At 37.8% G+C, this 57,671-nt stretch carries 54 protein-coding genes and 2 tRNA genes (2 of these 56 cut by a window edge); 15 read left to right on the top strand and 41 right to left on the bottom strand.

What is annotated here, in order from left to right; genetic code table 11:
• From BLS35_RS06950 to BLS35_RS06930, 5 genes are all read right to left on the bottom strand, one after another.
• On the bottom strand, positions 1–264 hold the start of the coding sequence (locus BLS35_RS06950; protein ID WP_165973207.1) for an antibiotic biosynthesis monooxygenase. 288 nt of this gene lie to the left of the window's left edge; only the first 264 of its 552 coding nucleotides appear in the window; it begins with the start codon at positions 262–264; the stop codon falls past the left edge of the window.
• Positions 265–286: 22 nt separating this feature from the next.
• Complete coding sequence (locus tag BLS35_RS06945) at positions 287–1,345, bottom strand: NADH:flavin oxidoreductase/NADH oxidase (protein WP_090779199.1); 1,059 nt, start codon at positions 1,343–1,345, stop codon at positions 287–289.
• Between the two features lie 12 nt (positions 1,346–1,357).
• Positions 1,358–3,391 carry a hybrid sensor histidine kinase/response regulator gene (locus BLS35_RS06940; protein ID WP_217634944.1) on the bottom strand — a complete coding sequence of 678 codons (2,034 nt, stop codon included), beginning with the start codon at positions 3,389–3,391 and terminating at the stop codon, positions 1,358–1,360.
• A gap of 258 nt (positions 3,392–3,649) precedes the next feature.
• The gene (locus tag BLS35_RS06935; RefSeq protein WP_090779195.1) at positions 3,650–4,345 is read right to left on the bottom strand and encodes a LytR/AlgR family response regulator transcription factor; all 696 of its coding nucleotides are present in this window, start codon (positions 4,343–4,345) and stop codon (positions 3,650–3,652) included.
• A gap of 70 nt (positions 4,346–4,415) precedes the next feature.
• Positions 4,416–4,889, bottom strand: coding sequence for a Dps family protein (locus tag BLS35_RS06930; protein WP_090779193.1), 474 nt, complete (start codon positions 4,887–4,889; stop codon positions 4,416–4,418).
• A 596-nt stretch (positions 4,890–5,485) separates the two neighbouring features.
• On the opposite strand from BLS35_RS06930, the gene BLS35_RS06925 reads away from it, so the two are divergent.
• Positions 5,486–6,286: a helix-turn-helix domain-containing protein gene (locus BLS35_RS06925; RefSeq protein WP_090779191.1), complete on the top strand. Its 801-nt coding sequence runs from the start codon at positions 5,486–5,488 to the stop codon at positions 6,284–6,286.
• A 35-nt stretch (positions 6,287–6,321) separates the two neighbouring features.
• Here BLS35_RS06925 and BLS35_RS06920 read toward each other — a convergent pair whose 3' ends face one another.
• On the bottom strand, positions 6,322–6,693 hold the full coding sequence (locus tag BLS35_RS06920) for a hypothetical protein (RefSeq protein ID WP_132225923.1): 372 nt from the start codon (positions 6,691–6,693) through the stop codon (positions 6,322–6,324).
• Positions 6,694–6,926: 233 nt separating this feature from the next.
• Here BLS35_RS06920 and BLS35_RS06915 point away from each other — a divergent pair, with 233 nt between their 5' ends.
• Complete coding sequence (locus BLS35_RS06915) at positions 6,927–7,919, top strand: NADP-dependent oxidoreductase (RefSeq protein WP_090779187.1); 993 nt, start codon at positions 6,927–6,929, stop codon at positions 7,917–7,919.
• Between the two features lie 340 nt (positions 7,920–8,259).
• On the opposite strand, the gene BLS35_RS06910 is transcribed toward BLS35_RS06915, so the two are convergent.
• From BLS35_RS06910 to BLS35_RS06865, 10 genes are all read right to left on the bottom strand, one after another.
• On the bottom strand, positions 8,260–8,739 hold the full coding sequence (locus tag BLS35_RS06910) for a hypothetical protein (RefSeq protein WP_090779185.1): 480 nt from the start codon (positions 8,737–8,739) through the stop codon (positions 8,260–8,262).
• 161 nt (positions 8,740–8,900) lie between these two features.
• A complete protein-coding gene (locus BLS35_RS06905) occupies positions 8,901–9,743 on the bottom strand; it encodes a hypothetical protein (RefSeq protein WP_132225924.1) in 843 nt (280 codons plus the stop codon).
• A gap of 55 nt (positions 9,744–9,798) precedes the next feature.
• Positions 9,799–10,425: a hypothetical protein gene (locus BLS35_RS06900; RefSeq protein ID WP_090779181.1), complete on the bottom strand. Its 627-nt coding sequence runs from the start codon at positions 10,423–10,425 to the stop codon at positions 9,799–9,801.
• Between the two features lie 8 nt (positions 10,426–10,433).
• The gene (locus BLS35_RS06895; protein WP_090779179.1) at positions 10,434–11,567 is read right to left on the bottom strand and encodes an LGFP repeat-containing protein; all 1,134 of its coding nucleotides are present in this window, start codon (positions 11,565–11,567) and stop codon (positions 10,434–10,436) included.
• 24 nt (positions 11,568–11,591) lie between these two features.
• Positions 11,592–12,743 (bottom strand): LGFP repeat-containing protein, encoded by a 1,152-nt coding sequence (locus tag BLS35_RS06890; protein WP_090779177.1) that lies wholly within the window; start codon positions 12,741–12,743, stop codon positions 11,592–11,594.
• Between the two features lie 8 nt (positions 12,744–12,751).
• A complete protein-coding gene (locus BLS35_RS06885; RefSeq protein ID WP_090779174.1) occupies positions 12,752–13,870 on the bottom strand; it encodes a hypothetical protein in 1,119 nt (372 codons plus the stop codon).
• Between the two features lie 9 nt (positions 13,871–13,879).
• Positions 13,880–14,521 (bottom strand): hypothetical protein, encoded by a 642-nt coding sequence (locus BLS35_RS06880; protein ID WP_090779173.1) that lies wholly within the window; start codon positions 14,519–14,521, stop codon positions 13,880–13,882.
• A gap of 8 nt (positions 14,522–14,529) precedes the next feature.
• The gene (locus BLS35_RS06875) at positions 14,530–15,564 is read right to left on the bottom strand and encodes a Kelch repeat-containing protein (protein ID WP_090779171.1); all 1,035 of its coding nucleotides are present in this window, start codon (positions 15,562–15,564) and stop codon (positions 14,530–14,532) included.
• Positions 15,565–15,763: 199 nt separating this feature from the next.
• Entirely contained in the window at positions 15,764–16,504 is a 741-nt protein-coding gene (locus tag BLS35_RS06870; protein WP_090779169.1) for a LytR/AlgR family response regulator transcription factor, read from the bottom strand.
• 1 nt (position 16,505) lies between these two features.
• A complete protein-coding gene (locus BLS35_RS06865; protein WP_132225925.1) occupies positions 16,506–18,719 on the bottom strand; it encodes a tetratricopeptide repeat-containing sensor histidine kinase in 2,214 nt (737 codons plus the stop codon).
• 315 nt (positions 18,720–19,034) lie between these two features.
• Between BLS35_RS06865 and BLS35_RS06860 the strand changes: the two genes are divergently transcribed.
• A complete protein-coding gene (locus tag BLS35_RS06860; protein WP_090779165.1) occupies positions 19,035–19,583 on the top strand; it encodes a hypothetical protein in 549 nt (182 codons plus the stop codon).
• A gap of 232 nt (positions 19,584–19,815) precedes the next feature.
• Here the strand turns inward: BLS35_RS06860 and BLS35_RS06855 are convergent.
• The 4 genes from BLS35_RS06855 to BLS35_RS06840 form a co-directional block, all read right to left on the bottom strand.
• Positions 19,816–19,899: transfer RNA gene (locus BLS35_RS06855), tRNA-Leu, on the bottom strand.
• A gap of 21 nt (positions 19,900–19,920) precedes the next feature.
• Positions 19,921–20,685, bottom strand: coding sequence for an MBL fold metallo-hydrolase (locus tag BLS35_RS06850; protein ID WP_090779162.1), 765 nt, complete (start codon positions 20,683–20,685; stop codon positions 19,921–19,923).
• 39 nt (positions 20,686–20,724) lie between these two features.
• The gene (locus BLS35_RS06845; RefSeq protein WP_090779159.1) at positions 20,725–21,375 is read right to left on the bottom strand and encodes an outer membrane lipoprotein periplasmic chaperone LolA1; all 651 of its coding nucleotides are present in this window, start codon (positions 21,373–21,375) and stop codon (positions 20,725–20,727) included.
• A gap of 17 nt (positions 21,376–21,392) precedes the next feature.
• The gene (locus BLS35_RS06840; protein WP_090779157.1) at positions 21,393–23,963 is read right to left on the bottom strand and encodes an FtsK/SpoIIIE family DNA translocase; all 2,571 of its coding nucleotides are present in this window, start codon (positions 23,961–23,963) and stop codon (positions 21,393–21,395) included.
• Between the two features lie 159 nt (positions 23,964–24,122).
• Here BLS35_RS06840 and BLS35_RS06835 point away from each other — a divergent pair, with 159 nt between their 5' ends.
• Positions 24,123–24,767, top strand: a complete 645-nt coding sequence (locus BLS35_RS06835; RefSeq protein ID WP_090779155.1) for an ankyrin repeat domain-containing protein — start codon at positions 24,123–24,125, stop codon at positions 24,765–24,767.
• On the opposite strand, the gene BLS35_RS06830 is transcribed toward BLS35_RS06835, so the two are convergent.
• Genes BLS35_RS06830 through pyrF form a run of 4 tightly spaced genes read right to left on the bottom strand, consistent with a single transcriptional unit; the run spans position 24,768 to position 28,041 of the window.
• Positions 24,768–24,989 (bottom strand): PspC domain-containing protein, encoded by a 222-nt coding sequence (locus BLS35_RS06830; protein ID WP_090779153.1) that lies wholly within the window; start codon positions 24,987–24,989, stop codon positions 24,768–24,770.
• 1 nt (position 24,990) lies between these two features.
• On the bottom strand, positions 24,991–26,271 hold the full coding sequence (locus BLS35_RS06825; RefSeq protein WP_090779151.1) for a DUF2851 family protein: 1,281 nt from the start codon (positions 26,269–26,271) through the stop codon (positions 24,991–24,993).
• 40 nt (positions 26,272–26,311) lie between these two features.
• Positions 26,312–27,214, bottom strand: coding sequence for a DMT family transporter (locus BLS35_RS06820; protein ID WP_090779149.1), 903 nt, complete (start codon positions 27,212–27,214; stop codon positions 26,312–26,314).
• Complete coding sequence (gene pyrF / locus BLS35_RS06815; RefSeq protein WP_090779148.1) at positions 27,211–28,041, bottom strand: orotidine-5'-phosphate decarboxylase; 831 nt, start codon at positions 28,039–28,041, stop codon at positions 27,211–27,213. Before pyrF ends, BLS35_RS06820 begins: the two co-directional genes overlap by 4 nt.
• A gap of 351 nt (positions 28,042–28,392) precedes the next feature.
• On the opposite strand from pyrF, the gene rho reads away from it, so the two are divergent.
• A complete protein-coding gene (gene rho / locus BLS35_RS06810) occupies positions 28,393–30,285 on the top strand; it encodes a transcription termination factor Rho (protein ID WP_090779146.1) in 1,893 nt (630 codons plus the stop codon).
• 2 nt (positions 30,286–30,287) lie between these two features.
• The gene (pssA, locus tag BLS35_RS06805) at positions 30,288–30,974 is read left to right on the top strand and encodes a CDP-diacylglycerol--serine O-phosphatidyltransferase (RefSeq protein WP_090779144.1); all 687 of its coding nucleotides are present in this window, start codon (positions 30,288–30,290) and stop codon (positions 30,972–30,974) included.
• Between the two features lie 12 nt (positions 30,975–30,986).
• Here the strand turns inward: pssA and BLS35_RS06800 are convergent, their stop codons facing one another.
• Positions 30,987–31,367 carry an Hpt domain-containing protein gene (locus BLS35_RS06800; RefSeq protein WP_090779142.1) on the bottom strand — a complete coding sequence of 127 codons (381 nt, stop codon included), beginning with the start codon at positions 31,365–31,367 and terminating at the stop codon, positions 30,987–30,989.
• Between the two features lie 16 nt (positions 31,368–31,383).
• Positions 31,384–31,878 carry a 2-amino-4-hydroxy-6-hydroxymethyldihydropteridine diphosphokinase gene (gene folK, locus BLS35_RS06795; RefSeq protein WP_090779140.1) on the bottom strand — a complete coding sequence of 165 codons (495 nt, stop codon included), beginning with the start codon at positions 31,876–31,878 and terminating at the stop codon, positions 31,384–31,386.
• Positions 31,879–31,950: 72 nt separating this feature from the next.
• Between folK and sppA the strand changes: the two genes are divergently transcribed.
• The 5 genes from sppA (at position 31,951) to BLS35_RS06770 (ending at position 37,631) form a co-directional block, all read left to right on the top strand.
• Positions 31,951–33,723 (top strand): signal peptide peptidase SppA, encoded by a 1,773-nt coding sequence (gene sppA, locus BLS35_RS06790; RefSeq protein ID WP_090779138.1) that lies wholly within the window; start codon positions 31,951–31,953, stop codon positions 33,721–33,723.
• 71 nt (positions 33,724–33,794) lie between these two features.
• Positions 33,795–35,471 carry a DNA polymerase/3'-5' exonuclease PolX gene (locus BLS35_RS06785; RefSeq protein ID WP_090779136.1) on the top strand — a complete coding sequence of 559 codons (1,677 nt, stop codon included), beginning with the start codon at positions 33,795–33,797 and terminating at the stop codon, positions 35,469–35,471.
• 18 nt (positions 35,472–35,489) lie between these two features.
• The gene (locus tag BLS35_RS06780; RefSeq protein WP_090779134.1) at positions 35,490–36,098 is read left to right on the top strand and encodes a DUF4254 domain-containing protein; all 609 of its coding nucleotides are present in this window, start codon (positions 35,490–35,492) and stop codon (positions 36,096–36,098) included.
• A 38-nt stretch (positions 36,099–36,136) separates the two neighbouring features.
• Entirely contained in the window at positions 36,137–37,135 is a 999-nt protein-coding gene (locus BLS35_RS06775; RefSeq protein WP_254778713.1) for a glycosyltransferase family 9 protein, read from the top strand.
• On the top strand, positions 37,128–37,631 hold the full coding sequence (locus tag BLS35_RS06770; protein ID WP_090779130.1) for a SixA phosphatase family protein: 504 nt from the start codon (positions 37,128–37,130) through the stop codon (positions 37,629–37,631). The genes BLS35_RS06775 and BLS35_RS06770 overlap by 8 nt, the downstream gene beginning before the upstream one ends.
• Here the strand turns inward: BLS35_RS06770 and BLS35_RS06765 are convergent.
• From BLS35_RS06765 to tig, 4 genes are all read right to left on the bottom strand, one after another.
• A complete protein-coding gene (locus BLS35_RS06765) occupies positions 37,628–38,491 on the bottom strand; it encodes an AMP nucleosidase (RefSeq protein ID WP_175459576.1) in 864 nt (287 codons plus the stop codon). The two genes, BLS35_RS06770 and BLS35_RS06765, sit on opposite strands and share 4 nt — an antisense overlap.
• A gap of 62 nt (positions 38,492–38,553) precedes the next feature.
• Positions 38,554–39,795: an ATP-dependent Clp protease ATP-binding subunit ClpX gene (clpX, locus tag BLS35_RS06760; protein ID WP_090779128.1), complete on the bottom strand. Its 1,242-nt coding sequence runs from the start codon at positions 39,793–39,795 to the stop codon at positions 38,554–38,556.
• 3 nt (positions 39,796–39,798) lie between these two features.
• The gene (gene clpP / locus BLS35_RS06755) at positions 39,799–40,491 is read right to left on the bottom strand and encodes an ATP-dependent Clp endopeptidase proteolytic subunit ClpP (protein ID WP_090779126.1); all 693 of its coding nucleotides are present in this window, start codon (positions 40,489–40,491) and stop codon (positions 39,799–39,801) included.
• 215 nt (positions 40,492–40,706) lie between these two features.
• Positions 40,707–42,053: a trigger factor gene (gene tig, locus BLS35_RS06750; protein ID WP_090779123.1), complete on the bottom strand. Its 1,347-nt coding sequence runs from the start codon at positions 42,051–42,053 to the stop codon at positions 40,707–40,709.
• A gap of 480 nt (positions 42,054–42,533) precedes the next feature.
• Here tig and BLS35_RS06745 point away from each other — a divergent pair, with 480 nt between their 5' ends.
• Positions 42,534–43,364 (top strand): hypothetical protein, encoded by an 831-nt coding sequence (locus tag BLS35_RS06745; protein ID WP_090779121.1) that lies wholly within the window; start codon positions 42,534–42,536, stop codon positions 43,362–43,364.
• A 108-nt stretch (positions 43,365–43,472) separates the two neighbouring features.
• Here the strand turns inward: BLS35_RS06745 and BLS35_RS06740 are convergent.
• From BLS35_RS06740 to BLS35_RS06690, 11 genes are all read right to left on the bottom strand, one after another.
• Positions 43,473–43,554 (bottom strand) — tRNA-Leu (locus BLS35_RS06740).
• A gap of 165 nt (positions 43,555–43,719) precedes the next feature.
• Complete coding sequence (locus tag BLS35_RS06735) at positions 43,720–44,517, bottom strand: ABC transporter substrate-binding protein (protein WP_090779119.1); 798 nt, start codon at positions 44,515–44,517, stop codon at positions 43,720–43,722.
• Positions 44,518–44,621: 104 nt separating this feature from the next.
• A complete protein-coding gene (locus tag BLS35_RS06730; protein ID WP_090779117.1) occupies positions 44,622–45,221 on the bottom strand; it encodes a CDP-alcohol phosphatidyltransferase family protein in 600 nt (199 codons plus the stop codon).
• Complete coding sequence (locus tag BLS35_RS06725; RefSeq protein ID WP_090779115.1) at positions 45,221–46,492, bottom strand: glucose-1-phosphate adenylyltransferase; 1,272 nt, start codon at positions 46,490–46,492, stop codon at positions 45,221–45,223. The genes BLS35_RS06730 and BLS35_RS06725 overlap by 1 nt, the downstream gene beginning before the upstream one ends.
• Positions 46,493–46,559: 67 nt before the next feature.
• Positions 46,560–47,966 (bottom strand): glycogen synthase, encoded by a 1,407-nt coding sequence (locus tag BLS35_RS06720; protein ID WP_090779112.1) that lies wholly within the window; start codon positions 47,964–47,966, stop codon positions 46,560–46,562.
• Between the two features lie 86 nt (positions 47,967–48,052).
• Positions 48,053–49,303: a sulfate adenylyltransferase subunit 1 gene (locus tag BLS35_RS06715; protein WP_090779110.1), complete on the bottom strand. Its 1,251-nt coding sequence runs from the start codon at positions 49,301–49,303 to the stop codon at positions 48,053–48,055.
• The gene (gene cysD / locus BLS35_RS06710) at positions 49,303–50,208 is read right to left on the bottom strand and encodes a sulfate adenylyltransferase subunit CysD (protein ID WP_090779108.1); all 906 of its coding nucleotides are present in this window, start codon (positions 50,206–50,208) and stop codon (positions 49,303–49,305) included. Before cysD ends, BLS35_RS06715 begins: the two co-directional genes overlap by 1 nt.
• Positions 50,209–50,220: 12 nt before the next feature.
• Positions 50,221–50,925 (bottom strand): phosphoadenylyl-sulfate reductase, encoded by a 705-nt coding sequence (locus BLS35_RS06705; protein ID WP_090779106.1) that lies wholly within the window; start codon positions 50,923–50,925, stop codon positions 50,221–50,223.
• A gap of 2 nt (positions 50,926–50,927) precedes the next feature.
• Complete coding sequence (locus BLS35_RS06700) at positions 50,928–52,397, bottom strand: TSUP family transporter (protein ID WP_090779105.1); 1,470 nt, start codon at positions 52,395–52,397, stop codon at positions 50,928–50,930.
• Positions 52,398–52,402: 5 nt separating this feature from the next.
• Complete coding sequence (gene cobA / locus BLS35_RS06695) at positions 52,403–53,188, bottom strand: uroporphyrinogen-III C-methyltransferase (RefSeq protein ID WP_090779103.1); 786 nt, start codon at positions 53,186–53,188, stop codon at positions 52,403–52,405.
• Positions 53,172–55,277: a HEPN domain-containing protein gene (locus BLS35_RS06690; protein WP_090779101.1), complete on the bottom strand. Its 2,106-nt coding sequence runs from the start codon at positions 55,275–55,277 to the stop codon at positions 53,172–53,174. The genes cobA and BLS35_RS06690 overlap by 17 nt, the downstream gene beginning before the upstream one ends.
• 278 nt (positions 55,278–55,555) lie before the next feature.
• Here BLS35_RS06690 and BLS35_RS06685 point away from each other — a divergent pair, with 278 nt between their 5' ends.
• The 3 genes from BLS35_RS06685 to BLS35_RS06675 all read left to right on the top strand — a co-directional run.
• Entirely contained in the window at positions 55,556–56,254 is a 699-nt protein-coding gene (locus BLS35_RS06685; RefSeq protein WP_254778711.1) for an SMUG2 DNA glycosylase family protein, read from the top strand.
• Between the two features lie 98 nt (positions 56,255–56,352).
• Positions 56,353–57,543, top strand: a complete 1,191-nt coding sequence (locus tag BLS35_RS06680; protein ID WP_090779097.1) for a metallophosphoesterase — start codon at positions 56,353–56,355, stop codon at positions 57,541–57,543.
• A gap of 98 nt (positions 57,544–57,641) precedes the next feature.
• Positions 57,642–57,671, top strand: partial view of a CDP-alcohol phosphatidyltransferase family protein gene (locus tag BLS35_RS06675; RefSeq protein WP_090779095.1) — the 5' portion only. It continues 696 nt past the right edge of the window; the window shows 30 of its 726 coding nt (coding positions 1–30); it begins with the start codon at positions 57,642–57,644; the stop codon falls past the right edge of the window.

Below are 57,671 nucleotides of genomic sequence, written 5' to 3'. Positions count from 1 at the left end.
TCTGAAGAAAGGACTTGCTTTTTCAATGAGTTTTTTCCGGTCTGGAGATTCCATCCAACTCTTGAGGTGATCAATGGTATCAAAGCGGATGATAACCGTATAAACAAATGTTAATTTAGGAATAGGTCTTACGATCTGTAAATCGATAAAACCTTGCGAATGTTTAGAAATGGGTACGATTTCATCTAACCATTTTTCATATTCATTTTGTTTACCATCTAATATATGGTGGGTAATCACAACAGATGCACCTGGATTTTCCATAATGGAGATAATTTATAACTGATTAAAAGGCCCTTTTATATTGCCAAGGTATTTCTACATCCATTTCTAATTCTTTAGCGGAATGGAGGGCAAAATAGGGATCTCGCAAATGTTCTCTGGCAATAACTACTAAATCTGCCAGTCCGTTAACAATAATTTCATTTGCTTGTTTTGCATCGGTAATCATCCCTACAGCGCCAGTGGCAATCCCAATTTGTTCCTTGATGGCAGTTGCAAACTGCACTTGATAACCCGGAAAAACCCTATCCTTACTCACATTCGTAAATCCTCCGCCTGATGCGGTAATCAGATCAACTCCATTTACTTTCAGTATTTTTGAAAGCTCAATACTATTTTCCAAGGTCCAGGCTTCTGGCGTATCCATATAATCTACCGTAGAAATTCTCACCATCAAAGGCATTCCTTTTGGGATAACATTTCTGATTTCCTGAATGGTTTCCACCAAAAACCGGATCCTGTTTTCAAAGCTACCACCATATTCATCTTGCCTTTTGTTAATAACCGCAGAGTAAAACTGGTGGAAGAGGTAGCCGTGGCCAGCATGTAATTCTATGATATCAAAACCTGCTTCAACAGCTCTCAGTGCGGCATCTACAAATCTAATCTTCAGTTCCTGAATTTCGTCTAGTGTCACTTCTTGCGATATTACGCCGTTCACTTCTGTTGCGGAAGATGATTTTAAGGTCCAGCCTCCTTCTTCAGGTGTTAATGGCTTCATGCCTTCATTAGGATGTTTTAGGCTTCCTTTTGTTCCAGAATGCCACAATTGGATTGCGATTTTTGCATCTTGTTCGTGCACGAAATCCACTATGGTTTTCCAGGCGTTTTTCTGTTCGTCGTTCCAGATCCCAACATCGCTCAATGTAGCTAATCCCTCCGGAGAAACTGCAGTGCATTCTGTAATAATTAAACCGGCCCCACCAACAGCGCGGCTGCCTAAATGCACCAAATGCCAATTGCCTGGAATTCCGTCCTTTGCGCTATATTGCTGCATTGGAGATAAGGTAATTCTATTTTTTAATGTTAGATTACGAAAAGTTATAGGTGAGAATAAATCCATTTTATTTGTGTTTTATAGTTGTTGTAGAAACACCCTAGCTTCGGCAACTGCCGATGTTAAACTATTTGCTAATTTGTCTAAAACCAGCTGTATAGCTGCATGCTGTTCTGTTGCCATTTCGAGCATATCCAATTTTTCTTCTAAAGAGTCTAGTAATCCTAGCATAGCAATACTCGTTTTAAAATCGTGGGCTCTCATTTTTACAGTTGGAAAGTCATTTTTTTGATATGCTGCTATCAACTGTTGCAAATGATTTGGTACGTTATCAATAAACTGTTGGGTAACAGTTTTTTCAAAAGTGACATTGCCACCACTAATAGACCGCATATAAGTAAGGTTTATAAACTTAAAGTTGGAAATAGTTTCTGCAACTGTTACTCTTGTTTGATCCGAATTATGCAATCCAAAATTAGCTATCAGTTTAAAAAGTTCTTCTTCTTTTATAGGTTTGGAGATGTATTCGTTCATCCCCCTACTCAGGCATTTTTCTCTTTCGCCCGCCATTGCATGTGCTGTCATGGCAATAATGGGAATATCTAATTTCAGGACTTCACGAATTTGTTGAGCTGCCGTATAGCCATCCATTTGCGGCATTTGTATATCCATCAAGACCAACTCATACGTTTGATGACTAAGCTGTTCAATGGCCTCTAAACCGTTGGATACGATATCAAAATCGATGTTCCACTGCAGCAACAAATGTTCCATTAAACTTTGGTTGATGGCATTATCATCAACCACCAGGACACGTAAAGGTACATTTGACTTGTCTTTAAAATAGGCTGTATCCACAACCGTTGAAGAACTAATTTGGTCTTGAGAAATAACATAAGGAATGTAAAAATGGAAGGTAGTTCCCATTCCTTGTTCACTGGTAACTTCAATATTTCCATTTTGCAACAGTATTAAATTTTTCACGATTGATAAACCGAGCCCGGTTCCACCGTAATTTCTGGTAACGGAATCCTCCCCCTGGTTAAATCTTTCAAAAACTTCGTTTAATTTTTCTTTGTCAATCCCTATTCCTGTATCAGAAATCTTGAAGCCAACGGTTACTTTGTTCTCTATTTGTTCTTTTTTATAAACTTCAATGTTGATTCTTCCCTGCTGGGTAAATTTGATGGCGTTGCCAATCAAGTTAACCAAAATCTGTGTAAGTCTGGTAGCATCACCAGTTAAAGTATCTGGAATGGAAGTGTCAACTTTGCTGGATATGGTTAAGCCCTTTTCCTTTGCACGTTCTAAAAAAAGTGTTTCCACAGAATTTATTAATCCATTGATACTGAAAATTCCTGGTGTGATGCGCATCATTCCAGCTTCAATTTTTGAAAGGTCAAGTATGTCATTAATAATAGCCATTAAATTTTCTCCAGACCGTTGAATTGAGGATACAAATTCTGTAGAAGTGGCATCCAAAGATCTTTTCTGCAATAGATTGGTAAAACCTAGAATGCCGCTTAATGGTGTTCTAATTTCGTGACTCATATTAGCCAGGAAATTTTCTTTTGTTTGTGCAGCCACTGATGCTTTCTTTTCAGCCACATCCAATTCCTTGATTAATAAATGTTGTCTGCGAAACTGACGGATGATATGAAAACCTATGACTGCACCACTCAAAACAATTAAAATCAATAAGTAAATATCATACCTACTTGACTTTTCACCCATTTCCTCACTCCTTTTACTCAGTTCAATCATATGCAATTGCCGACTTCTATAAATTTTAGCAGTAATGGAAGTAATTTCGTCGGAAATTGTTCTTGCACGGGGATTAACGATGGAACTTTGATCATCCATATTCCCTAAAGTAAGGTAGCGCTGCAAAAGCTTCTCTTTTACAACTTTTTTATCGAGTGCAAGTACACTTAGCCGATGTATTAATTTTTCTTCATTAACATCGGCATTATCTCTCGAAAGAGAATCCAGAAAGCTTTCGATCTCATTAATTTTTTGATCGATTCCTTCAAGATGTGAGGTATCATTAGTAGCGATAGATGCTCTTATCCTACTTTCCACTCCCAAAATATCACGATCGATTTCCCTCAAGTGGTTACTGGAACGCAACTCGTGTAAAAGTGTATTGTTATTTTTTATCAATTCCCTGGTATTGTTGGCTGAATTGATCTGCAAAGAAATTAACAATATTGAATCGGCAATGAACGTAAGCATAATCAAGTAAGCAAAGCGCTTATTGCCCATAACTGTTGAAATGTTAATCATAAATTAAAATATCAGTTGATAATTATGACTGTTTGACCAAACGTATCATACAGTAGAGTTTAAAAAGGCAGCATTAGTTATTGCTTAGAAAACATTCATTCTGGTATTGAGTGCTTTTCGGTAAGCATCGGCAACAGGAATAAATTTTCCATTGATGATGATTCCGCCATCCTGAAGTGTATCGATTTTACTAACTGCAACAATGTATGAGCGATGAACTCTGATAAAATTATCCTTTAACAGACGCTCTTCTGCAGACTTCATGGTGCCATGAATGGCAAACATCCTTTCTTTGGTGTAAAACTTCACGTAGTCACCCATTGCCTCGGCATAAAAAATGTCATCCAGTTTCAATCGCCTGGTAATATTAGCATCTCTTACGAACAAAAATTCATCATTCACATACCTTACATTCTCCTTTCTACTATCAAATATTGCCTGGGCTTTACTCACCGCTTGTAAAAATCTGGCAGGGGTAAATGGTTTGAGGATATAATCTGCAATATTTAGTTCAAAAGCTTCTAACGCATATTCTTTTTTGGATGAGGTAAAAATGATAATGATATCCCTACCTGATAGGCTTTTTGTCAGTTCAATCCCATTCATATCTGGCATTTCAATATCCAGAAATATCAAATCTATTTGATCTGCCTGTAAATGATTATAAGCCTCTATAGCATTCGCATATTCATTCACAATGATAAGATTTGGGACTTTTTTTGCCAAATGGCCCAAAGTTGTTCTGGCAATGTCATTATCGTCAACGATTAAAGCCTTCATAGAGATAGTTATTTGTGATTTACACCAAATATAAATACTCTATCTTTATTTTGAAGCCCGAAGCATTAAATTACCTAAAGTAAGAACGGATCATCCAAGCCATTTCTTCATGCGTTTCCATTAGGCCTGTAATAAAATCGCTAGAGCCATAATCTTTGTATTTCTCTGCAAAAGGGACGATATTTTGACGTAAGAACTCTATGATACTTTCATGGTCATTTAAAAGATCTCTCATAAAACCTAAACCATCATTTGTTCTTTCGCTGTATTCGGCAAGATGAGTAAGTTCCAGATAACTTTTCATTGTTGCAGGTGCGAAATGACCAATTTTTCTCATGCGCTCAGCAACACTGTCAATTAGTTCATCCAGTTGTTTGTATTGAGCTTCAAAAAAGATGTGGTTGGCATGGAAGTTATCACCAGTTACATTCCAATGTGCATTTCTTGTTTTGGTGTAAAGTACAAACTCGTCGGCTAATAATTTTGCCAATTCCACAGCAACTGAATCTGTGTTTTTTTCGGTAATTCCAATATTCGTTTTCATCTTTTAGAATGTTTAATTTCAAGCTTTATTGCTCTTAATTCTTACCCAAAGGTCATTAAGAATTTTATAAAGACCACGAAAATTTCGCTGAGTAGGCAAAATCAGTCGTTGAAGAGGTGATTAAAAATGTTAATATTGCAGTGAAACTATCAAAAAGCAATAATTACGGAAATATATCTCCATAGTAGAAGAAATCAAGTTAAGGGGGCTATCAAAAATTAGTTCTAAACAAATCTTCTCTTCTCCCTTTACCAGATTGACCCATGAGCAGGAATACTTTGAACATTTAAATCGATTTTTATCGATTATAGAGCATATAATTGAGGATTTAGCTCGAAAAAAATTCATTTAGTTTTGAAGACTTTTCAAGTCCTGTCAAAGTAGTTCATACCTTGACAGGACTATTTTATAACAAAAAAGTTGGCAAGGGTGTAAAAAGGTAGTTTTGGTGATTTTTTGGAAACAATTAACAATACAATTCTACTAAAATGACATTCCAAACAAACAGAAAATGACATTTTAAACAAAATAATTTTATAGGTTTAGTTATAATTTTACAACAAAATCCAGTTGACTACATCATTACAATAAAACGAATGGCAAAACTAAACCTAAACAGATTCACTGACCTCGTTTGGACGGTTACAGAAGAAGGTATTTATAAGGATGATCTCAGTCTTGAGTTCCACTCATTCGTATTGATCATTTCTGGTGAGATGAAAATTATACAGGCAGACAAATCCTATACCTTTGGTGCTGATAGTATGTTGCTATTTCCGAGAAACCAAATATCGGCAGTCATTAAACAACCCAAGGACGGTAGACCGTACAAGGCTATAGTTTTCGGACTGACCATTGAACGGCTAAAAGCGTTCTACGCAAAAGAGAAACCAAACCTCATATCGCCGCCAGATGGCGCCGTAAGAATTTTCAGTAAACAACCACTCTTAAAAAGTTTCTTTTCATCGCTAATCCCGTATTTCGAATTGGAGCAAAAGATGCCCGAAAATATTGCAAAAATAAAATTTGAAGAGGCGATCTCTATCCTTAGGTTTATAGAGCCTAGCATCGATAGCGTTTTAGCGGATTTTTCTGAGCCAGGAAAAATAAATCTGGTTGAGTTTATGGAGAAGAACTATAAGTTTAATATGCATCTTGAAAAATTTGCCTACCTCACCGGCCGAAGCCTCTCAACGTTCATCAGAGATTTTAAGAAGGTTTTTAAAGTAACCCCACAACGCTGGCTAACAAAAAAACGCTTGGAGCTAGCCCATTTTCAACTTACTAAAAAAGGGAAAAAAGCAGGAGATATTTATTTGGAAATTGGTTTTGAAAATCTCTCCCATTTCTCTTTCGCCTTCAAGAAACATTTCGGTTATTCTCCTTCCGAACTATAAGTATATTTCGACAAATAATAATCCATCATGGATTATTATTTGTTCTTAAATACCTTTTTATAAAGGTTTACTTCCGCACCATTCGCCATGCCTTTCATCATTTCAAAAATCTCATTTGAATAATTACCAAGCAGGTCTATCCTATTGATTTTCCAATCCACTTTGTGCTCATTCATAACTGGGGCAAATGATTGTGCATGTTTCATCAGTTCAATTTCATTAGCATAAGATTCTAGAAAAATTATTTCCAAGCGCTCTGGATTATAATGGCATTCATGTATCAATACCCCTTCTCCTTCTTTTGGCACTGCTATTCTTGCCGCCGCCATAAATTGTTCTAATTTCTCCCATTCATTTAGTGCTACCGTTGCAGACATTATAAGCCTTAAAATTGATTGTTCTGACATTGGAATGTATTTAATTTATTATTACTGATTAATTATTGTTTGACAAATTTACCATATCAGCGAGCTTGCCGTTTTGTTAAAAATGTCAAAAACACTTTGTTTAAAAGGTCATCTGAAATAAATTAAAACGGATGGCAATCTGACAATCCTAGCAAAGTAAAATTGACATTCTGAGCAAAACAAAAGATTGACTTCAGCCCTACTTTTGTTAAATCATTTAAAAAACAAAAACAATGAAAGCAATAGTTTTAAAAGAAGTAGGCGGACCAGAAAATCTGATCTTAGCAGAGGTTCCCCTACCCAAAATCAAAAACAACGAAGTGTTGGTGCAGGTAAAAGCACTAGCTATAAATCCTGTAGATGCCTTTGTCCGTAGAAATCAGGCTGCCCTGGAGATGATCTATGCCCTTACAGGAGAGGAGGAAAATATTATCCTGGGATGGGATGTAGCAGGCATCCTAACCGAAATCGGTGATGAGGTGACAAGGTTTAAAGTTGGCGATGAAGTTTTCGGAAATTTTAACTTTATTGGGCAGGCAAATGCATACGCAGAATTTGTAGCTGCACCAGAAGACGAATTGGTTATCAAACCCGCCAACGTAAGTTTCGAACAGGCTGCAGGTGCAACAATGGCCGCATTAACGGCCTGGTCGTCTTTAGTTAAATTTGCCAAAGTAAAAAAAGATGATAAAGTCATTATTTATGGTGCTTCCGGGGGTGTGGGTCATTATGCCGTTCAGATTGCGAAGCATTTTGGGGCATATGTCATCGGTGTTGCCTCTGGTGAGAACAGAGATTTCGTTCTGGGACTTGGTGCCGATGAATTTTTTGATTACCAGACCCAGGCAGTGGAAGATTCTATCACCGATGCCGATATCGTACACGATGCAGTTTGGGTAGAAGCAGAGCTAAGCAGCACAGAGGATACCCACTTGGCACGCTCATATAAAACCCTTAAAGAAGGTGGGATTTTATCGAGCATTGTGGTCTACCCTGATCAGCAATTTATAGACAAAGCAAAAGCAGAAAAAAACGTTATCGTCCAACGAGTAAATGTGACACCAAATGATGGCTATTTAAAAGACATTGAAAATATTGGTCGACTTTTATCTACTGGTGAAATTAAAACACACATTTCACATCTGTTTCCCTTGGCAGAGATGGCGAAAGCACACGAGATCATTCAGACTAAAAATACGGTTGGAAAAATTATCCTTATTCCCTAGGCAGATTGCAAGGAGTAAATCTATACAACCTTATATATTGGCGTACTTGTCTGAAGGATAGTTACGGCTTGAGAAATCCATTTCATCGGCAATTTCAGAAATATTAAAACCGGACTTTGAAGAGTTCAAAGTCCGGCTGTACCGATCAGCAGGAATACTTTGAACATTTAAAACGCTTTTTATCGCTTATTGAGCCCATAATTGAGGATTTAGAGAGAAAAAAATTCATTTAAACATAGGTCAAAAATCACCTTGACCAGATTATAATAGAACAAAAAAGTTGGCACATATGATAAATTGTATTTTTGGTTTTAATTTAACATGCCAAATACAATCATAATCATTCTGTTAATCCTGAAAAACTACCAGAGAAAGGGATTAAATCACCTTGCGGTTTTTGATTGCCCGATTTACCAATAAATTTTTGCGCTTTTCCTGTAAAAGTGCCAGAGATCTTACCTCCCGAATTGATAAGCCTTATAGTCCCAGATTTCACTTCATACATCCCACTTCGGGTTACAAATGTAGTAGCCTCTTTCTTATCCGTTGAAAAAGGATAGTTGCCACTTTCTTTTTTGGGCAGTACTATGGCAAACGTATTTGTAGCAGTTGCCATATTGGTAGAAAGTACAAATTTTCCTTTAGGGGTCTGAAAAAAAGAGGACTTTTCGGAGAAGGTTTTGCCTTCTATAACCAGCATGATTTTGCCATTGTTATTTTGCATCTTTTTAAGCATTTCCATCATTTTGGTATTGCCACTTTGGGCAAAAGCAAAATAAGAAGAGAAGATCAATACTGAAAGAATAAGTAGTTTTTTCATGATATTATTTTTTTGAATGTTGTTGGATAGTTTGTATTACAAAAACATCGAAACCAGGCAATGTTTTATCTTCATAAATGCTGATGAATTGCCTAAACTGCATATAACCATACACAAAGGGATCTCGGCTTGGAGAAGTAATATTTTTAGTTTCATATCCTTTAGTTGGGTTCAATAATTAGCGTTACACGATATTTTTTGCTTATTTTTGGATTCAAAATCCCAGCACATTTCCCACTTCCCATTCCTGTTATGCAACCGCTGGCATAGCCGATGTTTCCTGCTATATCTGTCATTTTACCAAAGCATTGATCTGGATGGTTTTTCACAAGCTTTAATCCAGTATCAGGCACATAAAAGAAAAATTCATTTTTGAAGTAAATTGCCTGATCAATAACAATCTCCTGATTGGCGTGATCTTTAGTATTGATGCCGGAACAAACTAAAGACAAACCTTTTGGCATTTTTTTAAGACTACAAACCAAGGTAGTATCTCCCACTGCATTTAATTGGTTTCGTTTTAGTTGTAAAGAGAGTGTCGGAATATATCTTGAAACTACTTCGTTTAATTTTAGTGATTGAAATCCTTTTAAAGACAAAGCTATATCACTATACATATCAAAAGTTTCTGGCAGTTGCCAGTTATTTAATAATGTTTTATCGGTAGTCGTAAGCTGTATTTTAATCGCATCATCTACCAATAGAAAATGATCTGAATAGTTAAATGCAAAAACCCAGGTATTTGCTGGCAGGTAAAAGGACAATTTTTGCCCATACAGAACATTTGTGGATCTGGTCAGATACAGAAATCTACTCTTCCGCATAATTCTTTTTCCATTAAAGTATATCTGCTCCGGTACGGATCTAAACTTTTTATCTACCACCTGAGCGTTTATGCTTTGATTATTTACGCCAGCGGGCAATCGAAAAAAATAAAGTTGTGTATTGCTTAAACCATATTTTTTCCAAGTGATGGATTGCGCAGAAGCAAAATTCCACATCATTAAGAACAAGATAAGGTACTGGATTTTATAACCTTGGAAAAAACGCATTCTTTATTTATTTGTAAATTTTTAAGCTCGAAATATTGTCGCTGGCATTAATCATCTGGTTGTTAACTCCGTTGCCTACAAAATATAACCCGCCTTTGGTATGTTTTCCTAAATCTCTAAAAGTATAATAATCGCCAGTAAAACCGCTATAACCGTTTTCCCTATCGTAATTACCATAGCCATCTGCTTCGGTTTTTAATCCCCCAAAATCATCATCCATAAACAAAGTGATTTTTAACGAAAGCGGAATGAGCATACTGCTTATCTTATCGTTCCAATCTGTACCCAGTTCATGACTTTTCGCACTTCCTTTTAGGGTATAATCACCAACTTTAAGTATTTTCTTTTTACCATTAAAAAATTCATCCTCATAAATCCAAACTTCATCGCCATTTTGGTTAAAAGCATTGTATTCTGCTTGGCATTTATCCCATACATTATCCGATTGGCTTTTGCCGTAAACACTGATCAGCAAATCTTTATTAAAAACGGCTTTAGATTTAATTTGACTAGCATTGGATGGCAATTCGGGTTTTTTATACTTTGGGTCAATTACGTTTTGAGCGTAGCCAAAGCTAAAACTGAATAGCAAGGCGCATAAAATGATTGTTGTTTTCATTTGAGTATTGTTCATGTATAATTTTATTTTTTGCTTAAAGAGAGTATATAACCCACCCGATAAGAATCACCGCTGCCATCTGATAGATCATCATTTCTGGTTGTTTTGTTATTGTATTTTACAATTTCTTGTAATTTGATATCGATATAAGGATGGTTGCCGTTATTGTAAGCGATAGAACCAGTTGCCCGTTTTAATTTTAGATAATCATTTGAGCTCGACTTATCAAAATCATTTAACCAATAGATAATCCTTACAAAAGCATTTTCATCAATATCAGTTTGTGTAACAGCATAATTCCTAATAAAATTTCTATTTGTAGGAATAAAACCTAAATGGGTTTTAAATCCCTCATCTGCCATATATTTATCTTTTGGGATATTGAATAGCGAAAACGATTTTCCATCTGCATCGCTAATTTCTTTGCCATTTGCTTTGTAAAGTCTAATGTCCATCCATCCGTATAAATCAATACCGTCCAAATCGTTTCCAGGTTCTCCGCCACTGGTATAATTGGGCGTAAAGGTTAATTGATAATTTTGAATAGCAGGCGGACTTGTAGCATTTGGATTATTGGAATAAAGCACATCATTTCCATTGCCGAAAAACAAAGTTCCTTTTTCAAATTGCTGGTATCGGGTGTAGCCATTCATGTTAATCTGCACCTCATCGGTTGTAGGGAAACCCAAAGTGGCACTGTTTTCCCAGCCTCTTTTTGCCCACTCGTCTCTAAAAGCTCCAGCTACGAAATGTGTTCCGTTTATTGGACTTTGGTAAATACTTCCGTTATCAAAAGCTACAAAAAAACCTTGCCTGCTTGGCGTTGGTGTTAAATCTGTAATTGGAAAACCCAGCCATCCCGTTTCATAACCTGCTTCGCTCCATTTTTTCATCATCTCGCCCCAAATGGCGAAAGCATGATTTACTTTGGGGTTAAAATATACCCAACCACCTTCGTACCGGAGGAAGTAACCGCCTTTACGAGCAGTTGGCCGCATTATAGTGCTTTCGCTGTGTATTGGCCCCAAGCGATACTTTTTCGCTTTTGCATCCATCATTTGCGCAATACCATATTCAGTATTGTCTGCTTTAGATGGCAATTGCGCAAAGGTGTTAACACTTAGTAAAATGGCAGAGAAAATGACAAACAATTTCATTTCGATTTCGTTTAATGTTGAATTTTATTTTTTCTTTTCAAAAGCACCCATAGATTGGGTGTAGTAAATTACGCCACCCTGAAACGCTTGTTCTCTAAGTTCCTCAACTGATTTTTTGGAAGACATTTCATCGCTTATAGGTAAACCTAAATAGCCTTGTTCCCATTTTTTTGAGACATAATAATCGAATATTGGTCCCTTGCGGATTACAAATGCATCTACATTGTTCGTTCCTTTTATAAAACTTTCATAAATGTATCCTTTTTGAAATTCGGCAAAATACTGATACGGGTTTTTAGGGTAACTGCGGTTGGGTGTAACTAAATCGCCGAGGTAAGAATTTTCTGCTCCTGTTTCGAGCCATTTGGTATATAAACCACGTTTATTTTTTTCACTGTTATAAATGACCTGATACGCCCCGCTTTTTGTAGAAATTACAGCGCCAAACTCAAATTTCTGGATCGAATTATTGTTTTTAATGATTTCATCGCTTATCGGGTAGCCTAATTTACCCTTTTCCCAACCTTCTTTTTTCCATACTTCGGCTATCATTTTAGGTACGGCGAAAGTGCCCAAATTTGGATGGTAATAAATACAGCCTCCCTCAAAAAAGTTAAATTTACCGTAGCCATCAGGCGTTGCAGTTTCGTTGGTTACTGGAAAACCTAAAAACGAATTTTCCCAGCCTAAAGCTTTCCATTTATCTCTAATGTTACCGTGTACTTCGTGAGTTCCGGTTTTAGCGCTCCAATATAAGCTACCACCTTCAAAATACTGACCAGCACCATCTTTTTGCGGTGTTTTAAACTGATCACCTGTAGGTGCGCCTATAAAAAGTTGCCGATTAGAAACCGTAATACGGCCATCTTTTCCCTTTTTTATATCACCATCTAGAAAATAGGCATAAACTTTATAAATATCGCCCCAAACCGCGTAAGCTTCTGCATTGCCATCTTTAAAATACACCCCAGTACCATTTCTATTAAAGGTTAGGTAATAAGCTTTATTATTTGTTGCAAACTCGATAGCTTGCAAGCCGTCAACATCCTTTAATAAACCATATTTTACAGCCTTAGCCATAATTTTATCTGTTCTCGTTTTATTATCCTGAGCATATATTTTGTTGCTAAAAAGTATTAAAATAAAAAATGCAAGGTATTGGATGGTATTTTTCATGGTATTAACTATTTAAAAGTGTATTTAAAAAGCAGGCCACCTGAACCATCAGGCAAATTGGTAATAAAGCCATTTGAGTTTTTTGCGTAGGTGTAGGCGTAAACTGTATTGGCTCCTGTTGGCCCAACATTATTATATTTTTGATAACTAGAACCCTTTAAAGCATAATTTTTTCCTGTTGTGGGATCTAAACCTCCGGTAATGCCTGGCCTAATAGCAACTTTTACCAACGGATCTGGATCAAAAACATCATCGAAATAATCGTAAGTGGTAATGGCATAAACGCCTGCAGTTTCATTGGCATTAACATATTTTGCAGTCTTGATCCGGTTGTTGCCATCTAAAGTATAATCATAAGTATCTTTAATTACACCGTAATAACTTTTGGTATATTTAATTACTTGCCCCCCTGCACCGTAAGTGTAAGTCTCTACCGTTTGCCCATAGGTACCCAATATGGTTAAAGGTAATTTGTTGGCATTCATCACATAGGTAAGTACATTGGTTACGGTATTGGTATTGTCATAAACAGTTTGCGTTTTTAAAACGCCATTGGCATCGTAATCAAACTTATAGGTACCAAAATTATCTTTATAACTAATTAGCAGATTTGCCGAATTGTAAGTATAATCTATGGTATTGATAGGTACATTTTGTATTGGTGGCCCCGGTGCGTACTCCTCTCTTTTAACTACAATATTACTTGTAACAACAGGCGGAACTTCTACCGTTACCGTAACCACATAAGTCTGCGTAGTTCCATTTTGGGCGGTTACCGTTAAGGTTAATGGGGCTGTAAAGTCGTTAGCTGTAGTTGCACTTGTTTGTGCTGTACTGCCCACTTTTAAACTGGCGTTGGCCGATAGTACAAAACTTGCTTTTAATGAGCTAATAACCGTTCCAGCGGGAAATGTTGCAGCAATGGTATGCGTTGTTGTATTTATGCTAGCCATAACATCGGCCACCAAACTCGGGTTAATTGCTTTTGTAAAGCCGAAACTGGTTATTTCTTTGGCCTCGCTTAATACAGGCACAACCGGAATAACGGGAGTGGGCGTTACAACTTCTGTCTTTTTGCAAGATGCAAAGGCAAAAACAAATAAGAGATATAAAATTCTGGTTTTCATAAGGTTCAATTATTTACAATTGTTGTATTCGTTTACAATATTCATCCAAACCTGCTTTCTCCGTACCGCACCTTGATTTACAAATGCATAGAAAAAATCTTTGTCTTTGGCTTTAATTTTATTGGTAAGTGCAATGCAAGCAGTGGTATATGGCGCTACTTTTTCATCGAAATTTGGAATGAATTTTTCGCTCTGTGCATTGTACACATCTCTGGTATTACCGGGCAATTGCACAAAAAGCTGTGTTTCTTTAACTTCCTTCCCATCTGTACCTTTACTAATGGTTTCGTGCTCAAACAATTGAAGCTTACTGCCAGCAGGAGTTAATTCTTTAATAAACCGCAAGGCATTACCGCCCCACATATCGTTTCCTTTTAGGTTTTTTACACTGTAATTGCTTCCATTAAAAAACAGGAAATCAATTTCATTTAAATAGTAGGTTTTATACGTTTTGCTTACGCCTTCAGCAAAAGCTACATTGCTGATGGTGCTATAACTATCAAAAGTTCTGATTTGTATTTTGCCATTAAGCACCTGTCCGCTAGTTAAGGTTAAAGTTGCGGGCTGTGCACCCATATTATTTACGGTTGCATAATAAGGTGTATTGCAACCCCATAAAAGAACAAATAATAGCAACTGATAAGGTTTCATAACAGCACTTATTTAATGGTGTATTTTTTGATTTTAAACACCCCGCCGCTAATTGTAGTTCCGGCGATATAAAAGGCATCCCCATCATCTGTAGCCGCGTTACTGTTGCTAAAAATATTGATGTTGGTTAGATCTTCAAATTCGCCTAAATTTAGTATCGGATTATTGTTCCAAAGTTTGGTCTCTAGGTTATACAAGTAAATTTTATTGCCGTAGCTGTACACCAACAAGTACTTGTTTTTTAAAATGGTGGTCGTATGGCCATTTATAGGTGCATAATAATCAAATGGTAAGTTTGGTAAACTAGCCCAGGTGTTGTTTTGGCTGTTATACATAGCGAATTTTTTCGTTGTGCTTCCTGATGCAAGCTGCTCGCCACCAATGGCATAAATAAACTGATTGTTATAAGGTTGCATAGCAGGGTTTTCGGCCAAATAGGGTAAATTGGCTAAGGTGGCCCAGATTCCTTTGCTATAATCGTAAACGTTAAATCCCACAGCAGCCAGTAAGCCTCCATTACCACTATAAATATTGCCAGCGTAGTAAACCTTATCTAGCATTGTACATACACCATTGTTTGCGCCTGCGCTTACAGATGGATTGTAGCTCGTCCAACTATCTGTGCCTATGCCATAAAGTAATGACACATTTGGACTGGCATACCATAAACCATTTGATACGGCTGTAAGTGTAGAACTATAGCCGTTTGAGCTGATAAACAAACCTGTTGCCAGCGATTTTACCGTATTAAATGAATTGGCGTTTACATCGTAGCTAAAGCCCGAAACACTGAAATCTCCACCTGCAGTTGTTTTTAGAAAAACATAAATTTTAGCATCTCGTTTTGCCATTAATACAGGATTACTGCTTCTTAAAGGTGCAACAAATGGTACAGCGCCTAAATTTGGTGTAGTTTCAATAAAACTGATGTTGTTGCTATCTGTTTGTGGAATAATATTTTCCGTTTTCTTTTTGCACGAAAACGTTATTGCAATAAAAAAGATCAAACAGCTAGCTAATAGCTTGTACTTTAGTGATTTCATAACTTTTAATTAAATGATGATACCCTAAAATTGCAAACTAAAAGGAATGCTATTTTTGTAAATAAGCCAACGGTGAAATTGGCTTATTGAAATGCGGTTTTGTAAATGGTTATTTTTTTGATCTGACTGCTATTGGCGCTAAGCGAAATAGATTTTATGGATGAAAACAAACGTGGATAGGGCTTACCGCCCGACCCCATTACACCTTTTTAAAAAGGTTTAAAAACTCTTGTTTCCGATTTCTGCTCAGCGATATATAATTACCATCCTGCATGATCAATTCGCCTCCTTCGCCACGTATATACTGTTTAATAAATTTTAGGTTGACGATATTCGATTTATGTGCCCTGAAAAATAGCGAATTATCCAACAACACCTCTTCAAAAGTGGCCATGGTCTTGCTGGCAAGGTGTTTGGTTGTATCGTTCATCACAATGTGCGTATAGCAACTATCGGCCTCCAGGTACATGATATCATCTATTTTAACAAAAAGCAGTCCCTGCTGGGTTGAAAGTGCAATGGTATCCTGCATTTTGCCATTTGTAAAAAGATGGAGGTTTTGGACCTGATCTTTAGATATGACCAGTTCCTGGTTTTTAAATTTATCCAAGGCCAGGCTAACATCTTTTTTATCGATGGGCTTCAGCAAATAATCAAGTGCATTTAGTCGCAAAGCTTTTAAGGCATATTGATCATAAGCGGTAGTAAAAATTACTTTAAATGTTGGGTTTTCAAATTGGTTGATTACATCAAAACCGTTCATTTCTGGCATTTCAATATCCAAAAATATCAGATTAGGCTGATGTTCTTCGATCAGTTTTTTGGCATCGGTACTGTCTTGCGTAGTGGCCACCACATCAATGGTATCAAACTTTTTGAGCAGGTGTTTTAACGTTACGATGCAATGTTTTTCGTCGTCAATAATAATTGCCTTTATCATACTAATCGATATTAATTTTGATTCTTACTCTTGTTCCGGTTGCTACATTTTCGCTGTTGTAAAGGTCAATAACTTCAACTCCGTTATGCTCATTTAATAGTTGTAACCTGTTCATTGTAATTTCTATACCGTACGATTTATGGTTTAGCTGTTGTTTCTTTAGCAGTGAGGATGCTTTTCTTCCAATTCCGTTGTCTTCTACAGTTACCAATAGCTGGTTTTTATCATTTTCATCCACCCTGATAAAAATATGTCCATTCTCTTTTTTATTGCGCAGACCATGCCAAATGGCATTTTCTACAAAAGGTTGGATAATCAGTGGTGGGATTTTAACCAACTCGGGCTCAATCTTCTTATCCAAAATGATCGTGTAATCAAACTTGTTTTCCAGCCTTAAAGCCTCCAGTTCCATGTATAGTTTAAGCGTAGAGATTTCCTTTTCCAGGGTGATGATCTCATGTTTGGAAAGATCAAGTATATTGCGCATCAGCTTAGAGAAAGTGGTCAGATATTCGCTAGCTACCTCTCTTTTGTTTTCGATGATGTAACTATTGATAGAGTTTAACGTATTGAAAATAAAATGTGGGTTCATTTGCGAACGCAGGGTCTGCATTTCAGCTTCTCTGATGTTATTTTTCAACCTCATCTCTTCTTCCATCCTCTTCACCTTTTGGTCATTAAGGTCGTTATTGGCCTTTAACGATTTTATCCGGTAATGATTAATGAAAAAAGACAATATACCGGCTAGGCCGATGATACTTAAAATGCCATACAACCACAATTGCTTAATCCGTAGTTCATTCAGTTTTTTGGTCTGCAATAGCGATTTTGATTTTTCTGATTGGATATCTTTTTCCCTTTCGGCCAATGTCAACTGTTTCTCTTGTGCCTTTTTTTCGAGTTGCTCATTCTTCAGTTCAGATTGTGTTTTCAGGTAATTTAATCTAACTAGATCCCTTTCCTTATTGCTCTCATTCAGTTTAGATTGGTTAAGATCCAACATCAGCTGTTGCTGGTTTAAACGTTCGTTGCTCAAAAGCTGCTCATTCTTATATTTTTCTTCTTTGGTATCAAACTCATATTTCATTTCCAAGCGGGTAATCTGCTTTTTATTGTCCTCATTTTCAATACGGTCTCTGGCTGCAATAAACTTTTTGAAATTGACGTAAGCACTGTCCAATTTGCCAGTTTTTTCATAAATATCGCTCAATGTACTATAGGTTTCCTTTTGCACGTCAAACACATTCACCTCTGTAGCAATGCCATTGGCTCTTCTGGTATAATCCAATGCCTCATCATATTTTTCCAAAAGGTAATAGTAATTGCCAATGCCCTGGAGATTTACGGCAATACCCTTTTTATTTTTGAGCTCTTCGTTCAGCTGTAATGCTTTTTGGAAATTGGCAAATGACAACTGATATTGTTTTAGCTCACTTTGCGCATTTGCAACATTTCCATATTCTCTAGCCATATTGAATTTACTGTCAAGCGCAATGTTTTTCTCCAACGCTTTTTGGTAATATTCCAATGCCTTATCATAATTTTTTAACTTGAAATAAACATTACCTACATTACCTAAACCCGTTGCTATGCCAATACCATAGTTTATTTTGGTATGAATATCTAAACCACCTTGAAAATGCTTTAGCGCCATATCATAATTTTTCATTTCGCTATAGATCACACCGATATTGCCATAACTGATGCCTGTGGTCAACTGGTCGTTGATCTGTTGCCCCTTGCGTATGGCTCTTTGAAAATAATCTAACGCTACGGGATAATTATTCTGCACCATATTTACACTTCCCAAATTTGATAGGCAAGCTACAATCCCCGGTTTATTATCAATTTGCTCATTGGTAGCCAAGGCATTTGAAAAATAATCCAATGCATCCTTAAAATTACCCTGCGTATATTTGGCAATTCCACATTGACGATAAGCTTTTGCCAAACCTATCTTAAAATTTGCCTTTTGTGCCCTTTCTACTGCCTGTACACCATAATCCAGCATCTTTACAGGATTGTTCCCATAATAGAATGACGATAATTTGATCAGTGAGTTTACTTTAGTTGTATCATGCTGGTTTGATTTATTCAAATCGGATAGCAGCCCATCGAGAACAGCTGTACTCTGCCCTAACGCCGGGAAATTAAAAGCGAGAACAAATAATATAATTGCTATTTTAAAAGTTGCAAACGGTTTTGTCTTTGCCAAATTGATAAGTTCTATTGTAACATAAAAATGCAAATAAATTTATTCACTTTATTGCCAAATTAAGTCAATGGAGGTAATGGATTATTGAACGGTCGTTATTCTACAGTAACAACTACTCCTGGATTTTATTCCTCTACTTAATTAGAAGATGTGCTATTCACAATCGAGGCGACAAAAACATATCTATTCAGACAATAAGTTCAAAGCTATTATCTTATTCAGGGTAGGTAAGATAAAACTGTATGAAATTATATAAATTTGAGACTTAGTTTCAACCTAGTAAAATGAAATACCATAATAATTAGATAATAAAGCATGAAAAAAGAGTGGATACCATTAATGATAAAGACAGGAAAACTGAAAATGGGATTCACAGATTTGCTGACTCATTATCTGATTGTATTTTTCTTACTTACGCCATTAGCATTTAATGTATTTTATTTTATTCAAAAACATGTATTCCATAATTATCAAGGAGTGAGAAATCCAGAGGAGACATTTACCCTGACTTTATCATTTGGATTAATTGCAGTCTTATTTTATTTCATCCAGAACAACAGACTCAAATTTAAAATAATTGAAACTAACCTATCAAAAGAAAATATTAGAGCTGTTATAAAGCAGACAGCACAAGACCTAGAATGGCACATGGAAATCAATAATGATAAAATGGTGATTGCGAGAACTTATCCAAAATGGTGGACAGGAAGTTGGGGAGAACAGATTACAATTATTATCGATAATCCTCGAATAATGATAAATAGTATTTGTGACCCTAACAAAAAAACGTCTGTAGTTTCGATGGGAAGAAATAAAAAAAACATTAATAATTTGATTGAGAATATAAAATCTGCCACCCAGTAACGCCTCTGCAAAAATTAGCAAGCGGTCTGCCTACACAATTAAATTATTAATACCAGCCTCATTGGTCAATAGGCAAGACACCAATTGGAATTAAATAGTTCTAAGCTAATCTCCTCTTCCCCCCTTCACCAGACTGAACCATTAGCAGAAATACTTTGAACAATGCTGGAATAGCAAAAAGCACCGATTTGGCATAAAAAAACCGGACTTTGATTTGTTCAAAGCCCGGCTGTACCTAAGAGGAGATTCGAACTCCCACACCGTTGCCGGCGCCAGCCCCTCAAGCTGGTGCGTCTACCAATTTCGCCACCTAGGTATTTGTTCTGCAAATATAGATTTATTCAGATAATATCGTCAACCCATCATAGGCTAATTTTATATTTGCAGGTAAATCTTTTTCCACAACGGCATGAAGTCCCAAATTATGGCTGATATGCGTAAAATAAGTAGTCTCCGCTCCTACCTTTTCTGAAAACTCAATAGCCTCATCCAAAGTGAAATGCGAAATATGTTGTTCTCTTTGCAAAGCATTAACTACTAGAATACGAGTGCCCTTGATTTTTTCTAAAGTTTCATCAGCAATGGTTTTTGCATCCGTAACATAAGTAAAATCACCTATCCTGAATCCCAAAATAGGTAGTTTATAATGCATGATAGGAAGTGGTACGATAGTAGTATTGCCTACATTAAATGCTTCATCTGTTATCGTATGCAAGTCTATTTGTGGCAAGCCCGGATAATGAGCCTCAGCAAAAATATAGGAGAATTCCTTTTTTAAAGCATGCTGTACCCGTTCTGTCGCATAAATATCAATATTCTTTTTTAGCAGATAATTAAATGGACGGATATCATCGAGGCCCGCTACGTGATCTTTATGCTCATGGGTAAACAATATCGCATCAAGGTCTTTCACGCCAGCACGAAGCATCTGATACCTAAAATCAGGGCCACTATCGATCACAATGGTCTTATCCCCGGTTTCTAACAATACCGAGACCCTAAGTCGTTTATCCCTATGATCTGTGGATTGGCAAACTGCACAATTGCAGGTAATAACAGGGATCCCCTGCGATGTGCCCGTACCTAAAAATGTAACCTTCAAAATATATTTGTTGCTTGCATGAAATCAAACTTAATTAAATTACCTTAAGTCTACAACCTCTACACCGGGATATTTCTTCGCATCAAATGTAAAAGTCGATTCAGGTACTTTCGCGTTAGCCAGGAAAGATTTCACGGTATAGGTATACTTGTTTCCATTCTTTTCCAAAATAAGTGCACTGGCAATTTGCTTTGCTGCCTTATCAATGGTTAAGCGTATTTTAAAGTATGATTTATTAATATCAGTTGGCGTTAAATCGATCATTTGGTAAACCTTAGTGCCTACCTTTTTATCGCCGGTATATAGATACTTAAAGCCCTTTTCGTAAATGGTGAATATTTTTGCCGGATTAAGGGCATCATCACTATTGGTTACATTAGTTACCTGAACTTCTTTTTCTTCTTTTAAGTACGTCCAAAGTGTTTTACCATCACTAATCATATCCTGGGTAGTCATGCTCACCTTATACTTATTTGCATTTGCTTTTACATATATAGTACCTTGCTGAGTGTCCTTAGCATTGGCTTGCTGATTGTCGATAATTAGTGTAAAATCTGCTTTTGCGACATCATAAGAACGATATTTCTTACTTACTTCATTCAATATAGCTTTTGCCTTAGCATCGGTTTGTGCATTTACTACATGTATATATCCCAATGTAGCAATCAGCAACAACACAATTTTCTTCATCCTTTTTCTATTAAGTATTAGTTTTTGCCTAGGTTGTCCAAAAACTGTTCCAATGCATAATCATCAGGTATCAATACCTCTCTAGCCTTACTACCTTCAAATGGACCTACCACACCGGCAGCTTCCAATTGATCAATGATCCGGCCAGCTCTATTGTAACCCAATTTTAATTTTCTTTGGATTAATGAGGTAGAACCTTGCTGATGCATTACGATTAACCGCGCAGCTTCTTCAAACATCGAATCTCTATCAGATGCATCAAAGTCCATTTTAGCATTTTCAGCTGCTTCATCAATATACTCAGGCAACTGGTATGCTTCAGGATATCCTCTTTGGTTTCCAATAAACTCGGAAATACGGTCTACTTCTGGTGTATCGACGAAAGCACACTGTAACCTGATCAGATCGTTACCAGTAGATAAAAGCATATCTCCACGACCAATCAGCTGATCCGCACCACCGCTATCCAGAATTGTCCTTGAATCGATTTTAGACAATACCCTAAAGGCCAATCTGGCTGGGAAGTTGGCCTTAATTGTACCTGTAATGATATTTACTGAAGGACGCTGCGTAGCTAAAACCAAGTGGATACCTACCGCACGAGCCAACTGTGCCAGACGCGCAATTGGTGTTTCCACCTCTTTGCCTGCAGTCATCATTAAATCCGCAAACTCATCCACAATCAAAACAATGTAAGGCAAGAACCTGTGCGAATTGTTTGGATTCAGTTTACGCTTGATGAATTTTTCGTTGTATTCCTTTAAATTCCTTACCTGCGCATCTTTTAATAGATCATAACGCTGATCCATTTCTATACACAGTGAATTTAAGGTATTGATTACTTTTTTAGTATCGGTAATAATGGCATCGGCCTCACCAGGAAGTTTGGCCAAAAAGTGACGTTCTATTTTGTTAAATAGGGTTAACTCCACCTTTTTAGGATCCACCAATACAAACTTCAATTGCGAAGGGTGCTTTTTGTACAGCAAGGAAACTAAGATAGAGTTGATACCAACAGATTTACCTTGTCCGGTTGCCCCGGCCACCAATAAATGGGGCATTTTAGATAAGTCACCGATATACACTTCATTTGAAATGGTTTTACCCAAAGCAATAGGAAGATCCATCGTTGTTTGCTGGAACTTTTCTGTGGCCAGAATACTACGCATAGAAACCATTTCTGGGTGCATATTAGGCACCTCAATACCAATCGTCCCCTTACCCGGCATTGGTGCGATGATACGAATACCTAATGCTGCCAAACTTAAGGCGATATCATCTTCCAGGTTTTTGATTTTAGATATACGTACACCCGGAGCTGGTATGATTTCATAAAGCGTTACTGTTGGCCCGATGGTCGCCTTAATCTTATCAATCTCTATGTTGTAGTGATTAAGGGTTTCAACAATCTTATTTTTATTGGCTTCCAGCTCTTCTGCATTTACAGATATTTTATTGGAACCATGATTTTCTAATAAATCAAGATGCGGGTATTTATAACTTGATAAATCCAATGTTGGATCGTAATTACCAAACTGCTCTACCAGTTCATCAGATTTTTTCTCTTCTTCAGTTTTCTCTATGGTTAGCTCAGGCTCAGCTTTAGTCGTTTCCAGTATGGGCGTAGTTTCCAATATGGGTGTAGTCTCGAGCGTTGGACTAAGTATTATCGGTGCCGTCATTACATTTACAGCAGGGGTAAATACGGGAGCGATCTCTTCTTCTTCCTTCTTTTCTTCAAACCTGGATGGCGTAACCACAATATTCTGTTCGCGTTTAGGCTGTCCTGCATACCTGTCATTCACATTAAACTCAACAGGCTCTGAACGGACTTCGCTTTCCAGTTCAAAATCTTCAGGTACATCAGGTATAATATTTTCCTCCTTCTTTTTACGCTCTGGAATTTTAAAATCAATGTTATAAGCAATGATCAACACGCTTAGGCCTAAAAAAGCAATAAGGCCGCCTACTCCGGCAACGCCAATTTGCGCAACCAATAATTTATTGGTCCAGTAACCAAATTCACCTTCAACAAAATGTGGCGTATTGGAAATGAAAGCATGTCCAAATCCGAATGTTAAGGATAAGAATAGTAAAAAGAATAGGCTGTATCCTAGTGTTTTTTCGATAGAAAAGATTTTAACCTTAAACAACAGGCGGTAACCGATCACAAAAAACACGAAAACAAAGAGAAAAGACGCTAGTCCAAACCATTCGTAAATAAACTGGTGCGACAATAACGCACCTACTTTACCCAGCCAGTTTTGTACAACTGGTGGTATATTGACCTGCTGAAGCTCTTCAGTCGTTTTAAAAAGATTGCTCCAACCTCCATTTGCGTCTATTACATAGCTATAATCTTCCTGCCAGGTAAACAAATAAGACGTAAAGGCTATCAAAAAATAGAGCGACAAGATTAAGAATACCAGTCCGATAATTTTAAACAACCTACCATCCTGAAAATTAAAACGAGGCAAAATCTCTATTCTTTCTTTAAATGGTCTGGTAGCGGATGGTCTTGAGCTTTGCTTCTCCGCAGGCTCATTTTTAAATGAATTGGACTTAAACTGGTTTCCCCTTACCGACATCTTTAATTACTGATTTTAATAATTAACAAATATAAAACATATAGTTGTATGTGCTAAGTTATTATAAACATTGCTGAAAAAACTTTTTATTTACATCTGGCCACCCATTTGCCTATATTAAATTAATTAAGCATTTTTAACCGAAATTTAACATTAGAAATGACGGATCTAGAGACATTAATCGAAACAGGAAGCAGACAGGATATTTTTGATCTTTTAACCGCAAACCCAGCCCTTGCTACTAAAGAAACCAGTCATGGCATATCTCCTATTTTATTAGCCTGCTACTACAAGAAACCAGAAATTGCTGCCTTAATAGCTAATTTTGCTAATCAAATTAACCTATTTGAAGCTTGTGCTTTAGGCAAACTGGAAGAAACCGCATTTATAACAGAACGAAACCCTGCTACGGTAAATGCTTTTTCTAAAGATGGCTTTACAGCACTAGGTCTTGCTGCCTATTTTGGCAATGAGGAAATAGCTAAACTACTAATAGTTAGGGGTGCAGATGTCAATATACCCGCCAACAACGGTTACAATGTTTTCCCAATTCACTCTGCTGTAGCTTCTGGAAACATCAACATTACAAACATGCTGATCAATGCCGGTGCAAATGTAAATGTAACGCAACAGGCAGGTTTTACACCGCTTCATGCTGCTGCACAGTTGGGCAATGTAGAATTGATCATATTGTTACTTGAACATGCTGCAGAAGTAGATATGAGGATGGAAGGTGGTAAATTACCGGCCGATCTGGCACTGGAAAAAGGCTTTAATGAAATTGCCGAAATCCTTAAAGTTTAACTAAACATCCCAAACACGCATCTTGATTTTTTTGATATAATGCCGCACATCTAGTACCAGTGCTGCAAGTATATAAAACACAATCGGGAAGCCTACAGCCAAAAAAGAAGAATAAATAAAAAACAATCTGATTTTACTGATAGACATATTTAACCGTTCGGCAAGATAGGTACATACCCCAAAACTCTGTTTTTCAAAAAAAGTAATGATCCGCTGGAACATGTTATTTCTTTAAGATTTTAATTCCTATAGCACAATTTAAGCATTTTTTCTGACTGCAATAGCATTTATTTAATTGAAGTAAAGCCTGCGAGCTAAAAGCGCAATCGACCTTAAGCCCAGCGCTTACATACTGACTTACAATACTGTTCTTTTCTGAGGGGATTTTCTCCAGAAAATCAAGTGCCCGATCCACCAACTCAGGCTGGTCCGTATACTTACCATAGGAGAATAAAAACAGGCAAACCGTATTGATAATGATGTTATCAATGGATTGGAGTCCTGGCTGTACGATTACCTTTCGAGTATTTTTATTGAAATGATAATGCGTTTGCCAATATTTATTTACAGGTAGATCGGTAAAAAGTAAACGGACTTCGTCTACAGATCCGGCTTCTAATATTTTTGAGAATAGATAGTTAGATTTTAGGATTAATGCAGCAAACTGCGCCAACCTAACTGTAGGGAAATTCTGTGGCCGCATTCGCAAAAACTTCCACAAAACTGGATCAACAGGGATTAAACCATATTTTTTCTTCAAAAAGAGATATTCGTTTTGTAGTCGTGTTGGATAAACATCAAGAAATGGTTGTTCGAGAAATCCGGCCTGCCCAAATACCAGGGCCGTTATCTGCAGAGCATTGTCTTTATGTTTAGAAAAAATTAGCAGTGGTAAAGCATCCGCTAGTAATTCAAATGGCACTGCATTAACTTTAAAACCAAAGTTTCTAGCCAGAAAATAGTAAAATGTCTGTTCCCAGTCTCCGCGGTTATTGCGGAGCTTCTGAAATACCTCTTCCGATTTTTGTTCAAAACGCTCTATCATTACTCTGGATAGAAAGGTATTTACAATAAGCTGATCAACACCAGCAATATGCTTTTGACAAGGGAAAGGGTTTACAGTTGCGATGAGTTCACTATAGTTACTGAGTAAATGGTCCGGAAACCGATTTTTGAGCACTAACACCGGTACCAGACTGCCATTTGTTCGATAAATTGGACTGTCGTGTTGATAAACTACATGAAGTACAACAGAATTATAAGCGGGATCATTTTGATGACCATGGAGAAGCCAATCGGAAGATTTGAGATGAATCTCCACATGTCCCACCCAATTCACCCCATCGATAACCAGTTTAGCTTCAGTAAAATCAGGTCCAGCGTGTTTATTTAAGCGACCAGGATGTAATACCTGTAATTCCTCTCCGTCTTCACAATATAGTTTAGTCGAATTAAGCAGTCTGAACTGCCATATAAAGTGTAAAAAATGCTCAGAAAAATCCATCCCTGAGAATTTAACACAAATGAATCAATTGAGCCACAAATTACAGGGCTTCTTTTTTGCCTTTATAGTTTGTGATGAATACACCGATGATAATAAGTACCGTCGCAATTAAAATGTCAATGGTAATAATTTCATCTAAAATCAGCCATCCAAGAAATAAGGCAATTACTGTGTTGAAATAAGTTAATATCGAGACTTCGGTAGCACTAACTTTCTTTAGCGCGTAATGATAACAGAAAAAAGCAACAACCGACCCAAATATGGCCAGATATGTGACAGCTAACATGCTGTTTAAACTCCATAGAGAAACATCCCTACTATCGGAAAACATAAACGCCAATACAAACTGAGCTACTGCTGAAAAAGCAAACTGATAAAAAAGATCCAGTAAAATATTGTCGGATGGTTGATTGTTCTTTTTAATATAAACCGTACCAATGGTCCAACCCGTTATTGCGAAACACAAAAACATGATACCCGTTTTATAATTCGGATCCAGCAATGCACCTAAGCCACTCCGGAATATAAAAGCTACACCTAAAAAGCCTATGATGACTCCCAAGAATCCTTTCAGAGAAGGTTTTTGCAGACCTATGGCTACGCAGGTAATAAATACGAATAGCGTAGTTAATGCATTTAATAGCGATGTCAATCCACTTGGTATGGTTTGCTCGGCAACAGTTGTCATACCATTTGCCACAACAATCATCAATGAAGACAACAACATCTGTCGCCTTGCATGTGGCCAACCCTTCCATGCCAATTCTTTTTTATGAAGCAGAATCAATAAAAGGATAATCGATGCAATTGTTTGTCTAATTGCCGCAACAAACCAAGGTGGTATCGTATGGACAGCAATACGGATACCTAAATAAGTTGTGCCCCATATTAAAGCTACCCCAGTTAAAGCGAAAATTAGCTTTAAATCTATTTTCCTGGTCATACTAACCCGGCAGATTCAAGAATCTGCGCCATTTCCTGTTGCAATTTTAAAGCTTCTTCTCTTGCTCTTTCCGCAAAATCTTCGCCTTTGCTCGCGTAGATGATACCACGTGCAGAATTTACCAATAGTCCGCATTGACTATTTAATCCATACTGACAAACTTCAGCTAAACTTCCACCCTGTGCCCCAACCCCTGGTACCAGTAAAAAGTTATCAGGTGCTAATCGTCTGATGTTTTCGAACTCAGCCCCTCTGGTAGCCCCAACAACATACATCAGCTGTTCGCTATTTGCCCATTGCGAAGAAATCCGAATCACTTCTTCATATAATTTTCCTTCTGGTGTTTGGTGCAATTGAAAATCACTATGCCCTGCATTTGAAGTTAAAGCCAAAAGGATAACCCATTTATCAGTATAATTTAAAAATGGGCCTACAGAATCCTTACCCATATATGGAGCAACGGTAATGGAATCAAAACTCATCCCTGATTTTTCAAGGTTGAAAAAAGCATCAGCATACATAGCTGAAGTATTTCCTATATCACCTCTTTTTGCATCAGCAATAGTAAAAATATCCTTATCAATATATTCCCAGGTTTTGATTAAAGTTTCCCAACCTTTCAATCCCATCGATTCATAAAAAGCAGTATTGGGTTTATAGGCAACGCACAAATCTTTAGTGGCATCAATAATTTGTTTATTGAATTCTAATACCGGATTATCGTATTTTAACAAGTGTTCTGGGATATTCTCCATTACAGGATCCAGGCCAACACATAAAAAAGATTTCTTGGTTTTAATTTGTTCAAAAAGTTGCTTCTTATTCATCTGGGGGTAAATTTTGGATACAAAGATGTCAATTTTCGGGATGATTCCGGCCCCTTTCCAAAACTTTTAATCGAAATTATTACAAAGAATTTTAACTTTTTCTTGGAGAATAGATTTCAAATACATACAATTGCAACATAATTCCCTAAAGTTTATCTGACAATCCCAGAAAATCCCTTAAAATTTTGTTCAATAACACCTTTTATAATTGCATTTTCTGCGTTGTTCAACTGATCCCTTCATGTGTTACCCATCAAAAAAATATTAAGAAACAACACCTGATCGCTTCATAAATGATGAACTTAAGTACTTATGAAAATTACTACTTAAAAATTTCTCTACATCCATATAATGTTTAATAAAACAGAATTAAATGAAAAACTCACTGCTGAACTGCGTGAGATAGCAAAAACTCAGGGCATTCTAAATGCTGATGAATTGCGTAAGGCTGAACTTGTTGAAATTATTGCCCAGATAACAGAACAACAAGCAGAAGCTGAGTCTGCTCCTAAAGCAGCACCTGCTAAGCCTGCAAAAACTAAGGCGGTAAAAGACACCGCCCCAAAAAATAACCCGGCTAAAGAAAACGCGACTCCACAAGATGCCTCTCCTGCTCCTGTTGCAAACGCGCCAGCTGCAGCTCCTGTAAAAAAGGAACGTCAGGTAAAAGAACAAGTGGCAAAAGCTAGTCCCGCAGCAAATGTGGAAACTATTGAAAACGTTGTAGCTGTTGAGAACGTTGAAACCGTTGAGCCAAATGAAAAGGATGCTCAAGGTGACAAGCCTGCAAGAAAAAGGGTTCGTTTATCCCCTAAGGAAGCGGAAGAAAAAACACAAAGACCTTTTAACAGGGCTTCGTTGTTTGACCCTCAACCTGCTGGCCGCGAAAATTACAAACAAGACAGACCTTTTCAGGCCCCTGCTGAATCTTCAATAGAAGCAGTAGCTGCTCCGGCAGGAGAAGGTAACGCCGCCGCTGCTCCGACTGAATTTAAGACGAATGTCCCTGCAAACGCAGATCATAATAAAAAACAAAGACCACAAGAAAATAGACCTAAAAACCAAGGTAATCAAGGCAATAGTGGTGGTCAGCAAAAACAAAACGAAAACAGCTACTCCAATCTGGATTTCGACAATACCATCACCAATGAAGGTGTGTTAGAAATCATGCCTGATGGATATGGCTTTTTAAGATCTGCAGATTACAACTATCTTTCTTCACCGGATGATATTTATGTATCTCAATCTCAGATAAAATTATTTGGTTTAAAAACTGGTGATACTGTAAAAGGAAGCATCCGTCCACCAAAAGAAGGTGAAAAATATTTTCCATTGGTTAGGGTTGAAACAATTAACGGACGTTTACCTGCTGATGTAAGGGATCGTGTACCGTTTGATTACTTAACGCCACTATTCCCAACAGAAAGATTAAACCTGTTTACAGAAACCAATAACTACTCAACTCGTATCATCGACCTATTTACCCCAATTGGTAAAGGTCAGCGTGGTTTAATTGTAGCACAACCCAAAACCGGTAAAACCAATTTACTAAAAGAAGTTGCCAATGCAATTGCTAAAAATCACCCAGAGGTTTATCTGATCATTTTATTGATCGATGAGCGTCCGGAAGAGGTTACGGATATGGCTAGAAGTGTAAGAGCTGAGGTAATTGCCTCTACTTTTGATGAGCCAGCAGAACGCCACGTAAAAATCGCCAACATTGTGCTTGAAAAAGCAAAACGTTTGGTTGAATGTGGACATGATGTGGTTATCCTTTTAGACTCTATTACGAGGTTGGCAAGAGCTTACAACACAACTGCTCCTGCTTCTGGAAAAATCTTATCAGGTGGTGTTGATGCGAATGCATTACACAAGCCTAAACGTTTCTTCGGTGCGGCTCGTAACATTGAGAGAGGTGGTTCATTAACCATACTTGCAACTGCATTGACTGATACAGGTTCTAAAATGGATGAGGTAATCTTCGAAGAATTTAAAGGTACTGGTAACATGGAGCTTCAGTTAGATCGTAAATTATCTAACAAACGTATCTTCCCTGCTATCGACATTACCGCATCAAGTACACGTAGAGACGATCTGTTACATGACAGAGACACGTTACAACGTGTTTGGATCTTACGTAACCACTTGGCTGACATGAATGCTCAAGAAGCGATGGAGTTTGTTCAGGCCCAGATAAAAGGCACAAAATCGAATGAAGAGTTCTTAATTTCAATGAATAGCTAATTGTGCTAAAAAAACATATTCCAAATGCCATTACCTGTGCTAACCTATTTTCGGGTTGCATAGGTATTGTTTATGCCTTTAACGGATCGCTTGAAATCGCTGCATACTTTGTATTGCTTTCGGGTATATTCGATTTTTTTGATGGCTTTGTAGCCCGTTTACTGAACGTAAAATCGGCTATCGGTAAGGAACTGGATTCCCTGGCTGATGTGGTAAGCTTTGGTTTTTTACCGGGTATAGTGATGTTTCAATTGTTGAAACAAAGTGACTATACTTCCGAATATCTACCTTACTTCGGATTTATCATCACTGTATTTTCGGCACTAAGGCTAGCGAAATTCAATATTGACACCAGGCAAACAGAAGACTTCATTGGCTTAAATACGCCTATGAATACTTTGTTTATTGTATCGCTACCATTTATACAAAAGGATTATCCTTCAGTTATCGGTTCAGCGCCATTACTAGTCGGACTTATTGTATTGTTAAGTTGGTTATTGGTTAGCGAGATTAAGATTTTTTCACTTAAATTCAGTTCAACAAGCTGGGAACAGAATAAAATAAAATACATCTTCCTTATCTTATCGGTATTGCTTATTGCCTTTTTAAAGTTTGCAGCTGTCCCACTTATACTTGTTTTGTATATCGGACTATCTGTTATTCATTTTAAGGGTACAACGGATAAATAGATCTTAAAACGGCTAAAGTTCGTTTTGAAGACCTACTTTAGCCTCATCAAGTTGAGTATACAATAGCTCAACAAAAGAGCTGATTTCCTGAAATGCTGTTGGCAACTCCTCTATATTCTTAAGGTCTCTGGCATTGTTTTCCATCATTTGCATATGATCTTTTGCGTCTTCACGACCTACATAAGAAAATGTTGGCTTTATTTTATGTGCACAATTAGATACCCTTGGCCAATCCTTATCCTCAATAGCCTTCCCTAAATCGGCCATATACAGAGGTGTTTGGACTTTAAACATATCTATCATTTCTATGATAAATTCAGCGCTATCACCAGACATATCCCTCAAATAGGAAAGATCCAATGGTTCATTATTTTTTTGTACGTTTATCATCATAGACAAAACTAACGAATTATACTTTTGATACCGACAAATTATCACTTAATCTTTCTAATATTTCCGATACACTTAGCTTAAGTGCAGGATGAATGTGTTTGGGTGCAATTTCGGCTAATGGTTCCAATACAAATTTCCTGTACTGCATTTGGGGATGAGGAATCTGCAACTTCTCCCCCATATCCACAATCCTGTCACCATAAAAAATAACGTCAATATCGATCAGTCTTGAACCCCACTTTTGAAGCCTCACTCTTCCAAGTTCCAACTCTATTTCTAAAGCTTTTTCAAGTACCTCCATTGGGCTGAGCCTAGTTTTAACCCCTACAGCAATATTCAAGAAAACCGGTTGATCTTCGACGCCCCAGGCTGCTGTTTCGTAAACTGATGATTTCTGAAAAATAGGTCCAATATACCGCTCAATTTCCTTTAAAGCATCATTTATGAGTGTATTTCGATCTCCCAAATTACTTCCCAGTAACAAATAAACAATTTCACTATCCAATTCCATACAAAGGCCCAATTAAAAAGGCAAACTTATCAACCTTTAATTATCTTTACAAATTAACTATTTACCTGTCACATGAGAGAATTTTTCAAATATGTTTTCGCAACAGTTATTGGAGTTGTTATTTCAATGGTACTGTTTTTAATCTTTTTTATAGTACTAATTGTCGGTATTGTAAAGTCTTCGCTGAAGGAAGATAAAGTCAGTGTAGCCAAAAATTCGGTGCTATTCCTAAACCTGGATCAGGCCATCACAGAACGTACATCGGAAGATCCGCTTTCTAAATTGCCTGTCCTGGGATCTGATGGAGACAAAAGTATTGGCTTTAACGATGTGATTCATGCCTTGAAAGAGGCAAAAACGGACGACAACATCAAATGTGTTTACATTAATGTAAGTTCACCTCATGCTGGTTTTGCAACTATGCTCGAAATCAGAAATGCATTGATTGATTTCAAAAAGAGCAAAAAGAAAATCATAGCATATAGCGAAGTTTATACCCAGGGTGCTTACTACCTAGCCTCTGTTGCAGATAAAGTTTATTTAAATCCGGAAGGTGCTTTAGAATTTAAAGGCCTAAAATCTGAGACCATGTTTTTTAAAGGCACGCTTGATAAGCTAGGTATTGAAGCTCAAATTGTGAGGGTGGGAAATTATAAAAGCGCTGTAGAGCCTTTCTTTACAGATAAAATGAGTGATAAAAACCGCGAACAGGTAACCGCTTACATACATGGCTTATATGAAACTTTTCTGGATGGCATTTCCAAAAACAGAAACATCAGTACGGCTACATTACATCAACTTGCAGACGATTATAAAATCCAACAGCCGAACGATGCAGTTGCCTATAAAATGATTGATGGTCTGAAATACAAAGATGAAATTATTGATGAATTGAAATCACTTAGTGGAACGGATAAAAAGAAGGAGCTTAAAACGGTTACCATTAATGAATATGCGAGAAATATAACGGACGATCCCGACAAGTCAGCTAAAAATAAAGTCGCTGTAATTTATGCAAATGGCGATATTACTGGTGGCGAAGGATCTGATACAAAAATCGGTTCCGAACGCATTTCAAGAGTCATTAGAAGGGCTCGTTTAGACAGCAGCATTAAAGCAATTGTTTTAAGAGTTAACTCTCCGGGAGGCAGTGCCTTAGCATCTGATGTAATTTGGAGAGAAATTATATTAACGAAAAAAGTGAAACCAGTAATCGCTTCTTTTGGTGATGTTGCCGCCTCTGGTGGTTATTATATTGGTTGTGCTGCCGATTCTATTTTTGTACAGCCTAATACAATTACCGGTTCTATTGGTGTATTTGGTGTGATCCCAAATCTTCAGAAATTTTATAATGAAAAGCTGGGGATAACTTTTGATGGTGTTAAAACAGGTAAATATGCCGACATCATGAGCACCGACCGTCCAATGACTGCAGGTGAGCGTTTAATTATACAAAACGACGTAAACCGTGTATATGACGCCTTCACCACGCGCGTAGCAAACGGACGTAAAAAATCAAAAGCATACATCGACAGTATTGCCGGTGGAAGAGTTTGGGTAGGTACTGATGCCGTTAGAATTGGTTTGGCCGACAGAACTGGTAGCTTTAATGATGCGATCGTTTCTGCAGCTAAAAAAGCTAAAGTAAAAGATTATAGTGTTATTGAATATCCTGAAATGCTGGATCCATTTAAAACATTAATGGAAAACACTACTGATAAGGTTAAAACCTATTATACGAAACAAGAACTTGGTGCCAGTTACACCATTTATGAGCAAATAAAATCGGTAATATCCAGATCTGGAATACAAGCCAGAATGCCATTCGAAATTAAAGTTCAGTAAAATAAGCTTCTATAGTAAAACATAAGCCATCGTTTCAAAAAAGCGATGGCTTTTTATTAATTTAGCATCCCATGGAAAATAAGACCATTGCCCGTACCCTACGCCTGCTTTCTCAATTGATGGAACTTCACAATGAGAATCCTTTTAAAATTAAATCAGTAGCCAATGCTGCTTTTAAGGTTGATAAATTACCGTATGCCATTCAGGGCAAAACTCTGGAAGAAATAGGCCAGATTGATGGGCTAGGCAAAAGTATATCTGCCAAGGTATGGGAATTGTTGGAAACTGGTACAATGGCCGAACTACAAGCAATCCTTGCGGAAACTCCGGAAGGCATTGTCGAAATGTTGGGAATTAAAGGCATTGGACCAAAAAAGATTGTCGTGATCTGGAAAGATCTTGGCATTGAAAACATTGGAGAACTGTATTATGCCTGCAACGAAAACAGATTAATTGAAGCCAAAGGTTTCGGGTTAAAAACCCAGGAAGAAATTAAAAAGATCATTGAGTTCAAAATGGCTGCGCAGGGTAAATTCTTATACGCCCATGTTGAAGCATTGGTCAATAAACTATATGCAGATCTTGCTGTTTGGTTAAACACGGTTTCAGGTGATCCTTTACTTGGCATAGCTGGTGATTATCGTCGTTGCGTAGAAATTATTGAGGAAATTGAACTGGTTATTGGTGCCAATAGCCCAGAGGAGATACAGGAAAAAATAACAGCATTTAAGTCGATGGGCTTTGAGCTGCAGGCCGATGGAACTTACCTAAGCCACAGTGAATTGGGATTAAAAATTATACTTACCGTTGTTCAAAAAGCTGATTTCTACCTCAATTGGTTTAAACTTACAGGTAATGTGCAACATGTAAATGAAGTATTAACATTGGCTGGAGAAGGCCCTTTTGAAGACGAACAGGCTATCTACACAAAAGCCGGTTTAGCTTTTGTAGCACCAGAACTAAGAGAAGGACTTGACGAAATTTTACTTGCCAAAGAAAATAAGTTACCACTGTTAATTACAGATGAGAATTTGAAAGGAACCTTACACAACCACTCTACCTGGAGTGATGGGGTGCATACGCTTGAAGAAATGGCAGTGTATTGTAAGGATACCCTTAAACTGGAATATTTGGGGATGTGCGATCACTCTAAATCCGCCTTTTATGCCAATGGATTAAACGAGCAGCGAATTTATGCGCAACATCAGGAAATCGATGCCTTAAATGCTAAACTTGCTCCTTTCCGTATTTTTAAAGGCATAGAAAGTGACATCTTATATGACGGCTCGCTGGATTATAGTGATGACATCCTTAAAACTTTCGACTTTGTGGTTGCTTCTGTCCACAGTATTTTAAAGATGAATGAGGAAAAGGCGACTTCAAGGCTTATTACAGCGATTGAAAACCCATATACAACCATCTTGGGACACCCTACCGGTAGATTGTTATTGAGCAGAAAAGGTTATCCAATCAATTATGCTAAAGTAATTGATGCTTGTGCTGCAAATAATGTGGTGATAGAGATCAATGCAAATCCACTTAGGCTGGATCTCGACTGGCGCTGGCATCGTTATGCGCTTGAAAAAGGCGTACTGCTTTCCATCAATCCGGATGCGCATAGAAAAGAGGGATTCCATGATATGCATTATGGTGTACTCATTGGCAGAAAAGGTGGCTTAACCGCAAAACAATGTTTAAATGCCTTTTCATTGCAAGATATCTCTCAATACTTCGATAATAAAAAATAGTTACCTTACCTTTGAGCCATGATTAGTAAGCTTTGCAATAAAATATTCGGAGAGGCGATTAATGATTATCACATCCATAACAATATAGACCAGCCTATTGAAAACACATACCGCATCAGTTCTATTGAACATTTGCTGTATTTAAAATGTTGGATAGATACCGTTCAATGGCACATGGAAGATGTAGTGCGCAATCCTGCAATCGACCCGGTTGAAGGATTACAATGGAAAAGACGCATAGATGCATCCAACCAGGAACGTACTGATGTTGTGGAGTATATTGACAGCTATTTTTTGGAAGAATACAAAGACACTAAGCCAAATGCAGATGCCAAAATCAACTCTGAAAGCCCTGCCTGGGTGATAGACAGACTATCTATCCTAGCTTTAAAGGTTTACCATATGAGGGAGGAAACTTTGCGTACTGATGCATCCGAAGAGCATAAAACGCTTTGTACACAAAAACTTAACATACTGTTAAACCAACAAGCGGATCTTTCTAATAGCTTAGATGAATTGATACAGGACATTGAGCGTGGTGCTAAATACATGAAAGTTTATAAACAAATGAAAATGTATAATGACCCTAGCCTAAACCCTGTCCTTTACAACCCAAATAATGAATGACAGGCAGAAATAAAATATTGGTAATTCGTTTCTCTGCAATGGGAGATGTAGCCATGACAGCCCCCGTATTAAAAGAATTTATACGGGACTATCCTGATACAGAATTACTAATGGTTAGCCGGACTTTATTTAAACCTTTCTTTAATGACATTCCGAATCTAAGTTTTTATCCCTTTGATCCGAAAGTAAAGCATAAGGGTTTTTTGGGATTAGTTAAGCTGTTTATTGCACTTAGAAAAGAAGGTATCACTGCCGTTGCAGATCTACACAATAACCTAAGAAGTAAAGTATTGCGCAATTTATTTCTACTTGCAGGGATAAAAATCGCGGTGCTTGACAAAGGACGAAAAGAAAAAACGGAGTTAACTCGTAAAGAAAATAAGCTGTGCAAGCAGCTTAAACCTACAATAAATCGCTACGCCGATGTATTCAAAGCACTAGGCTTTCCATTTGTCCTTAAAAATTCCTTAGAAAAACGCACTCCAGATACATTACCAGACGAAATATTTCCCTTTGCCCCGCTTCCAAAAGCAAAAAAATGGATAGGTATAAGCCCTTTTGCTCAACATCAGCAAAAGGTTTATCCTTTACTTAAAATGGAAACGGTGTTACTCGCTTTGGCAAATGCAGGACATCAACTTTTTATTTTTGGCGGCTCGGAAGAAGAAGAACAAATCGCTCTTCAATGGGAGAAACAGCACAAAAACATTACATCTGTTGTAAAAAAAATCAAGTTAGCGGATGAACTGAAGCTCATTTCAAACCTGGATGTGATGCTTAGCATGGATTCTTCAGGTATGCACCTTGCATCATTAAAAAACATCCCCGTAGTTTCTGTTTGGGGTGCAACCCATCCCTATGCCGGTTTTTTAGGCTACGGTCAATCTATAAATGATGCAGTACAAATCGATCTTTATTGCAGACCTTGCTCGATATATGGCAATATCCCTTGTTATAGAGGAGACTTTGCTTGCATGAACAATTTATCAGAATCAGTTGTTATAAATACAGTATTAAAAAAACTCGACAATGGCTAAAAAACTTCTATTGGTTAGACATGGTAAATCAGAATGGGGAAATGCCCATCTTGCAGATTTTGACAGACCTTTGAACCCAAGGGGGCACAGAAATGCACCAGAAATGGCGGCAAGGTTGCTTCAAAAAAACCTTGTCCCACAACAAATAGTAAGTAGTCCGGCATTAAGAGCCATTACCACTGCTAAGCATTTTGCTCAGGCATGGAAAAAATCTACAGAACAAATAAAAGAGGATCCTTCAATTTACGAAGCCAATATTAAAACGTTATTGAAAGTGATCAATAACTTCAGCAATAAGCACGACTACATTGCTGTTTTTGGGCACAATCCAGGATTCACGGATTTGGCCAATGACCTTAGTGATGCAGATATCTATAACATCCCAACCTGTGGTACAGTATTGATAGAATTTGAGATTGACGATTGGGCACTGGTAAGCCACCATACCGGTAAGCTTCTCCAGTTTGATTACCCTAAAAGTCTAAACGACGATTAAAAATGTAGGTGTTTAACCGTAAGTCCATTATTGATTAACTGTTTCAACGAATCAATCCCGATTTTAAGATGTGTTTCCACATAAGTTGAAGTCACATTACTATCGCTTTCCGTTGTTTTTACCCCTTCAGGAATCATCGGTTGGTCTGAAACCAATAACAAAGCTCCTGTTGGAATTTTATTCGCAAAGCCAGTTGTAAAAATAGTTGCCGTTTCCATATCTACAGCCATTGCCCTTAAACTTTTAAGGTATTTCTTAAAGGTTTTATCGTGTTCCCAAACTCTACGATTAGTGGTATAACAAGTTCCCGTCCAGTAATCTCTTGAATGATCACGTATAGTGGTCGAAATAGCCTTCTGTAACGCAAAAGCAGGCAGGGCCGGCACTTCTGCTGGTAGGTAATCATTAGAGGTTCCCTCGCCTCTTATAGCGGCTATAGGCAAAATCAAATCACCCAACTGATTCTTCTTCTTCAGTCCACCACATTTACCTAAAAATAATACTGCTTTGGGATGGATGGCAGTAAGCAGATCCATCATAGTCGCAGCTAGCGGACTACCCATTCCAAAATTTATAATAGTAATCCCGTTAGCTGTTACGCTCTGCATTGGTTTGTCAATACCCATTATTGGCGCATTGTCATGCCATTCAGAGAACATCTGCACATATTTACTAAAGTTTGTCAGCAATATATACTGGCCAAAATCTTCTAGCGGTCTACCTGTATATCTCGGCAACCAGTTCTTTACAATCTCTTCTTTGGATTTCAAACCTTTCCTTACAGGTGATTCTACTTCCTTTACTCTTTTTTTCTTTTCCGAAGCTTGTTCCTCTTTCTTTACATCTTTTTCTTCGTTCATATATTCTCCTTTCTTAAATAACAATATAAAAAAAAATCCCCGGTAAACCGGGGATTAAATTTCTAAGCAGCTTTTAACTTTTTAAAGTCGGCCTTCTCAAATTTCTCCACCGCATAATCGAGTGTAATGTTCAATTCCTTGACACTCGTATCCGAAGGGATATCAAACATGGCATCCAACATAATGGCTTCGCAAATGGAACGTAGTCCCCTTGCACCTAGTTTATATTCCATAGCTTTATCAACTATAAAATCTAAAACATCATTATCAAATGAAAGTTTCACATTCTCCAGTTCAAACAATTTTACATACTGACGGAACAAAGAGTTCTTAGGTTCAGTAAGAATATTGCGCAAAGCTTGTTTATCCAATGGATTAAGGTGTGTTAAAACAGGCACACGACCAATTAACTCAGGTATTAAACCAAATGATTTCAAATCCTGAGGTGTAATGTACTTGTACAAGTTTTTAAGATCAAGCTCAGCATCATCTTTTTTAACCTTATACCCTACTGCCTGGGTACGCAATCTGTTGGCAATTTTACGTTCAATACCATCAAATGCACCACCACAAATAAATAAGATATTATTGGTGTTCACAGGGATCATTTTCTGATCTGGGTGTTTACGACCACCTTGAGGTGGAACATTAACTACGGTACCCTCTAAAATCTTCAACAGAGCCTGTTGTACGCCTTCTCCTGACACATCACGAGTAATAGAAGGATTATCACTTTTACGTGCAACCTTATCTACTTCATCAATGTATACAATTCCACGTTCTGCAGAAGCCACATCATAATCAGCAGCTTGTAGTAAACGGGTTAGAATACTCTCCACATCTTCACCAACATAGCCCGCCTCAGTAAGTACTGTTGCATCGCAAATGCAAAAAGGCACATGCAATATCTTAGCTATAGTTTTTGCCAATAAGGTTTTACCGGTACCGGTTTCACCTACAAGCATGATGTTAGACTTTTCGATCTCTACTTCATCTCCTTTATCAACCTTCTGACCTAACCTTTTATAGTGATTATACACTGCTACCGCAAGTACTTTTTTAGCATCATCCTGACCAATAACATATTGATCAATATGTGCCTTAATTTCCTGTGGCTTCAATAATGTAATCGAAGTATCTAAAGGTTTCGATTTTTTATTCCCTAGTTCTTGTACCAGTAGCTGATTGGCCTGGGTTACACATTTATCGCAGATAAACGCATCCAGTCCCTCAATAAGCATTAAAGTATCCTGCTTACCTGAACCACAAAAAGAACAACGAGATTCTTTACTTTGTTTTGCCATTTTTTAGTCTTTGTTGCTAGCACCTAGCACTTCATCAATCATTCCGAAGCCTTTTGCTTCGTCAGCTTTCATCCAGTAATCACGGTCTGAAGCCTTTTCTACCCACTCATACGATTGCCCAGAATGGGTTGCTATAATATCGTATAACTCTTTTTTCAATTTAAGCATCTCTCTCAGGTTGATCTCCATATCCGAAGCAACACCTTGTGCGCCACCCGAAGGTTGGTGAATCATCACACGTGAGTGAGGCAATGCTGCACGTTTTCCTTTAGCACCAGCAACCAATAGTACTGCACCCATAGATGCCGCCATACCTGTACAGATAGTAGCCACATCCGGTGTGATATACTGCATGGTATCATAAATACCTAAACCTGCATATACCGAACCGCCAGGTGAGTTGATATAAATCTGGATATCTCTATTGTTATCCGTTGATTGTAAAAACAACAATTGTGCCTGAATAATATTTGCATTTCCATCATAAATGGCATCACCTAAAAAGATGATACGATCCATCATCAAACGCGAGAACACGTCCATTTGAGCAACATTCAGCTGACGTTCCTCAATAATATAAGGAGTCATGCTTTTTGGTGAATTGTTGGTTGCACCAATATAACGATCAACATTTAAACCATTAATGCGGTGATGTTTAACTGCGTATTTTCTAAATTCGTCTTTATCTATCTTCATGATTTGTAATTGTTATGTTAATCAAAATGTAGTTTCTTTTATAGGAAAACTCCATCCTGTATTTTTTTATTCTCCAATACTAATAAAACTAAATTGGTAATTTATTGTGGTATTGTAAAATTTGAATCCCTTTTATATAAATAAGGCGGCCTTAAATAAAGCCGCCTTATCTGTTATTCTATTAAAAATTAAAACTTTACCGTTAAAAACGGTGCTTATTTTAACTCTATAAATTTATTATAAGCTATTTCTTTTTGTTCTAAAGTAGCAACTGACTGAATGTATTCGAAAACTTTAAGCGCTTTCACCTCATCAAAGATACGGTTTGCATTGTCTTTCTCTTTCAAGAAAGTAGCCGTATACTGTGCCAATTGATCTTCAGGCATTGGACTTGGGCTATACATTCTGAATTGGGCATCTAAACGTTGTTTAGCTGTCTGAAATACATCTTCATATTTAATTTCGATGCTATTGTCTTTAATCAATTTATTCTCGATTAAAGTCCATTTCAGGTTTTTAGCAAAATCATCATAACCTTCAGCCAATTCCTCTTCGGTTAATTTTTCGTTAGTAGCTTTTAACCACTTACGTAAAAACGCATCAGGTAATTCAATATTTACACTTTCAATCAGTTTAGTGTAGATGTCGTTTTGCAGTTTGCGATCAGCATCCTGTTTAAACATACTTTCAATTTCCTCAGTGATTTTAGCGGTAAAACCAGCCTCGTCAGTCACTATACCTTCACCAAATATTTTATCAAAGAACTCCTGGTTTAAATCAGCTTCCTCTAAACGGTTTACATTTTTAACCGTTACCTGGAATTTCGATTGTAAATCTTTAGCATCTTCTTCGCTGATGTTTAATAATTTGGCAATGATCACCTCATTTTTATCAAAAGCTTTCTGAACATCAAGTTCTACAACATCATCCTTTTTTAAACCGATTAAAGATTTTAAAATCTTTTTATCTGTAACCTGATCTAAACGAATAGATCCTGTCTGTGTAATTCCACCTTCAAAAACTGAACCATCTGCCGAAAGTTGTACTAATTCTGCATAAAGGACATCATCTTCTGCCGAAACTTCCGGGTTTGTCATTTTGCCATAGCTTCTGCGGATATTTTTGATACGTGCAGCAAGCGTTTCAGCATCAGCTTTAACGTTATATTGAGTAAACTTATCCTTAGAAGTGATGGTTACATCAATTGCCGGAGCAAGTCCTAATTCATAATCAAATTCAAACTCGTCTGTGTTATCCCATTTGAATTCTTTAGAATCATCCATTACAGGTAAAGGTTGACCAAGAATTTCTACTTTATTGTCTGTAAGGTGTTTGTTTAACGTCTCACTTAACAAATTATTGATTTCTTCTACAAGAATGCTTCTGCCGTACATCTTTTTGATGTGGGCTGCAGGAACCATTCCTTTACGGAAACCTGGAAGCGTCGCTTTTTTAGCTTGTTCTTTTATAGCTTTATCAACTTTTTCAGTATAATCTTCAGGCGCAATCTTAATTTTTACAACCGCGTTTAAGTCGTTAATTTTTTCCTGTGTAATGTTCATCTTTCTGAATCAATAATTATTAATGTCTATATACAAAAAATCCCCCGGGTTGCGGAGGAAGTTTACTGCGGAAGATCAAATCCAATCTACCGCTCAAATCTCCCTTTCGAGGGCGCAAATATATGCTTTTTTGTTGATTTCAAAGCCTATAATTTAAAATATTATGCCGGCACATCGCCTGATCTTCAGTGCTCCAAATGCATATAAGATACCTCTTCACAAGATTGAGGCTCCTGCACACGAATACACCTCTATTCATCTACATTCCCTTGCAATCCGCAATGGAGATTTAAGGAAGTCGGTTGATTTTCGGCATCATTACTAATAGTGACTCCATACTAAGTCCATGTTAAGTCCATGTCAACTCCATATTTTTATATAAATACTTGGATTTAATATGAATATTATATAGATTTGATATGTAGTTATATCGAGACGACACCGAACCTATTATATTCACACGCTTAACTCATTAACATTATGGCCACAATTGATGGTAAATTCATTCGCGGAGCTGCCGGGAATGTTATATTTAGAAAACAAGGCAAAAAACAAATTGTACAAGGCAAGTCTAAAAAGGAACAAATAGACATGACACAGGCAACATTTGATGCGGCTTTTGTTTTTGGACGCGCAAGTACATTGGCATTTTACTTAAGAGCTAGTGCAGATAACATTATACGTTTCAAGGACGGGGGAATGATCTCAAGGTTTACCGGCGAATGCAATCAGATTCTCCAGAAAGCTTCTACGGGTAAAGATAACGTCTTCGACTTCAGTCAGGATTACTTTAGCCGTCTCAATGGTTTTGAATTTCACGCCGAATCGCCGGTAAAAAACTATTTATTTGCGCAACCCATGGTCAGCCTTTCCGAACAACAGGTAACCATAGAGCTGCCGGAGATGCAGATTCCCAAAGATTTAAAATTTCCGACAAAGGCCAGATATTGCATCGTTGCTTTTTGCGTAACGTTATTTGACCTCAACAATGACAGATATGAAACTCAGGAAATACAGTCCTTTGAAATTGAGCTCAACCACCAGCCCTTTACAGTTCCTGCACAACAATTGAATTTTAAAGGGGCTCCCGGTGCGCTGTCTGTAATTACCCTGGGCTTATATTATTTGGAAAAAACATTCGCCGGTAAAGAGGTGATTAACAATAAAGACCTAAGCCCGTCAGCGGTATTAAAAGCAGCATTTTGTCCGGGAGAAATCGAAATCCAGGAAACATGGAGTACAATGGTATTTAACGAAAAAAAGAAACGAAAGAAGTTAAATAAGAAGAAAAAAAAGACACCTGATCAGTAAGCTGTACTAAATTCAGGATCAAGACCAAATTTTCTCCCCAGCCCGACCAGCCGCTAAAAAATACCCATAAAGAAAAAAGACAGCTTTTCGGGCTGTCTTTAGTCATTGTGCGGAAGAAGGGACTCGAACCCCCACGCCGTGAAGCGCCAGATCCTAAGTCTGGTGCGGCTACCAATTACGCCACTTCCGCAGTTAGGATGTCCCCTTTCGGGATTGCAAATGTAGATATTATTTTTATAAGTCAAAAAGATTTCTGAATTATATTCAACAGCTTTAGTTAACCAACTGGTTTACAGGAAAAATATTTTTAATTTTATTTTCCAGCTTTTAGTACACGCAGGCTATGAAGCCATTTTTACAATAATTCTTTTTGCAATTGAAACAGATATTGAACGGCTTTAACTAGCCTACTTCCATACCAGGAAAACATTTCGCCATCAACAAGCATTACCTTGGCATCGGGAATCAAAGCTCTAATTTCTTGCAGATGCTTTTCTTTAAAAGGATAAGGCTCCGAAGAAAGAAAAACCAGGTCCGGTTTTAAAATCACGAGCTCTTTTAACTCTAATTCAGGATATCGACTTTGCTTAATCACATTTTGCAATCCGTTTAAAGTCAAAATATCATCAATAAAAGTATTCCTCCCTGCCAGCATGTAAGGATCCTTCCATATCAAATAAGCTACCTTTTTATCAATTCCTTGCTGTAGTGCTAATGTCTGTAAATCACTAAATCCTGCATTGATTAAATGATTTAAATATGCGGCCTCAGGCTGTCGATCAACTAACGCTCCTATTTGATTTATTGTACTTTTAGCGTCTTCCAAATTATAAATATCACTCATCCAAACCGGAAACTCTTCCATCAGCTCCTCTATCTGAGCTTGCGTATTCTCTTCTTTGTTTCCAATGATCAAATCTGGCTTTAAACTGCGGATCAGTTCAATATTTAATTTCTTAGTCCCCCCTACTTTTGTGCGTTCTGCAAATTTCCCTACAGGATGAATGCAAAATTTAGTCAAACCAACCACCTCCTTATCCAAACCTAAATCAAATAATAACTCTGTTTGAGATGGAACTAAGGAAACAATCCTTTTGGGCGGATAATTAAATTGAATGGTATTACCCAACTGATCTGTAAAACTGCGTTGCATAATACAAATATAAGCACTCTCCAGCTACATTTTTAACCCGCTTTAAATCGCCTATTTTTCCGCACGGGTGTGGAAACTTCTTTATCCGATAAGCGTTTATCGGATTAGCTGTTCAAATATTTACTTTTCTTAAAGCTACGTCCATTCCTGATCAAATAAGCATGATAAAAGCTTGGAACATCGTGTGTCCACTTCGGCAAAAGTAAAATGATAAGCAGTACATCTATATGAGAAATCAGGCCCACTATGATGGTTACATTTAACGACCAGCCACCATATCCAAAAGCAAGCAGGGAAGTAAATGCTGCCAGCAATGTAAGTCCCCACATTTTTGAAACAAAGGCATGGGTACAGGTTTCCTTTCCAAACTTTATAATACTGGTCATATAACAAACCGCTTCCATAATGATCAGCAGAACAACTCCATATATTTTGTCAGATATCGCTTCAGGATAAATTAAATAACAGCTAATAGCTACAGCAATCCAGAATATTAAGTCAGTCTGACTGTCTAATCGGCGCATCTTTTCAGTAGACAACCCTTGCTTTCTTGCGATTATACCATCAAAAATATCAGATATCAACCCCAGATACATTAAAATGAGGATCAGAAAACGACTTTCTGATCCCCAATAAAAGCCTAAGCCCAATATTACAGGTGCCAATAATAACCTGAATAATATTAACAGATAGGGTATACTCATCAAATCACCGTTCCATTTGGAATAACAGCGCCCTTTTTAACCACAACTATACCATCCTTTACGGTATACAATGGATGGTCGCCATCAGGCAAATGGTCGCCCCCAATAATTTGCACATCATTTCCGATCCTGCAATTCTTATCAACCAAGACATTTATAATCCTGCATCTTTCACCTATTCCGATCAAAGGTTTTTGCTTCTCTTTCTCCTCTTCAATTTCCTGCAAAGTCTGGTACCGATCGCTACCCATGACATAAGCATTCTCAATTACTGTATCTACCCCTATTCTTGAGCGGATCCCAATCACGGCGTGTTTAATCTCTTTAGCTTGTAAAATGCAACCCTCAGCAATTACGGCCTTATTTAATGTTGTGCCTAATATTTTTGAAGGTGGCAACATCCTTGGCCTTGTAAATATACTTTGGTGGCTATTAAACAAGTCAAATTTAGGGATATCATCAGTCAGTCCCAGATTGGCTTCAAAAAAGGAAGCAATTGTCCCTATGTCCGTCCAATAGCCTTCGTACTGAAAACTCAATACTTTATTATATGCCATTGCCCTTGGGATAATTTCTTTACCAAAATCCTTCTCATCAGGGTTATCTAACAGGATTTTAACCAGCAAATCCCTGTTGAAAATATAAATACCCATTGAAGCCAAATAATCGCGCCCCTCTGCCTGCATTTCTGCACCAGTATCAGACGACCAGTCCGGCAGCAATTCAGCAGCAGGCTTTTCTATAAAAGAGGTAATAAAACTATCCTCATTAACCTTTAATATCCCAAAATCCGTAGCATCTTTTGCAGTTACCGGAATTGTAGCAATACTTACTTCTGCACCTTTACTAGCATGCTCCTGCACCATTTTATTGAAATCCATCTGATACAACTGATCACCAGATAAAATCAATGCATACTCAAACTCATGATTCAGCAAATGATGCATAGTTTGTCTAACCGCATCTGCTGTTCCCTGAAACCAGGTTGGATTATCAGGCGTTTGCTCAGCAGCAAGAATATCAACAAATGCCGAACTAAAATGGCTAAAATGATAAGTGTTTTTAATGTGTTTGTTTAATGATGCAGAATTGAATTGCGTTAAGACAAACATCCTGTGTATGCCAGAATTTAGGCAGTTAGAGATTGGAATGTCTACCAACCGATATTTCCCCCCTATTGGTACCGCTGGTTTAGAGCGGGTTTGCGTTAATGGCGCCAGCCTTGAACCTTGACCGCCGCCAAGGATTACCCCCAATACATTGTCAGTCATAGTTTTTCATCTAGTTTATATATTCGTTTTCGTGATGAAGCTATCATGTAGCCATGATGGTTTCATTTTATATTTGGTATAGATCTATATATTGTTGCGCTGCCTTATCCCATGAATGATCCAGCTGCATTATAAACTTACGTATTTCTTTTACCTCTTTTGCATTCTGATATAAATCATATGCCCGGCCTATAGCATGTCCCACATCCCAAACACTGCTCTGATCATGACAAATACCAAAACCACCATCTCCAATATCAATCACGGTATCTTTTAGTCCGCCAACTCTCCTCACAATAGGAATCGTTCCATACCTTAAAGCATACATCTGATTTAAACCACAGGGCTCTACCCTACTTGGCATCAGCAGAAAATCTGCCCCTGCATAAATCTGGTGCGACAAATGTTCATTATATCCAATGTAAACATTGTAATTTCCCGGGAAGGCTTCTTTCAATTGCCATAACCGACCTTCTACCTGCGGGTCACCAGATCCAAGTACCAATACATTTATTTCTCCGTTATGAGTGATTAAAGCGTTATAAAATATATCAGGCAGCAAATCAGCACCCTTTTCACCCACCAACCGACCAATAAAAGTAAACAATGGTTTTTCCGGATCGAGATTAAAAACCTTACAAAGCGCTTCTTTATTTGCCTGCTTTCCGGCGTCTACGGTACGTAGGGTAAATTTTTTCTCCAGCATGGGATCCGTCTGCGGATTCCAGACTTCATTGTCAATTCCATTAAGGATACCGAAGGACTTACTACGCTCCTGGGCAAGCAAATCTTCCAGTCCGTTTGCTTTAAAGCTGATCTCATCCAAATAGCTCGGAGAAACTGTTGTAACCCGCCATGCACATTTAATGGCCGCAGCTAATGGATTAATAGCCCCCTTCCAATCCAACTGACCAGATTTCCACAAATCAAAAGTCGGAATATAATGGAGCTTATCCCAACCAAACTGCCCCTGATATTGAGCATTGTGAATGGTTAAAACGGTAGGAATATGGCTTAAACTTTTAAACTGATGACAATAAGCAACCATAAAGGGTACCAATCCGGTATGATGGTCATGGCAATGGATTACATCAGGACGATGTTCCCATTGGGCCATCCAATCGAGCACAGCGATCTGATAAGCCAGAAAACGTTCCGTATCATCGTCGTACCCGTACACCATCTCCCTGTCCAATAGGCCGGCAATGTGAACAAGATATAGGTCAAAGCCCAATTTATTGGTCTTCTCCCTAAATATCTTTACGGTAAAGTTATGAAAGCCGAGTTTACCCCAGCCATCATAAACTACCTCAAATTCATTCTCTTGTATAAACTTGTTTTGATATGCAGGCATTACTACCTTAGCAACATGCCCAAGCTTGTTTTGATACTTTGGCAAGGCACCCACAACGTCACCTAAACCACCAACTTTAGCTATAGGATAACATTCTGCACTAAGGTGTATAATCTCCATAATTCGAGGCTTTAAAAATCACCTCAAAATAGCGATTACAATAACGAATGCAAATATTTAACGTAAATAAATTATTTAAATATAATTTAATCCGCTATAGCCCTAAACATCAATGCTGCAGCTGTTAAATTGGTTCTGCTATCAATCAAAATGGCCGCACCATTCGCTTTATTATCTGTATACAAATCAAATGCAAGTTCATCTGCTGTTTTCAGAACGATTCGTCCAATATCATTCAATTTAAAATCATGCGCTTCTTGTTTTTCCAGCGTATTAATATCCACTTTGTAAACAATTTCAGAGATTTTACATTTCGTTATTTTGCTATTGTGCTGCAACAGATAAGTAATGCTGTCATCAAGTGGTCGAGCATCCATCCAGCAAACATCAGCTTCTATCAGTTTAGAGTTTTGTGGTAGATGGTCAGAATTAACCAATACATCGCCCCTACTGATATCTATATTATCTTTCAAATGAAGCGTTACCGACTGTCCCGCAAATGCAGTGGCAGGTTGCTGATCAAATATTTCTATTCTTTCGATCACGGAGCTGCTTCCAGATGGCAAAACGGTCACCTTATCATTTACATTAAATTCGCCACTTAAAATACGACCAGCATAACCTCTGTAATCATGCAGCTCATCTGTCTGTGGCCTTACAACCCATTGTACAGGCATACGTGCAAGATCAGACTCTGCCCCCGTTTCTACATCAACGGTTTCCAGAAAATGTAATAAACTACGACCATGGTACCAAGCCATATTTTCGGATTCATTTACCACATTATCACCTTTTAAAGCACTTACAGGAATAAAATTCACATCCTTTAAATTCAATTGAGCTGCCAACGTTTTATACTTATCAGTAATCGCTGTGAATACGGTTTCGCTGTATCCCACCATATCCATTTTATTTAAACACACCACTACATGCTCAATCCCCAATAAGGACACCAAATACGAATGGCGGATAGTTTGCTCAACTACACCATTTCTGGCATCAATTAAAATGATAGCCAATTTGGCTGTAGATGCTCCGGTAACCATGTTACGGGTGTACTGAATGTGCCCCGGGGTGTCAGCAATAATAAATTTACGTTTATCCGTCTGAAAATATTTGTAAGCTACATCAATGGTGATTCCCTGCTCACGTTCTGCCCTTAAACCATCCGTTAAAATGGCCAGGTCAATTGTTCCGTCATCATTTTTACGGTTAGATTGCTGTAAAGCTTCTAATTGATCTGCAAGGATGGAATCCGTATCGTATAACAACCTTCCAATAAGCGTGCTCTTACCATCATCAACACTACCGGCTGTAAAAAATTTAAGTATATTCATTAAAAGTATCCTCCCTTTTTGCGGTCTTCCATAGCAGCTTCCGAAACTTTATCGTCCATGCGGGCACCTCGTTCACTAATTTTTGATGCGCTGATTTCTTCAATAATTATATCGATCTGATCAGCATCAGATTCAACCGCAGCAGTACAGCTCATATCACCAACTGTACGGAACCTTACTTTTTTATGTTCAACAACGTCCTCTTCGTCCATATTTAAAAATGGAGAAGCCGCCATTAACTGCCCATTACGGGTAATCACATCTCTGTAATGAGCAAAATAGATCGAAGGCAAGCTTATATTTTCTCTTTTGATATAGTTCCAGACATCAAGCTCTGTCCAGTTACTGATCGGAAATACCCGTACGTTTTCGCCTTTATGGATCCGACCATTGTAAATGTTCCATAACTCTGGACGCTGACGCTTAGGATCCCACTGACCAAACTCATCTCTTACCGAAAAAATACGTTCCTTAGCACGCGCTTTTTCTTCATCTCTCCTGGCACCACCAATACAGGCATCAAAACCGTGCAGCGCGATGGTATCTAAAAGGGTAACAGTTTGCAAAGCATTTCTGCTGGCATTTTTACCTGTTTGCTCCACCACCTTTCCCTGATCAATGGACTCCTGAACGCTACCTACAATTAGTTTTTCGCCCAATCGTTGCACCATCTCATCACGGTAAGTAATGGTTTCCTCGAAGTTATGCCCAGTATCAATGTGTACAAGTGGAAAAGGAAATTTACCCGGTCGGAAAGCTTTTTCAGCTAAGCGCACCAATGTAATAGAATCCTTACCCCCTGAAAACAGTAAAGCCGGTTTTTCAAATTGCCCTGCAACCTCACGTAATATGTGAATAGCCTCGGCCTCTAATTCGTCTAAATAATCTAAATTATACTTACTCATATCCTGTTGCAATTACGTTGTGGCATGCAAACCACATTCTTTTTTTGATTGATCTTCCCACCACCAACGGCCGGCTCTAAAATCTTCTCCCTCACTAACCGCCCTTGTACAAGGTGCACAACCTATACTTGGGAATCCCTTATCATGTAAGGTATTGTAAACAATATTATTTGTTTTTATATATGCCTTCACTTCATCCAGCGACCAGAAAAAGATCGGATGAAATTTGATCAGCTGATTTTGCTCGTCCCATTCCAGGTTCGACATATCGTGTCTGTTTACAGATTGTTCTGACCTGATTCCGGTTACCCATAAGTCATTTCCTTTTAGCGCTCTTCTTAAAGGCTCTAACTTGCGAATCCCGCAGCATTCCTTTCTGTTCTCTACAGACTCATAAAAGCTACTTGGCCCCTTTTTATTTACCATTGCCTGTACAGCTTCAGTATCAGGAAAATAGGCTTTAATGGGTTTATTATAAATTTCTAAAGTGCGGTTCCACACATAGTATGTTTCCGGGAATAGCCTACCCGTTTCCAATGTAAAAACTTCAATGGGGATGTTATTGGCAAAAATCATATGCGTAATCACCTGATCTTCCCATCCAAAACTTGTAGAAAAAACAATCTTTCCAGGATATTGATCTGCAAAAAACTGCAAGGCAGCTACCGGATCAAGACCCTTAATTTTTTCGGCTATTTCTGCTAATTTTTCCTTCATGATTAAACTAATTTTAGAATAAAATTGATGATACTGCGCAGGCTCACTAAAATCACAAGTATCCCAACTGAAACCATAATGGTCTTAGCTGATATCTTATTAGAAACCTTTGCCGCAATTGGCGATGCCAATGCACTTCCAATAACCAAACCTGCAACAGCTTCCCAATGCGCGCCATTTAACATGGTGATAAAGGTTAGCGAGCTCATTAATGCAATAAAAAAACGGGTAATCTTTACCGTCCCTAAAGAAAATCTGGCGTTTCGGCCTCCTGCAATTAAGCTAGACAGTACAATTGAACCCCAGCCTCCACCGCCAACAGCATCAATAAAACCACCAAACAAACCCAATAACGAGATCTTTTTTATTTTCCCATTTTGAGCCGACTTTTTACGGTTGGTCTGATACGCTTTCGATAGTATTACACAACCCAGTATTAAGGTATATAATGAAACAATTGGCTTGGTATAATTGCTGTAATGTTCTAATGAGGACAATAAATAAGCCCCTGTTACAGCACCAATAATCCCCGGAATCAATAATAGTTTAAAAAGCTTCCAGTTTACATTACCAAAACGATAATGCATCCAACCGGCAATACCATTACTTAAAATCTCTGACAAATGCACTCCCATACTAGCCGAAGCAGGAGGAACCCCCATGGCCAATGAAAATGAAGTACTGGTTACGCCGTACGACATCCCTATGGCACCGTCAATCATGGCGAAAATAAAGCCCCCAATTAAAAACCAATAAAACATTGGATTAAGGTTGGCGATATAGGTCTGAAACTCCGGTTCTTTATGCCAAAAAGCAGCGACCACGATGGCAAATGAAAATACAATGGCCAACCAGACTAACCACTTCAAATTAGCTCTAGCGGCTCTTTCTCCTTTACCATCAACCAATGATGAAGTTACCGCATTTAGCTTTTTAACTTTCGCGGCGAAATCTCCGTTAAGCGTATTCCTAAGGGCCTGCATATTTTGCAACGTATCATTTATTTCCTCTGGTAAACTATCATTTAGCACCTCCTTTAACCTTTTTGCAATGGTAGGAGATTTCCCATTTGTAGATATCGCTATTTTAAGATCCCCCTTTTTTACAATGGAACCCAAATAAAAATTACATAGATCAGGCTTATCGGCAAAGTTGACAAGTAAATTCCTTTGGTCAGCTTCCTCCCTGATCTGCTGATTGAGCTCGTCATTATTTGTAGCTGCAACAACCAAGTCAATACCGTCAAGGTCTGAGGGATAAAATTCACGTGTTAAAATGCTTAGCCTTTCATGCTTTTCTGCAAGCTGCTTCACCTCAGGTAAAACCTCCAAAGCGATAACAGTTACATTAGCATCAGGACTATTACCCAGTATTGCCGTTAGTTTTTCGAGCCCCACAGGTCCCGCACCCACCAACAGCGTATGTATGGAGTTCAATTTAATGAAGACAGGAAATAACTGGTTGCCCTCCATAAAAACTACAATTCTTCTTTAAGTGCCTGATAAAAATCCTTGATGGGCTGAAATGAGGGATGTAGGGAAACTACCTCACCAAAAATAAGTAAAGCCGGAGCTTTTATGCCTTTCTCTTCCACCAATTCTACAATAGTATCCACTATGCCAATTGCTAACTTCTCATTTTCGGTTGAGCCACTTTGTATCGCTGCAACCGGTAATTGATGTTTGCCTTCATTTTGAAATAGTTTAACAATCTCTTTCAACTTACCCAATCCCATCAGTACTACTACAGTGGCTTTTGAACGTGCAGCTTCGTACAAATCGTTAGATATCTGTCCCGAAGCAGTAGTTCCGGTAACTACCCAAAAACTTTCACTTAAACCTCGGTGTGTTACCGGAATTTGTTGTAAACCGGGTACCGAAATAGAGCTTGATAAACCAGGGATCACCGAAACCGGGATACTATATCCTGCCGCAAAATCCAATTCTTCATATCCTCTGCCAAATACAAAAGGGTCTCCACCTTTTAAACGAACTACATGACCATAGTTAAGCGCATAATCCACCATTAACTTGTTGATGGCATCCTGACCATACGAGTGTTCACCTGATCTTTTACCTACATATACCTTAATCGCATTGGGATTAGCGAAATCTAAAACCCCTTCGTTCACCAATGCATCATATAAAACAACATCTGCTGTTTTAAGGGCATTGGCACCTTTCATGGTAATTAATTCGGGATCACCCGGACCAGCACCGACAAGTGTTATTTTTGGTTCTTTATTGTTAATTTGAGTGATCATTGAATTGCTCCTCTCTTTTAGCTTTCATTTGATTATAGAATTTATCAACAGTATTCAAGTAAACTGTTGCAAATTCCTTAGTAGGTTCATTTTTATTGATTTGTAGTACCAGGTCGTTAAATGAACCTTCCAGTTCCACTTCTCCGGTAGCTACGTAATGGTTATCAAACTCGCGGATGATACCGATTTGCGTACTGCTGTTCACTCCTTTATCCAATAACAAAGCTTTTGCAGCACTCACAAATACCGCATAGCTATGGTATATCGCATCAGACCAAGCCTCCGCTTCAAAAGAAGCCTTTGCCCAATCCAACTTCTCTTCTGCCTCAAGTAGTAAAGTAGCGACTAAATCTATCACCACTCCGGCACATTCGCCCACCCCAATGGCTGGTATAAATATTCCTTCATGGCCCCAATCTACGAATTCTTCATCTTTCAAATTGGTCAAATCAGCCAAAGGCTTCAACATTTGATAAAAATAATCTTTGCCCTTTCTATCGTAATACTGGTGGAACGATTCATCCTTTTCAGCATTGGCAGCAAAATCATTCAAGATGGTCCTCAATACATCAGTGGCACGTTTAGATGGTGCTTTAATTACGCGTTCAGCTACTCTTCCGGCGCCATCTCCAATAGTACCACCGCCAAGCATCACTTGTACAGCAGGTACAACCTTACCATTAGCTTTTACCGAACTACCGTGAAACCCGATATGAGCCAAACCATGCTGTCCGCATGAGTTCATACATCCGCTAATTTTTATTTTGATGTCTTTATCATAAATCAACTCTGGATATTCCTCATATATAACATCTTCCAAAGCAACAGAAAGCGACATACTGTTAGAAATACCTAAGTTACAAGTATCTGTACCCGGGCAAGTCGTTACATCACCTACACCATCAAAACCAGGTTTTGCAAAACCCAACTCGTTAAGTGCTACATATAAAGATGGCAATGCAGCTGCTCTCACAAACTTTAGCATTAGCCCCTGATTTTGAGTAACACGAATCTCATCAGCAGCATAAGGGCTTATTGCATCAACCAATTTACGAGCAAGCTCAGTTGGGATATCACCTTTAGTTACTTTAATATATATAGCATAAAAACCATCTTGTTTTTGCGCAACAACATTTGTTGCTCGCCAGTGTTTATAATCTATAGCATTAACCACCTCGTCCAAAACCGGATAATCAATCAGTTCTGGTATTTGCGGTTGAGGAACAGCATCACGATCTATCTTAAAGGACTTTACTTTATTCGCTATACGTTCTTCTTCAATTAATCTTAGTACTTCTTCTAATCCAAGTTTTTGAACCAAATATTTTAAACGCGCCTTATTTCTATTTGCTCTTTCACCATAGCGATCAAACACCCTTAAAACAGATTCAGCGTATGGAATAATCTGATCTTCATGCAAAAACTCATGCACCAACTCGGCCAGGAAAGGCTGTGCGCCTAAACCACCACCAAGTAAGACTTTAAAACCGCGCTCTCCTTGTTCATTGATTTTAGGAATAAAACCAAGATCATGGATATAACTAAATGCAGTGTCCCTTTCATCAGAAGAAAAAGAAAACTTAATTTTTCTGCCCATTTCCTGGCAGATCGGATTACGCAAGAAGTAGGTAAAGAAAGCATGCGCATAGGGCGAAACATCGAAAGGTTCGTTCGGATTAATCCCAGCATCTGGAGATGAGGTTACGTTACGAACAGTATTTCCACAAGCTTCGCGGATCGTTACATCATCGCGTTGCAATTCTTCCCAAAGTTGTGGTGTCCTATCCAAACTCACGTAGTGAATCTGAATATCCTGACGTGTGGTAAGGTGTAGGTTCCTGCTTGCATATTCATCAGATACATCAGATATACGAAGTAATTGTTTAAACGTCACCTTTCCAAATGGCAATTTAATGCGCACCATTTGTACACCGGGCTGTCTTTGTCCATAAACCCCACGCGCTAGACGTAGACTCCTAAATTTTTCATCGTGGATTTTACCTTCGCGAAATTCTCTGATCTTTCTTTCCAGATCAATAATGTCTTTTTCGACAATTGGGTTCTCTAACTCTGTCCTAAAACTTTGCATACTTTTGGTCTTATTTAAAAAAAGCTCCTCTGTCTGTGGGACCGGAGAAGCTTCAATATCATGTCTCAACAGCCTATAATTTTACCTAATACATGCTTGCATGTTCAGATAAATAGTGCTGTTGTTAGTTTTGTTCATAAAGCAAATATATAAAGTATACAGGACTTGTAGTATATATTTCATAAAATAACATTTAAAATGTTATAATTCAGGTATTTAATTTACATTCCACAGATAAGAAAACATATACTATCATAAAATTTTGTATTTTTAACCTGATGACATTTGCAGATAAAGCTATCCTTTTCAATAAGAACTTAAAATATACAGGTGCCCCTTTGCCAGCGGGTATCCGAATTATGAACCCCTTTACTGAATTTGAAAAGACAATGGGAATTGTTGAAACTTTCTATCGAAAATACTATAACGACAATAACCCAAGACATCTTATTTTAGGTATAAATCCAAGTCGACTTGGAGCTGGATTAACGGGCATTCCATTTACAGACCCCAAAAGACTAAAAACCGAGTGCCACATTCAATATGAAGGAAGAATAACTCATGAACTCTCTTCAGTTTTTATCTACGAAATGATCAATGCCTATGGCGGTGTCAATGCCTTTTACAAAGACTTCTATATCAACTCACCTAGTCCGCTTGGCTATACTTCCATTGATGCTAATGGAAAAGAAAAGAACTATAATTATTACGACAGCAAAGAACTGATCCATGCTGTTAAAGATTTTATGATTGAAAGCCTCCACAAGCTAATCAAACTAGGCGTCTATACAGACACCTGCTTTTGTTTTGGTACTGGTAAGAATGAAAAATTCCTTAGCAAACTAAATGAGGAGCATCAGTTTTTCAAAAAGATCATAGCTCTCGAACACCCCAGATTTATCATGCAATATAAAAGCGCCGAAAAACAATTCTACATCGATAAATACATTTCCGCATTTGACGCGGTTAAGCAATAGAACCATCTTTCAGCCCAAGCATCATGAGATTCAACACAGTAATGTCATTTCATGTAACACTACAAACACTCTCTCATCCAAAGTGTAATTGAAATTAAATGAAACGAAAAACAAACCTATTACCCTTCCTGATCATCGCCATACTATTCTTCTTAATGAACAGCTATGTACTATCAGGCATTCATACGCTCAGTAGCCATCCAAGTATCACACCGACTTTCTGGACTTTTATCACACTTATAACTGCCGCCCTTGCTTACGCCATGCAAAGAATGCGCGATAATGGTATGGATATATTTTTTAAAATAGCCACCCATGCCTTCCTCGTCCTCTTTGTAGCTGAATTTGTTTTTATCCTGATGTTACTACCTGCAGATGTTTATCGTTTATTTGCGGGTAAACCGCGGAATGGATACTGGGTAGAGTTTGCGGCCTTTCTTTTCCTCCTTACCATCTTGATCTTTATCTATGGCATCATCAAGGGAAAATATGCGTACAGAGTAATCAAACACACTTTATTCTTCGATGATCTTCCTCAAAATTTTGATGGCTTTACCATCACCCAAATTTCGGATGTACATGCAGGAAGCTTCCAAAATCCTAAAGCTGTACAAAGAGGTATTGATTTAATTAAGGCTCAGCAATCTGACCTATTCGTTTTTACCGGAGATCTTGTGAACAACAAAGCAGAGGAAATCAAACCCTGGATCAGCTATTTTTCACAGATAAAGGCACCGTTCGGCCAGTTTTCTATACTTGGCAATCACGACTATGGAGACTACATTAAATGGGAAAGTGAAACTGAAAAAAGTACCAACTTACAACTACTAAAAAAATATCATCAAGAATTGGGCTTTAGATTATTACTTGATGAGCATGTAACCCTACATAAGGATACCGAGCAAATTATTTTGGCCGGTGTAGAGAATTGGGGTATTGGCTTCGGGGAACGCGGCGATCTTAATAAAGCAATGATCGATGTAAGGCCAAATGATTTTAAAATACTGTTATCACATGATCCTACACACTGGGATGAAGAGGTAAAAAAGCTTCCTTCAAAAATACATTTAACCCTTTCTGGCCACACGCATGGCATGCAATTCGGTATTGAAGCATTTGGTATAAAATGGAGTCCTGTAAAATATAGATATTCACATTGGGCAGGTATTGCCAGTGAAAATGGCCGATATTTAAATATCAACAGAGGCTTTGGTTTTCTAGGTTTTTCCGGGCGAATAGGCATTTGGCCCGAGATTACAGTGATTGAACTTAAAAGATCTGGAAAATAATTTTATCATAGAAAGGTTGTTTTCTAACAAAATCAATTTTCGATTGTTAAAATTCTATACTTTTGCATGGTAGAATATAATTATACTACAAGGCCTTAATGGAACAAAATAAATTGAGAGAAGAAACT

This window comes from Pedobacter sp. ok626 (assembly GCF_900100435.1).
In the GTDB taxonomy this organism is placed as follows: domain Bacteria; phylum Bacteroidota; class Bacteroidia; order Sphingobacteriales; family Sphingobacteriaceae; genus Pedobacter.
This window is presented reverse-complemented; position numbering and strand designations above follow the sequence as displayed.

Bases quoted from the DNA above. Each gene is read 5' to 3' on its own strand.
- BLS35_RS06745 (WP_090779121.1), top strand. From the start codon at position 42,534: ATGGCCACAATTGATGGTAAATTCATTCGCGGAGCTGCCGGGAATGTT.
- BLS35_RS06830 (WP_090779153.1), bottom strand. From the start codon at position 24,989: ATGTTCCAGCGGATCATTACTTTTTTTGAAAAACAGAGTTTTGGGGTA.
- BLS35_RS06690 (WP_090779101.1), bottom strand. From the start codon at position 55,277: ATGCAAAGTTTTAGGACAGAGTTAGAGAACCCAATTGTCGAAAAAGAC.
- BLS35_RS06800 (WP_090779142.1), bottom strand. From the start codon at position 31,367: ATGATGATAAACGTACAAAAAAATAATGAACCATTGGATCTTTCCTAT.
- cobA (WP_090779103.1), bottom strand. From the start codon at position 53,188: ATGATCACTCAAATTAACAATAAAGAACCAAAAATAACACTTGTCGGT.
- BLS35_RS06905 (WP_132225924.1), bottom strand. From the start codon at position 9,743: ATGATGTGGAATTTTGCTTCTGCGCAATCCATCACTTGGAAAAAATAT.
- BLS35_RS06825 (WP_090779151.1), bottom strand. From the start codon at position 26,271: ATGGATTTTTCTGAGCATTTTTTACACTTTATATGGCAGTTCAGACTG.
- cysD (WP_090779108.1), bottom strand. From the start codon at position 50,208: ATGAGTAAGTATAATTTAGATTATTTAGACGAATTAGAGGCCGAGGCT.
- BLS35_RS06875 (WP_090779171.1), bottom strand. From the start codon at position 15,564: ATGAAATCACTAAAGTACAAGCTATTAGCTAGCTGTTTGATCTTTTTT.
- BLS35_RS06900 (WP_090779181.1), bottom strand. From the start codon at position 10,425: ATGAACAATACTCAAATGAAAACAACAATCATTTTATGCGCCTTGCTA.
- BLS35_RS06770 (WP_090779130.1), top strand. From the start codon at position 37,128: ATGGCTAAAAAACTTCTATTGGTTAGACATGGTAAATCAGAATGGGGA.
- tig (WP_090779123.1), bottom strand. From the start codon at position 42,053: ATGAACATTACACAGGAAAAAATTAACGACTTAAACGCGGTTGTAAAA.
- BLS35_RS06860 (WP_090779165.1), top strand. From the start codon at position 19,035: ATGAAAAAAGAGTGGATACCATTAATGATAAAGACAGGAAAACTGAAA.
- BLS35_RS06700 (WP_090779105.1), bottom strand. From the start codon at position 52,397: ATGGAGGGCAACCAGTTATTTCCTGTCTTCATTAAATTGAACTCCATA.
- BLS35_RS06785 (WP_090779136.1), top strand. From the start codon at position 33,795: ATGGAAAATAAGACCATTGCCCGTACCCTACGCCTGCTTTCTCAATTG.
- BLS35_RS06730 (WP_090779117.1), bottom strand. From the start codon at position 45,221: ATGAGTATACCCTATCTGTTAATATTATTCAGGTTATTATTGGCACCT.
- BLS35_RS06930 (WP_090779193.1), bottom strand. From the start codon at position 4,889: ATGAAAACGAATATTGGAATTACCGAAAAAAACACAGATTCAGTTGCT.
- BLS35_RS06925 (WP_090779191.1), top strand. From the start codon at position 5,486: ATGGCAAAACTAAACCTAAACAGATTCACTGACCTCGTTTGGACGGTT.
- clpX (WP_090779128.1), bottom strand. From the start codon at position 39,795: ATGGCAAAACAAAGTAAAGAATCTCGTTGTTCTTTTTGTGGTTCAGGT.
- BLS35_RS06720 (WP_090779112.1), bottom strand. From the start codon at position 47,966: ATGGAGATTATACACCTTAGTGCAGAATGTTATCCTATAGCTAAAGTT.
- pyrF (WP_090779148.1), bottom strand. From the start codon at position 28,041: ATGAATAAGAAGCAACTTTTTGAACAAATTAAAACCAAGAAATCTTTT.
- BLS35_RS06885 (WP_090779174.1), bottom strand. From the start codon at position 13,870: ATGAAAACCAGAATTTTATATCTCTTATTTGTTTTTGCCTTTGCATCT.
- BLS35_RS06715 (WP_090779110.1), bottom strand. From the start codon at position 49,303: ATGAATATACTTAAATTTTTTACAGCCGGTAGTGTTGATGATGGTAAG.
- BLS35_RS06780 (WP_090779134.1), top strand. From the start codon at position 35,490: ATGATTAGTAAGCTTTGCAATAAAATATTCGGAGAGGCGATTAATGAT.
- BLS35_RS06845 (WP_090779159.1), bottom strand. From the start codon at position 21,375: ATGAAGAAAATTGTGTTGTTGCTGATTGCTACATTGGGATATATACAT.
- BLS35_RS06895 (WP_090779179.1), bottom strand. From the start codon at position 11,567: ATGAAATTGTTTGTCATTTTCTCTGCCATTTTACTAAGTGTTAACACC.
- BLS35_RS06685 (WP_254778711.1), top strand. From the start codon at position 55,556: ATGACATTTGCAGATAAAGCTATCCTTTTCAATAAGAACTTAAAATAT.
- BLS35_RS06890 (WP_090779177.1), bottom strand. From the start codon at position 12,743: ATGAAAAATACCATCCAATACCTTGCATTTTTTATTTTAATACTTTTT.
- BLS35_RS06910 (WP_090779185.1), bottom strand. From the start codon at position 8,739: ATGAAAAAACTACTTATTCTTTCAGTATTGATCTTCTCTTCTTATTTT.
- BLS35_RS06765 (WP_175459576.1), bottom strand. From the start codon at position 38,491: ATGAACGAAGAAAAAGATGTAAAGAAAGAGGAACAAGCTTCGGAAAAG.
- sppA (WP_090779138.1), top strand. From the start codon at position 31,951: ATGAGAGAATTTTTCAAATATGTTTTCGCAACAGTTATTGGAGTTGTT.
- BLS35_RS06945 (WP_090779199.1), bottom strand. From the start codon at position 1,345: ATGGATTTATTCTCACCTATAACTTTTCGTAATCTAACATTAAAAAAT.
- BLS35_RS06840 (WP_090779157.1), bottom strand. From the start codon at position 23,963: ATGTCGGTAAGGGGAAACCAGTTTAAGTCCAATTCATTTAAAAATGAG.
- BLS35_RS06920 (WP_132225923.1), bottom strand. From the start codon at position 6,693: ATGTCAGAACAATCAATTTTAAGGCTTATAATGTCTGCAACGGTAGCA.
- BLS35_RS06735 (WP_090779119.1), bottom strand. From the start codon at position 44,517: ATGCAACGCAGTTTTACAGATCAGTTGGGTAATACCATTCAATTTAAT.
- clpP (WP_090779126.1), bottom strand. From the start codon at position 40,491: ATGAAGATAGATAAAGACGAATTTAGAAAATACGCAGTTAAACATCAC.
- rho (WP_090779146.1), top strand. From the start codon at position 28,393: ATGTTTAATAAAACAGAATTAAATGAAAAACTCACTGCTGAACTGCGT.
- folK (WP_090779140.1), bottom strand. From the start codon at position 31,878: ATGGAATTGGATAGTGAAATTGTTTATTTGTTACTGGGAAGTAATTTG.
- BLS35_RS06915 (WP_090779187.1), top strand. From the start codon at position 6,927: ATGAAAGCAATAGTTTTAAAAGAAGTAGGCGGACCAGAAAATCTGATC.
- BLS35_RS06680 (WP_090779097.1), top strand. From the start codon at position 56,353: ATGAAACGAAAAACAAACCTATTACCCTTCCTGATCATCGCCATACTA.
- BLS35_RS06880 (WP_090779173.1), bottom strand. From the start codon at position 14,521: ATGAAACCTTATCAGTTGCTATTATTTGTTCTTTTATGGGGTTGCAAT.
- BLS35_RS06705 (WP_090779106.1), bottom strand. From the start codon at position 50,925: ATGAAGGAAAAATTAGCAGAAATAGCCGAAAAAATTAAGGGTCTTGAT.
- BLS35_RS06835 (WP_090779155.1), top strand. From the start codon at position 24,123: ATGACGGATCTAGAGACATTAATCGAAACAGGAAGCAGACAGGATATT.
- BLS35_RS06775 (WP_254778713.1), top strand. From the start codon at position 36,137: ATGGGAGATGTAGCCATGACAGCCCCCGTATTAAAAGAATTTATACGG.
- BLS35_RS06935 (WP_090779195.1), bottom strand. From the start codon at position 4,345: ATGAAGGCTTTAATCGTTGACGATAATGACATTGCCAGAACAACTTTG.
- BLS35_RS06870 (WP_090779169.1), bottom strand. From the start codon at position 16,504: ATGATAAAGGCAATTATTATTGACGACGAAAAACATTGCATCGTAACG.
- BLS35_RS06725 (WP_090779115.1), bottom strand. From the start codon at position 46,492: ATGACTGACAATGTATTGGGGGTAATCCTTGGCGGCGGTCAAGGTTCA.
- BLS35_RS06820 (WP_090779149.1), bottom strand. From the start codon at position 27,214: ATGACCAGGAAAATAGATTTAAAGCTAATTTTCGCTTTAACTGGGGTA.